Source organism: Oculatella sp. LEGE 06141 (genome assembly GCF_015207605.1).
In the GTDB taxonomy this organism is placed as follows: Bacteria; Cyanobacteriota; Cyanobacteriia; order Elainellales; family Elainellaceae; genus Oculatella.
Genome location: NZ_JADEWO010000003.1, coordinates 230,104 through 272,620, shown reverse-complemented (window position 1 = coordinate 272,620; position 42,517 = coordinate 230,104). Strand labels below are relative to the sequence as shown.

Genomic DNA, 42,517 nt, shown 5'->3' with positions numbered 1-42,517 from the left:
GTGATAAGCAAGATGTCATCGCCACCATCAAAAACCTGCACAAACGCGGCTTTGCCGAAGCAGGTGAATGGAGCAAAGCGATCGCCATCCCCTCCCCCAACGCCCACGACAGCCTGCCAACCATGCCCCCCGGCAGCGTCATGAGCATCTTAACCAAGTACCTGCATCAAGACGAAGGAAACGGTTAAAAAAGGGACAGGCGCAAACGCAAACCGCCTCCCAAATCCCCCAAATCTCCCCCAATTCCCTAACCCTGAGGAACTTTGAACCAAAACTGGCTCGGAAGTCCCCCAAAATTGGGGGATTTAGGGGGCTAATGCAGAGCGTCTAACACCCCTAAGGGCGTAGCATTCGGGGCAATACGTCCAGGTCTATTGCAGAGGCTATCTGCCGAATGCTACGCCCCTACAGGAGATTTACACCTCTGGTTCAATGCTGAGCGATCGCAACTGTTCCGCCAACCGACTGGCTTGCTGTTGTGCCTGTAGCGCGTCTTCTTCAGGGGTTAGCACCAATTGACCATCCGCTGTGAAATAACGAAGCTGCCCGTGATCAATACCGAGATATAAATTAAGGGTTTCACTCCACAGCAACCCTGCTTCATTTGGCGCAATTTCCTGATACCGCTGGCTCACTAAACGAAAGCCAGCAAACTCTAAATCGTCGGGAGAAAACCAAAAATATTCGTGAGTTCTAAACCGATCTTGATAGAGGTCTTTCTTTAAAGTTCGATCGACCCTAGCCGTAGCATCAGACAGCAATTCGATAATTAGAGGATGTTTGAAAAGTAGCAAATGTCCTGCATTCGCCCCCTAAATCCCCCAGAATTGGGGGACTTTGAACGAGAATCGGCTCGGAAGTCCCCCATCTTGGGGGATTTAGGGGGCGGTTCGAGTGACGTTCAGCACTTTTCAAACATCCTCTTAAATCCGGATATTTTCCATCTTCTTCCCACACCACCCAGGATTTACGAGGACGATTTTGAGTTTGCTTGACTAAAAAGAAATCTGACCCTCTAAAGTCGCGGTTTTTGAGCTGTTGACGACTAAAATAAACAGTGAGATTAGCACCAATAAAGAAATCTTGGCGATCGCGCCACAGCCAGGATAAACAGGCAACCAACAAGGCTAGCTGAGCATAATGCAGCGAACTTTCTATTTCTGGCTCATTACTTTCAACATCCGTGGCATCGGGCATCAAATCTGCCAATTGTTGTGCAGTTAACGCCATAGTTGGCTCCTTTCAAAGCCTTAAAGATATCCATGCTCTGTTAAAAATGATGGTGTAATCGAATCCGATCCATTAGATGCGATCATGTCCTCTAATTCAGACACCACCGATTCCGTGGAATTCGATCCTAAACGCAAGAATTTTTCCACATATTTGCCCAACACATCCCCCTCCAAATTCACCCGGCCACCCGGCTGCAAAAAGCGGAGATTCGTCTCGGCATAGGTCAGCGGAATCACCGCCACCTTGAACCACGTTCCAGTGGCATTACAGTCCGCCACCGTCAGGCTAATTCCATTAATAGCAATGCTGCCCTTCGGCACAATATAGCGAGACACCCGCGCATCCGGCACCGTAAAGCTCATTTCCCAGGCGTTTGCCGTTGACACCGACTCTTCCAGGTAGCCAATGCCGTCAATGTGCCCCGTCACAAAATGCCCGCCCAACTTGCTGCCCACCCGCAGCGACGGTTCCAGGTTGATATGGGCATTGCCCTCCATATAACCCAAACTGGTGCGATCGAGCGTTTCAGGAGACACCGCAGCCGTAAACCCATTCGACAAAATCGTCGTCACCGTCAAACAAATGCCATCCACCGCCACACTGTCACCAATTGCTAAATCTTGTAAAATTTTGGGGTCGCTACAGGCGATCTGTAACTGATCCTCACCCAGGGGATGAATCGTACCCAGCGCTTGAATAAGTCCGGTAAACACAGCGTCCTTCAGAAATTTGTTACGGTTTAAAGCGTTTCTACACAAATCGAAACAAAACATTTTTTCTTTGCCAAAGAGTGTATCTCTTCGTCAAAGTTTCAGAATTCACCCTAGGGATTCGAGGCAAGATCAGGGCATACTGGAATTCAGTAATACTGATATATGGTGACAGGCTGGCTGATTTGGATCTCGTTACCCGATCGGGGTAAAGCAGAACGCTACCAGAAAAATCTGACTGGTTCTCTAAACCCTCCGGTTGACTGGAACACAATTCACGGATCTGGTTTTAAGGTTTGAGTGTTAGACTATCTCGACATCACAGGTTCATTCAGTCCAGTCTATCTTTGCTCAACGTTTACCGCTCAACGGATTCTAGAGGCTAAGTCAATGATTGAAATGAAGGTCGCTGGAATTGCCCTGGATGCAGCAACTCGCAGCCCCATTGTGCTTCTGAGGGATTCTACTGATCGCCGCCAACTACCTATCTATATTGGCCAGGATCAGGCTAGGGCAATCATCGGTGCATTAGAAAACCAGACTCCGCCTCGTCCGCTCACACACGACCTGATGGTCAATCTCCTGGAAGAATGGGATATGGCTGTCGAACGGATTGTCATCCATTCATTACAAGACAACACTTTTTACGCCGTTTTGACGGTGCGCCAGGGTGAAGTAAAAAAAGAGATTGATGCTCGTCCGAGCGACGCGATCGCCATCGCCCTCCGGACTAGAAGCCCAATCTGGGTAATGGAAGAAGTCGTTGCAGACGCGTCTATTCCAGTCGATCGGGATGCAGACGAAGCCGAACGGCAGGCATTTAGAGACTTTGTTTCTAACATTCGCCCCGAAGACTTTAAGCTTGGCGGTCGCTACAAAAGCAGCAGTGGCGAAATGTAACCGTTTAGCGTGCAATATCGACGTTTCGGCCAAACTAACCTGCCTTTCTCTGCGTTTTCCTTAGGGACAATGCGCTATCTGTCCTCTGAGGAAAACGCGCACCATACGGTACAGCGTGCCGTCGAGTTAGGCATCAACCACTTAGAAACCGCCAGAGCCTATGGCAACAGCGAACATTATTTAGGGGCTGCCCTCAAAGCTGGGTTGCCCCTAACGCGCGATCGCCTCTACATCACCAGCAAAATTTCGCCCACTCCCCATGCAGACTCGTTCGATCGCGCCCTGGATCAATCCCTGCAAACCCTCGGCGTTGACTATCTGGACAGTCTAGCCATTCATGGCCTGAACACTGAAGAGCATTTAGCCTGGATCACCGCCGCCAACGGCTGTATGAGGGCAGCGCAACAAGCCGTTGCCGATGGCCGAGTCCGCCACATTGGGTTTTCGACCCATGCGCCGCTCAACCTTATTTTGCAGGCGATCGCCACCGACCAATTTGAGTTTGTCTGCCTTCATTACAACCTGTTCTTTCAGCGCAATGCCGCTGCCGTGGCACTCGCCCACACCAAAGACATGGGCATCTTCATTATTTCTCCTGCCGACAAAGGAGGAATGCTGTTTACGCCGCCCGATCGGCTCGTGGAGCTATGCCACCCTTTCTCACCCCTGGAGCTAAACTATCGCTTTTTGTTGAGCGATCGCCGCATCACCACGCTAAGCCTAGGAGCGGCCACGCCAGGTGAACTGGACTGGCCGCTAACCGTTGCCGACCGGGACGAGCCATTAACGGGTGAGGAACTAGCTGTTTTAGACCGCTTGCAAACCCACCAGATGCAAGCCTTGGGCACCGAGCGGTGTAGCCAGTGTTACGAGTGTCTTCCCTGCCCCGAAACCATCAACATTCCCGAAATTTTGCGCCTACGCAATCTGGCGATCGCCTACGACATGACGACGTTTGGTGAATACCGCTATCGGATGCTGGAAAATGCCGGACACTGGTTCCCCGGACGACGGGGCGATCGCTGTACAGATTGCGGCGACTGCCTGCCGCGCTGTCCCGAAACCCTCGATATTCCGGCTCTCTTACGAGATACCCATCAGCGCCTCAGCGGTTCCCCTCGCCGCCGCCTGTGGCAGTAGCACCCCCACCTCCACCTGTAAAAACACACTCCTTCGCAAGATGGATTGTGCGCCATTGCTTCAGCGGTATGGTTGCAAATTGACAGACTTCAGACTGTTTTCACACCATCCCCTCCAGGGGGATGTTACGCTAAATGGAATAAATGCGGGTTGAGACACCCCAGATTCCACAAGCTGCACGTTGAAGCAGACACAACAAAATTAAACAAGCATTAGATATTGAGGTGCAAAGCGTGGTTGCTACTCCTGAAAAGCTGCAAGATACTCAAACCCCAGCTTCTGGTACCGATCGGGTAGCGGTTCTGTTGATGGGATACGGTGAAGTCGAAAGCTATGACGACTTTGCAAATTATAACGAGCAAGCTTTGAACTTGCTCACCGCCAAGTTTGCGCCTGTCCCCACCTGGATTTATCCACCCCTTGCCAAATTGCTGGCCGTCTTCGACCTACACGAGTGGAGCCACCAGCACGACCATTTTATTTCACCGCATAATGCCATTTTCGAAAATCAGCGGGCAGGCATTGAAGCGCGACTGCAAGAAAAATGGGGCGATCGCATCCAGGTGTTTAAAGCGTTCAACTTCTGTGCGCCTTTCCTACCAGAGCAGGTGTTAACCGAAATTAAAGCTCAAAGCTTTGACAAATTGCTAATCTATCCGCTGCTGGTGGTCGATTCGATCTTTACCAGCGGCATCGCTGTAGAGCAGGTCAACAACGCCCTGGCCAAACTGGCAGACGGCAACGAGCATTGGGTAAAAGGAACGCGATATATCCCCTCTTTTTATAACGAGCCTGCCTATATTGACTTAATGGCACGCCTCGTCGAAGAGAAGATTGCCAGCGATTTGGCGGTCGCTCATTTGCCCTCCCAAACCGGAATTATTTTAATGAACCACGGTTGCCCCCACAAAGCAAAAGGGTTCACCTCCGGCATTGATGAGAGTCAGGCGCTATACGAGCGAGTGCGAGAGCGGTTAATTAACCGCTATCCCTTAATCTCGGTTGGCTGGCTAAACCACCAGACACCGCTAATTGAGTGGACGCAACCCAACGCTGACCTCGCAGCTAAAAACTTGATTGACCTGGGAGCAACAGCGCTCGTCTTTATGCCGATTGGGTTTGCCACCGAAAACCACGAAACGCTGCTAGATGTGGATCACATCATTCAAGGGCTGCGGAAAAAGCATCCTGAGGTGACCTATGCCCAACTGCCCTGCGTCAATGACCATCCTGATTTTCTGCAAATGGCCGCCGATTGGGCAGATGACCAAATTGCCGCCCTCCTATCCGAACAGGCACTGAGCGTCAACCCATCTCTGGCAGCAGTTCAAGCGCAGGCATATCACGACCATACTCACCACCACGATCATCACCATCATGATCACGATCATGGGCATCACCATCATCACTAAATGATGCAGATGCAATGAGTTCAACGTAAAAGCGATCGCTCCTCGTATGGAGCGATCGCTTTTGTTTAGCAGGTCGTTTGTGCAAACCAGGGTAGAAACCCCTTCCTGAGAGAATGCAGGATGGTTGCTACATTTCAACCACTACGACACACCTCTCAACTTCTGAGTGTTTTCCACCAAACTTTGAGCAAACTGGTCAAGTCGCTTCGACAGATTCTCGTCCAAAATCTTGCCGTCTTCATCAAACGCTTTCCAGGCTTGGCCGATCGCCACCTGCTCAGGAATCACCCAGGCATGAACCCACCGCATAATCACGCGCAAATCGTTGAGGGCATTGCTGTTCGATTGTCCCCCCAAAACGCTAATCACCCCAACGACCTTGCTAGACAGTTCCTCAAATCCCATCAGATCCAGGGCATTCTTCATTACACCGCTAACGCTGCCATGATATTCGGGAGTTGCCAAAATTAGCCCGTCTGCCTGCTTAACCGCCGTACTGAGCCGCGCCACATCGGGATAGTCGGAATAATCGTCTCCCCCATGACAAAAGGGAAGGTTCATAGTTCGCAAATCTAGAATTTCGGTTGAGGCACCCAGCGCTTCAACTCGCTGGATCGCTAATTCTAAAGCCTTCTGGCTATGTGAATCTGGGCGCAAACTGCCGCCAATTCCAACAATTTTAACCATTAGTCAGCTCCTACCTTAACAGTGATAAACAGTCCGAAAAGCCGTTATTAAATTCCAGGGTGGCAAAGTCTGCAACACGGGAGATGTCGTGACTCACCTGGCTTCATTACCTTGAATTCAGAGGGTTAAAAATTTTTATGAAGTTCTTTATAAACCCAGTATAGCAGTCAAAGCGTACTCGTAACGAGTATGCTTTACGAAACGACCCTGGCATCACCAGAGCGTCACTAGACTTGCCCAAACAGGGACCCCATCCAATCACAGCACCTTACACCGCATACCAGCACCCTTAGTTCAGCGTCATTTCGCCGTCATGACTGAGAGAGTTGAAGCTACACTAGGGTTAGAGAGGCTATCTGCGTCCTGACAGTTAGGCTCATACCCAGTGGGAACACTGCAAGAGAAGCTTAGTAAACAGGAGGTTGAGCTTAGCGCATGGGAAAAGGCAATTCACATATGAAGCGTTTCAACAAACGAGCAGATCATCAACTTTCTCACTCTGAAGAGAAGATCCCCTCTCAGCGGGAGAAGTCGCTGAGCAAAGGTTCCACCGTAGCGGCAGGAGCGATCACGGCCATTTGGATGGTATTGCAGAGTGTGATGGTGAGTCCGCCTGCCCTGGCACAGGCTACGGCTCGCGATCCAATTAGTTACAGCGACTTGCTGCAACGGATCGAAGAAGGGGAAGTTACACGGATTGAAATTGACCCCGTGCGCGGGATCGCAGAAGTGCAGTTAAGAAATCAGCCACGCGACCAGGTGACTCAGGAAGTTCCTTTGTTTGCTGGCGATCGCAACTCCGAGCTAATTGAAGCGGCTCGCACCAACAATGTTGACCTGGAAGTTCAGCCATCTGCCGATGGCGGGGCGATCGCGTGGTTAGTGACCCATGCCCTACTCGCCTTCCTGCTCATCATTGGCCTGCTGATGATTTTGCGCCGTTCCAGCAACGCTTCGGGACAGGCGATGAACTTTGGCAAATCCAAAGCTCGCTTCTCGATGGAATCTAAAACCGGCATCATGTTCGATGATGTGGCTGGCATTGAAGAAGCCAAAGAAGAATTGCAGGAAGTCGTCACCTTCCTTAAAAAGCCAGAGCGCTTCACTGCGGTGGGTGCCAAAATTCCCAAAGGGGTGCTGCTGATTGGCCCGCCCGGAACCGGGAAAACCCTTCTGGCCAAGGCGATCGCCGGAGAAGCAGGTGTCCCCTTCTTCAGCATCTCCGGTTCAGAGTTTGTGGAAATGTTTGTTGGGGTCGGTGCTTCCCGTGTGCGCGACCTGTTCAAGAAGGCGAAGGAGAATGCCCCCTGCATCATCTTCATTGATGAGATTGACGCAGTAGGACGGCAACGGGGTGCGGGGATTGGAGGTGGAAACGATGAGCGTGAGCAGACGCTTAACCAGCTTCTGACCGAGATGGACGGGTTTGAGGGCAACACAGGCATCATCATCATTGCGGCAACGAACCGTCCTGATGTGTTGGATTCTGCCCTGCTGCGTCCCGGTCGCTTTGACCGTCAGATTCAGGTAGACTTACCCGGCTTCAATGGTCGGTTGGGCATCCTCCAGGTTCATGCCCGGAACAAGAAGCTTGATCCAGATGTGTCTCTAGAAGCGATTGCCCGTCGCACGCCTGGTTTTTCTGGAGCCGAACTAGCCAACATGCTAAACGAAGCGGCCATTTTAACGGCTCGTCGCCGCAAAGATGCCGTTACGTTGCTCGAAATCGATGACGCGATCGATCGGGTGACAACCGGCATGGCAATGGCTCCGTTGATGGATAGCAAAAAGAAACGAATCATTGCTTACCATGAAGTTGGTCATGCCCTGTTAATGACCCTGCTGAAGAATTCCGATCCGCTCAACAAAGTCACGATTATTCCTCGTTCGGGCGGCATTGGCGGATTTGCTCAACAAACCTTTAACGAGGACATGATTGATAGCGGACTGTACACCCGCTCCTGGTTGCTCGATCGGATTACGATCGCCCTGGGGGGTCGTGCTGCCGAGGAAGAGGTATTTGGCGATGCCGAAATTACAGTGGGTGCCAGCAACGATATCCGTGTGGTGGCCGACCTTGCCAGAGAAATGGTGACTCGCTACGGCATGTCTGATTTGGGTCCTTTTGCCCTGGAAAGCGGCAGTAGTGAAGTCTTCCTGGGTCGAGACTTGATGTCGCGCACAGAATACTCTGAAGAAGTGGCGATGAAAGTCGATCAACAGGTGCGGACGATCGCCACTCGCTGCTATCAGGATGCGCGTCGTGTGGTGCGGGAAAACCGAGAACTGTTAGATCAGCTAGTCGATCTATTGCTGGAGCAAGAAACCATTGAAGGGGAGCAGTTCCGCAAGATCGTGGCCGAGAAGGTAACCCTACCCGAACAGCAACTCACGGCAAAAGCAAACTAAGTCCATCGCTCCATTTATCAAAAACCCCTCCTGCCTAGCAGGAGGGGTTTCTTGTTGACCTGAGTTAATGCTTTAACCGAGTCCGTCAATTACCGGATGGAAGTAGAAAGCTAATCCTAAAACCGCATAGGTCGCCAACAACAGCGTCCCTTCCAGCCAGTTAGATTTGCCATCCGAGCTAATTGAATTCGCAATCAGTACGGCAACGGCAACCGCCACCAGTTCAAACGGGTTGAAGTTGAGATCCATCGGTTGCCCCATTACCAAACCGGCCAGCACCAACACAGGCGCAACAAAGAGCGCAATTTGCAGACTGGAACCCACCGCAACCGAAACGGACAGATCCATTTTGTTCTTGATGGCAACCACCACAGCGGTGGTGTGTTCTGCCGCGTTGCCAATAATGGGCAGCAGGATCACCCCGGTAAACAGCTCAGTTAAACCCAACTGCTTGGTGGCCGCTTCTAAGGAACCCACCAAAAACTCGGATTCGATCGCCACCAATACTGTAGCTGCCAGCAACACTCCCACCCAGAGCCACAAGTTTGGCTTCTCAGCGGAGTGACTTTCTGCTTCACCAATTACACCAGGTTCGTCCGACTCCAGGCCAGCCACCCCCACATCGTAAAGATAACTGTGGGTTTTCATGGAGAAAAGCAAGGTCAGGCCATAAACCAGAATTAGCACGATCGCAACCGAACTGGATAACCGTTGCAGCGTCAGTTCATCGATGCCGCTAGACGTAAAGCCAACCGCTGTGGGCACCAGCATGGCAATCACAGCCAGGTTCATGGATGAGGCGTTGACCCGCGCCAGTAGGGGTTGAAACTCTTGCTCTTTATAGCGCAGTCCACCCAACAGCATCGATAACCCCATCACCAGCAACAGGTTACCAATAATTGACCCGGTGATACTGGCTTTCACCACGTCAACCAGCCCTGCCTGAAGGGCAATAAAAGCAATGATCAGTTCCGTCGCATTGCCAAAGGTGGCGTTGAGCAGCCCACCCAGAGACGGGCCAGCCACCACAGCAATTTCTTCAGTGGCCGTTCCCATCCAGGCCGCCAAAGGGACGATCGCCAGCGCTGCCACAATAAAGAGAACGAGCGCATCCCATTCCAGGAAATGCCCCAGGATAGAAACGGGGACAAACACCAGCAAAACTGTGAAGATTAAATTTTTAATCGACATGCAAATTCCTACGACTTTTTCCAAGCCAAGCAGTTAGGTGAAGCGGTTCAAACAATGCCAAGGGCAAGCCCTAACCGTAGCAGTGTACCCGAAGTGATTATTCTTCAGCACAATTATGAAGCGTTGAGCGGTTTTCAATGTCCCTGACAGCATCTACACCCCTGGATGCACCTTACATCGCTCAAATCAGTTGTTCGTATCTGAGCATTGCTACAGAGGCAAATCTATTACGGCACGTCTGCAACTCAACGTAAATGTTTGCCATCATCAATCCTGAGACTTACCCCGTCTTCGTTACAGTTATTTACAATAAGAACAACGTATTGAATGAATGAAGCGATTTCACGAATGGCTGCTGAACCGTTAACAAAGCTGGCATATCAATCTTTTCAGCAAGGTAAGTCTTATTTCGGCCTTGCCCACAAAACGATTAGTACTCAGCTCTTACAGCTATTGTCTCCGCCCAAACTAGAAAAAACCGCTCCCATCCCAACCGATCTGTTGTTTTACATTCAGAAACGGCTGAACGATTTGCAAGAGGTAGACTGGCAGGACGCTGAGCGAGGCGTATATCCTACCAGTTTGCTGTTTGATAATCCCTGGGAAGACTTTTTCCGGTTTTACCCGACGCTGTGGCTGGACATGCCCCACATCTGGAAACGAGCCAACGAAAAACGCTACCAGGACTTCTCACCCACGGTTCAAACCGAAGGTTATCCCAGTTACTACATCCAGAACTTTCACCATCAAACCGATGGGTATTTGAGCGATGAGTCTGCCAATCTTTATGATTTGCAGGTCGAGATTTTGTTTAATGGTTCTGCCGATGCGATGCGGCGACGGGTTCTGGCTCCGCTGAAGCAGGGATTAACCGAGTTTGAACCGATCGCCCCTCACCAGGTAAAAGTGCTAGATGTGGCCTGTGGCACGGGTCGCACGTTGCGGATGCTCCGGGGAGGCTTGCCCCAAGCGTCATTATTTGGGGTCGATCTATCGCCTGCATATCTGCGGAAGGCAAACCAGGTTCTTTCCGAGATTCCGGGGGAGTTACCCCAACTGATTCAGGCGAACGCGGAAGAACTGCCCTATCTCGACAACTATTTCCACGGGATTACCTGTGTCTTCCTGTTCCATGAATTGCCTGCCGCAGTCCGTCAGCATGTGATTAACGAATGCTATCGGGTCGTCAAACCGGGTGGCACATTTATTATTTGTGATTCGGTGCAGATGAGCGAATCGCCTGAACTGGCTCCAGCCATGGAAAATTTCGCCCGTATGTTCCATGAACCTTACTATCGGAACTACATCAACGACGACATGAGCGATCGCCTGGAAAAGGCAGGCTTTACGACCGTCACCACCGAAACCCACTTCATGAGTAAGTACTGGATCGCCCGTAAAGCAGCATAATCCTGTGATGACGGTGCTTAACCTGGCTTACAGCAGTTTTCAATCGAGTGAGCCACAGTCTCGCCAAGATGGGTGTGGGGTGTAGGGGCGAAGCATTCGAATCAGGATGGCTGGAACAACCGGGACATGTCTACCGAATGCTTCGCCCCTACCGAGACGTAAAAGTTACTTTTCAAACACCCTTTAAGACACCGTTTACACATATCAGTTTAGACAGCCAGTTTAGACGGTCAGTTCAAACGGTCTAGGGGCTATAGATATGGCTGCGATCGCGACGCTTTCTATTCCTCTTGAGATTTCTGCAATTGCCACAAATAGGGTTTGCCATCCTTTTTCAGGACGGGCACCATTTGATAGTTCAACCTGTTCTTTAACCGGGCTTTGAGTTGATTGGAGGGAGTCAGGGCATAGACTGTGCCCACATCATCAAACGGCTTGAGCGCTCCGGGCTGAGTCACCAGCCGAAAACGAACGTCACTATCAGTTAGATAGCTGAACGACAACATGCCGATTGGGTTACTGTCACTGATTAACAGGGGGCGATCGGCCTTATTCACAATGTCTGCCGCTCTGGGATAGTGGGAAGACTTGGGTAGGCTTTTGTTCCACCACACTTCAGCCTGGGCACTGTTAACGCAGGAAATGATGCCAGCTACAATCATTCCGACCAGCACCACCCGACACAGCTTTTGCCACCAGGCACCGACCCGAACGGCATAATAGGCAAACCCATACGCCAGAGCCAGTTGAATTCCTAAATAAAACGGAATTAGATAACGCACCTGCATCGATCGCATTCCGCCCAAAGCCAGGTCGGGAACCGCCAGGGCGAAGAAGTTAACCCCCATCAACGCCACCACCATCAGCCAGGTTCGCCTTGGGGCATGGCGACAAAGGGCAAATAGAGCGATCGCCACCACCAAAACCAACACAAAATTAAACGAGCCGAGCTGTAGGTCAAGAAAGACACGGTTGATATCCAAAAACCAGCCGTCTATTAAGCGAGAGAGGGATTGTTTTCGGGTTAAAAAGTCGGTTGTCGTTTGAATTTGGCGCATACTGGTAGCAACCACCACCACCCACGGCATAAAGGCCAGCGCCCCCAGGCCAGATGCCAGCAAATAGCGCAACACTGTACGGGTTGGCCGTAGCTTTTCGATGACCAGAACATACAGGGCATGGGCGATCGCCACCAGGGCAAACAGCAAATGGGTGTACAGCCCCAAGGCCACCGCGACCCCATAGGCTATCCAACTCCGACGAGTTTTAGTTCGCATCGCCCACAGCAACGTTGCACTCGACAGCAGCACCATGACCGTCCACAAACTATACTGTCGCGCCTCCTGAGCATACAGCACATGCAACGGCGAGATGGCAAAGAGACTAACCGCCACCCACTTCACCGCAGGCGCTGCGAACAGTTCGCGGCAAAGCCAATATAAACACGGAAAGGCCAGCAGACTAAACAGAGCCGAAAGGGTTCTCACCGTGGCGACGGAACTGCCAAAGGCTTGCATCCAAAACCGCAGTAGCAGAAAGTAAAGCGGCGCGTGTTCGGCATTGCCCTTTAACGCCTGAAGCGTATCTCCCCAATCTTTATCCGGGCTGAGATGTTGATAGGCTTGCAAATCGGCCACCGTCACTTCTTGACCGTTAAAAATTTGCCTGACCAATTCTCGCTGGGTATGGCCTGAGCTTCGCAACGAGGTATAAACCTCATCGACCCAGTACACTTTGCGATCGATGTTGACAAAGCGGAAGAAGATGCCCAAAACGAGCAAGACAACGACAGCATAGCTGAGCCATGATTGCCGCGATCGCAGCCTCTTTTGCCTTTCTAATCCACCCAGTTTGTCTCTCACACCAACCATTGCTTAGCTCTAAGGCGAAAGTCTTCAAAAGTCTACAGGAAGACTTTCATTGACGCAAAAGAACACGGTAGCAGACTGACCCAGTTTTGGGCAGTGAAGGTTGCCAGTCCCTAGTGGTGGTCAATCAGGCGATCGCCATCTCGTTGAAATATGATGCCCCAACCTGGGCACACAGGCCCTATGATTTAACGTCTAGCGTCCACAACCCTCATTAGTTAACCTGAACTGAGTGGTTCATCCGTCTGGCTTTCTCCTGGGGCGGGTTTCTGCAAAACTAAATTGGCTGATTTTGCTGCTGCTATGCTGGTCAAACGTTGGCACCTACTGTTTATCCCTGCAACCGATACCGTTCCCAAACGGCACCTGATCTTTTGGTTTAGTCTGAGCCTCACCTTTGCTGCTGTGTTTGGCATTATGGGGTTACAGCAAGCCTTTAGTGACACTTATGTTGTTCAAGATGACGCGCGGCAACATGTGTTTTGGATGCAGCGATTCCTTGACCCGACGCTGTTTCCCAATGATTTGATTGCCGATTATTTTCAGTCGATCGCCCCATCTGGATATCGCGCCATCTATGGCTTGGCCGCCAGTATTGGCATTAACCCAATGCTGTTCAACAAACTGCTGCCCATCTTGCTGACGCTAGCCACTACAGTCTTCTGCTTTGGCCTCTGCCTAGAACTGCTGGCTGTTCCGTTTGCCGGGTTTGTCGGCAGTTTGCTGCTCAACCAAAATCTTTGGCTGCATGATGATGTGGTGTCGGGAACAGCCAGGGGGTTTATGTACCCCATCTTTCTGGCGTTTCTGTACTTTCTGCTGCGGCGTGAAGCGAAACCCTTCCTCTGGAAATCGTTGATTCCCTGCCTGGTGACGATCGCACTCCAGGGGTTGTTTTATCCACACTATGTATTCATCATGTCGGGAACCCTGATTCTACGGCTGCTAGTGTGGAATGGCAGGCTACAACTGTCGTCCGATCGCCGCGACTATCTGCTGTGCATCCTTGGTCTGGCGGTGGCCTGTGGCGTCATGCTGCCCTATGCCCTTGACGTTTCAGAGTATGGGGGGCCGCTCTCAGTGTCTCTGGCTAGAACCATGCCGGAATTTTATAAAGGTGGGCGATCGGATTTTTTTGATCCAGATGTCTGGCAGTTTTGGCTCAGCGGCAAGCGCAGTGGCGCGTTAATTTGGGTGATGCCGCTTTGCCTTGTTGCGCCAGCGTTACTACTGGCAGAATTAAAGTGGCGCGATCGCTTTCCGCTAATTGGGCGATCGCGCCATTTGGTTGTGCTGGTGCAGGTAGAACTCGTCTCGCTGGCTATGTTTTTCGCGGCTCATGCGGTTCTGTTTCGCCTCTATTTACCGGCTCGCTACTCGCAAAATAGTCTAATTATTTTGACCGCTCTGGCCGCTGCGGTTGCTGTTCCCGTTGGGCTGGATGCTCTGTTTCGTTGGGCAGAACAGCCGCAACTGTCCAGAACACGGCTGCGTCGAAGTAGCGCGATCGCCGCTGCTATTTTGCTCAGTGCCCTGCTGCTGTTGTCGCCGATCGCCTATCAATTTCCCAATACGCGCTACAAATCGGGCGATTTTCCAGGGCTATACCGCTTTTTTGCCAACCAGCCCAAGGATACGCTGATTGCAGCCCTCAGTTCCGAAGCTGATGACATTCCTAGTTTTGCCCAGCGATCGGTACTCGTCACCCGGGAACATTCGGTGCCCTATCAAATGGGGTACTACGGTCAACTCCGGCAGCGCATCACCGAGCAACTTCAGGCAGAATACAGCCCGGATCTGGCAGAAGTGCAGCGCTTTATTCAAGCCTACGGCATCGATTTTTGGCTCATTGACCGGGCTTACCTCCGCACCCCGGCTCCGCGCAAAGGCGGCGATCGCCTGCTCAACGAATGGGTACGGCAGTTCCAGCCCGTTTACGATCAGGCTGTCCAGTCGGTTGCCCGGGGAAACACACCCGCCTTAACTCGTCTGGTCGATCGCTGCACCCGCTTCAAAAACAAAAAGCTGGTTGTGCTCAATACTTCCTGCATTATGGAGGCGAGTGCCAAGCAAGCGGATAAGGCCGACCAGGAATCGTGAATGGTTCAACGTTCGTAGCCCTACTTGTAATTAGCCAAGCCGTAATTAGCCCCTAAGCGTGCAACCCGATTGCTGCTCCTATGCTCCATAAGCTGCTCCATCGTTCTACGTCCCAATCCTTCCGGGCAACCTGGCTTTGGTTTGGGCTGAGCCTGATTGTTCCCATTTACTTTGGAATAGCCTATCTTCAGGAGGCATTTAGTGCGCCCTACCTGGTGCAGGATGACGTACGGCAACATGTGGTTTGGTTTCAACGCTGGGTTGATCCGGAGCTGTTTCAAAATGATTTGATTGCCGATTATTTTCAGGCGATCGCCCCTCCTGGCTTTAAAGCTCTTTACGTGGGTATGGCACGGCTGGGAATTGAACCATTGTTGCTGGCTAAACTATTGCCACCAGTCATAGGAGTGCTGGCAGCCGTCTTTGCCTTTGGGGTAACGCTGCAACTTTTTGCCGTTCCGGCTGGCGCGTTCGTTTCCTCGCTCATCTTGACGCAAAGCCTGTGGCTGGGAAGCGATCTGGTTTCAGCAACCTCCAGAGCCTTTCCGGTTGTACTGCTGCTGGCCTTTCTCTATTTTTTGTTAAACCGTGAGGCCAAGCCGTTTATCTGGACATCGCTGATTCCCTGTTTGCTGGCGATCGCCCTGCAAGGCTTGTTTTATCCGATTCTGCTGCCCGTTGAAGGGGGCGTATTGACGCTAAGGCTGGTACGGTGGGAACACCAGCGCTTGCGGCGATCGCCAGACCGCAGAGACGACCTGTTTTGGCTAACCGGGTTAGCCGTAGCGCTGGGCACACTGGCGATCGCTCATCCCAACCTGGGCGAACTGGGGCCAACGGTAACGGCGGCGCAAATGGTGTGGATGCCAGAATTTCAGGCGGACGGACGGGGAGCCTTCTTCAATGTCCCCTTTTGGCAGCGCTGGCTTGTGAGCAATCGAGGGATTTCTCCACCGTTCTACCCAACGACGATCTGGTTAAGCCTGCTGCTACCGACCTTAATCAAACGCCGCTTTCCTCTGACCCAACACCTATCTCAGGAAATCAAAGTTCTGGTTGAACTGCTAATACCCTCGGTGGTGCTGTTTACGCTGGCGCACCTGCTGTTGCTGCGGCTCTATTTTCCCAGTCGCCATACCCAGCACAGCCTGCGAGTGGTAATGGCGCTTGCCGCTGGAATAGTAGCCACTATTCTGCTGGAAACCGGCAGACGATGGCTGTTACGCCAGCGTTGGCATCGGCTCAGGTGGTGGCAATATGGTGCGATCGCCGCTGTTGGGCTATTTGCGATCGCTTCGGTGGTGGTACCGGGGATACCGCTTGTCTTCCACAGTGGACATGTGCTGGTGCAAGGCCAGGTGCCCGAACTATACGAATTTCTTGCCAACCAACCTAAAACGATTCGCGTGGCATCGTTGGCCTCAGAGGCCGAAAATTTAGCCGTCTTTAGCCAGCGATCGGTCTTAACCGCACGGGAATATGCCCTGCCGTTTCATCTGGGTTATTACAACCGCATTCGCTTACGGACGGTAGATTTGCTGCGAGCGCACTATAGTCCTGATCTAAGTGAACTCCAGCAGTTTATCCAAACCTATACCATTGACTTCATCCTGCTGCAACGGGGCGCGTTTCGACCCGATTACGTCGCCAACAATAGCTGGCTGATGCAATATCAACCCGAAGCAAATCAGGCGATCGAGCGGCTAAACCAACCCGAAAGACCTGCCCTGGCTCGACTAATCAACCAATGTTCTGTATTAAACGTCAACAACCTGGTGTTACTAGAAGCAAACTGCATTACAGGAGCGCAACCGCAATGAAGAGACCCTTTCGTTTCAGTTTAGGACTCATGGGCGGACTCACAGGAGCATGGTTCCTGCCGCTGTCCGGTTCCCCCCTCCACCTGGCCGCTCCTGACCATCTGGCACAAGCTCAATCCAGCACTCAGGCGGCAGAAGCCCAACTGAGCCTGGGGCTACAGTCCATTCAACAAGGACAACTGAATGAGGCGATCGCTGCATTTCAGCGAGCAACAGAGCTGAACCCTCAATTGGCTCCAGCCTATTACAACCTGGGGCTGGCTCTGCGCCAGCAAGGACAACTGCAACCCGCTGCCACTGCTTTCTACCAGGCGACCCAGGTGGAACCCGGATTTGCGCTGGCTTATGCCAACCTGGGAGCTGCACTGCTAGAAGGAGATAATTACGAACAGGCTAACGACTATTTGCAGCGGGCGGTCGAGCTAGACCCAAACCTGGGGTTAGCGCACTACAACCTGGGGTTGGTGCAGCGCCAACGAGGTCAGCTAGAAGCGGCGATCGCGCACTTTCAACGAGCCATACAGCTCAGCCCCAGCGCACCTGAGCCAGCATTCCATCTGGGTCAGGTGTATTTACAGCAACAGCAAGTTGACCAGGCCAGAACCGCCTTTCAACGGGCAGTAACCATCAGCCCCAATTATCCAGAAGCACAGTATGGCCTTGGCTCGATCTTGCTCGACCAGGACGATTTAGACGCTGCCCTGGCGGCCTTCCGGCGGGCTGCCGAAGGCAATCCCAACTATCCCAATGCCTACTACGGAGCAGGGTTAGTATTTATGCGTCAAGGTAACTACACCGAAGCGCAGCGTGTGTTAACCAACGCCAGAGACTTATTTACAGCACAGGGAAACATCCAATGGGCCGAGAGTGCGGCTCAACTGTTGCAACAGGCTCAACGTTCCGCCACTCCCCGCTAGAAGCGACAGGGCTTTGGCACCCATTGCCCTACGGCAGCTCGTTTAGGGGGGCAGCAATGGTTTTACTCAAATAATGTTCGATCTGATTATCTTTGTTGCGGTAGGTTTTAACGTAGTTTTGGTTGATATACTTCCGCAGCGGGTCGTAGGCTTTGATCCTATTAATGTATTTTGCCAGAACAATTTGCTCAGGTTGATAGGTTTGTAAAACGGTGAGCAGATCGTCGAAGGTTAACGCCCCAGAATTGAATCGCTTCCTCGACATCACAGCGATTTCTGGCGGTACAGGAAGTCCAGCCGCGAAGGCATATACCGGGCGATCGGTCAGAACCCAGTGGGTTTGATGCCGATACTGCCCTACCAGTTCAGCAACCCGGCGATCGTCTATCGGCACATCATTAATGGGGCGCGTTAATCGATCGGGCGTTCCCACCACCGTTAGAATAACGAACACCCCCACCAAGCCAGAGAAACCGAGTTTGCTCATCTGTTTCCAGGATTGATGCAAGCGCCAGCTTTTTTGCCTAAAAAAGGGCACCGCGATCGCAATAGCATAGGCCGACAACCACACCAGCGGCACCGATAAAAATAAATAATGGTGATACCACACCGGGTTGTGCGTTGCCAGCAACAAAAAGGCGATCGTAAACCAGGCAATTGGCAAGAGTCCTTCGCGCTGGCGTAGCACACCAGCAGCGATCCCCCCCAGTACTCCTAACCAGACATAGTTTGCATCCTGACCTAAAAGCGTGAGCAAATAGCGCAAATCTGCATAGTTTTGAACGACGACTTTTGCCCGTTCGCCGAAATGAATTTGCACAATCTGCTCTGGATAAAACGAGTTCAGCACCAGTCCCACCAGCCCATAGGTAATAGAAATACTGAATATCCATAGCAGAATAGGCTGAATCAAATCGCTTGATTTGACACTTGTTTTTCCACTTAATTCATCACCTGATGCTGCTCGATATAGAAACCCATTAGAACTGCCGAGATATAAAACAAAAATCGGAACAAAAAAGGCGGTAATCAACTTAATGTGCAGCGATAAAGCTAGCAAAACCGCTGACATTATTAGAAACCTCCTGTCCCTTCTTTGCTGGTAAAGAATCAGAAGATACAAAGAAAGTAATGCCACCGAAAGAGAGGGCAATCCAATCATCACCGACACACTAAGCCGGATATATAACCAGGAGATAACTAACAAGAACGTGCTAACCCGTGCCGGAGTTTTACCAAGCGTAACAACAATGATTTGGTAAAAACTCCACAGCAACACTATTGAAAATAGGACAACCAATAAACGGCCAGAAAAGACAGACTGCCCAACGAGGTTAAACCATCCAGCAAGCAACACGGTGAATAGCGGCGGCTGATCATTCCAGATTTCGGTATACAGCGAAAACCCCTGGGAATACAGCAGAGCTTTCATCAAATTGATGCCTTCATCGGTATCAAATTCTAAGATTTGATAGGCATGAGTTAGCAGTAATGCAATACAGGCAAATCCAATCGCCGCCAGAGCATACGGTAAATTTGCTTTCAGCCAACGCATGATAGTTGAGTCAAAACTAAGAGGATGAAACAAATCAAACAGCATCCAACATCGTTGATGATAGTTGCTCAAACCGTTCAACGATCTCCTGGCAGGTTTACGATCCAGGTTCCTTCAAGCTGGCAACATCTGCAACCGCTCGACCACAGCTACTATTTGCCCTTGTACCGTCTCGTCCACCGATTTGGTATATTCACGGTTCTGGACACGGCTCTGGAACATGGCTCTGGAATACGGCTCTGGAAACAGTGTATTCAATTCAGAATCGGCTGAGGCTCACGTCAAAACTAACGCACCCTGCCCCACAACCACCTCACCAATAGCCCAAGCGGCGATCGCCTGCGCCTCGAACCACTGAATTGTCTGTTCCACCTGGGAGGGCGGCACCAGTACCACAAATCCAATCCCCATATTGAAGGTATTAAACATGTCCTCGGTGCTAACGGCACCCGTTTTCGCCAGCCAATCAAACAGCGGCGGCACCGTCCACCGACTCGTCTCAACCTGAATCGATTGATCGGCTCCTAAACAGCGAGGTAAATTTTCGGGCAGGCCACCGCCCGTAATATGCGCCATGCTGTGAAACTCTAACCCGGATTGACGAGCCGCAAGCACCGGCTTGACGTAAATCTGAGTGGGCGTTAGCAACTCGTCTCCGATCGTTTTACCCGACAAAAAATCAAAGGTATCGTCCAGGCGCACCCCTGCAACCTCCAGAATTTTTCGCACCAGGCTAAAGCCGTTACTGTGAACTCCCTGGCTGGCTAATCCGATCGCCACATCGCCCACCTGCACCTGCGACCCATCCAGGATATGTTGCTTTTCCACAATGCCCACCGAGAAACCAGCTAAATCATATTCCCCAGGCTGATAGAAACCAGGCATCTCAGCCGTTTCGCCTCCCAGCAAGGCACACCCGGCCAGTTGGCATCCTTGCGTAATTCCAGCCACCACCTGAGTTAACTGCTCCGGGTTCAACTGCCCGGTTGCCAGATAATCCAGAAAGAAGAGCGGCTCAGCACCGCTCGTCAGCACGTCGTTAACGCACATAGCGACCAGATCAATTCCAACCGTATCGTGGCGATCGCACTGCTGGGCTAACTTTAACTTGGTGCCAACCCCATCCGTCCCCGAAACCAGAACCGGTTCACGATACCCGCCTGGGATCTGAAACAGCCCGCTAAAGCCACCCAAACCACCCAACACCTCCGGGCGACGGGTACTCTCCACCATGCTGCGAATTTGACGTACAAACGCACGCCCCGCCTCCACATCCACCCCAGCTTCTCGATAATCCATAGAACGGCACCTGCGTTGGGAATTGCAGGATGTATTCTACTTGGCAGCGAGGCGGAATGGGGAGTAGGCTGCCGAGAACGATCGAAACCAGACTCTCCATCCAGGAAAAACTAGCAAGGTTTAACCAAACTCAATGCCGCTGCCCTGTAACAATGTAGGCCACTCGCTGACCAATATTAGTAGCGTGGTCTGCCATTCGCTCTAAGTAGCGAATCACAAGCACCAACAGCACAATAGGCTCAATTGGCCCAACTACATTAGTTTGCCGCGCCAGCAAATCGTAAAGCAGCTCATAATCCGAATCAACCGCATCGTCTTTCACCTTGATATCTAACCCCGATTGGGCATCCAGGTTAGAAAGAGAAGCCAGACTCATTGCCACCATTGCCCGACAGCGATCGAGCATGGTCTGCACTTGATCCATGCAGTCATGGGTTGGATAAGGAAATAGCTTGATGGCAATTTCGCCCAGATCCTCAGCATAGTCACCAATTCGTTCCAGGTCACGCACTAGCTGCATCAGGGCACTGAGCAACCGCAAATCCTGCGTTACGGGAGCCTGTAGCGCCATTAAATTCACACAGTCCAGCTCTACTTGACGATAAAACTGATCGATTTGCTTATCTTGAATGGCAATTTGCTCAGCCGCGTCCAAATCTCGCTCAAATAGAGCCTTTCGAGCCAGCCAGCATGAATTTTCGACCAGTGCCCCCATTCGCAACACATCTCGCTGAAGGCGTCTAATCTGACGTTCGAACTGAATTCGAGTCGGTTTTGAATCGTCCGATGGAATACTATCACCAACCACGATTGTGCCCCTGTACCTCAGCGTTACTTGTAATCTGTGGCCTGTAATCTGTAGAGATTTTGCATCTTGGCTTCAGTATAACGAGACTGAATCAGCAACCCGGAAAAACACCAAATCTCAGGGATTTTATCGCCATCTCTTAGCCAGGAACACGGTCAATTAGTTTTTCTGCCCATTAGTTTTCCTAACGTAGGGTGTGAGCAGACGAACCGACATCGCCCAAATGAAAGATGATTCAACGAGCTATCTCTACCGATACCACCGATACCGTGGACTAACACGTGGATCAATACGTGGACTCACCCCCAAATTTTGCAAAAACCGCAATTTCGGTGCGCTATTCGCCTCATTGTGTTACATCATGTAAAAAGGCATTCCAGAATGAACTGATTTGTTTGACATTGGTGAAATTAACGTATGCCTGCCTCCTCTAAGAGCATGGTGGCGTTTTAAACCCTCGCTTACACGTTTAGGAGTGTTGTAATTATGGCCTTATCAGATACTCAAATCTTTGTAGCGCTTGTTGTTGCCCTGATTCCAGGTGTAATGGCTTTCCGGCTAGCTACAGAACTTTATAAGTAAGTCAAGCCTCTGGCTCGCTTTGTCGAATAAACGTTTGCCGTAATTTTGCAGAGAGCCTGCCGTGAGGTCAGTGTTAGGACGATTGAGGCGATCGCCGCTTCAAGCGCCCAGCTCAGACCTCACAGCAACGTTAGTTTAGGCTCTCTGCTTATTTTGATTGCAACGTCCAAAAACAGCAGCTAACGTTGTTTTTCTAGAGAAACTCTTAAAGAGAAGTAAAAATCGGGTGTATCTAACCATTTTTGGGTACAACTAGTGAGAAATGCTGCCCAGTCTTTGGGTTTGTAGCGCTGGTTTCCCACTCAGCAACGGCTCGTCATGCTAGGGATCTTACTCATCAGGCTCCCTACTGCTAAAACAAGATTATAGTACAAATGAATGCACTTAAACACTCCAGCCAGCCCTCCCCAACCGTTGAACAACCCAAGCGCCGAGTCGTTCTTCGACCTCGTGTTCGCAAGCGCTGGCAAGCGCACCAAGTTGCAGCTGCCGAAGTTGGCGTAAAAGTGGCGGTGAATTGTGTCTTAGCTTTGGTCGCGGGTGTAACCCTCATTCGGCTTGTTCCTTACAATTTGGCGCAACACGACAAACTGCAAGAACTGGAAGGTGAAGTAGCCACTTTAGACTCGCGGGTCAAGCTTCTCCAGGCAGACTTCAACCGCCAGTTTGATCCCCAACAGGCAAAAAGCGTGATGCAAGAACAAAGCGCCCGTGTTGATCCCCAACAGCGTCGCGTTATGTGGCTGCGGCCAACGGCACCCACACTCGATTCTGGTGTGCCGTCAACCTCCACCCATCCTTAGTTTTATTATCCATCCACCGTCTGAAGTACACTTCTCAGACCAGTCAGGGAAAACTAGTTAGTATCTTAATCACCTTGGTGCGTCGCATCACGCTCGTTAGCTCTCGTTGCTTCCAGAGCGCACCGCTTTGCCCCCCAGTGCTGCCATAGGGCAGTTCCAAAGCTTGTTGCATTGCACCATTGGATTTTACGTTGTCCACTTGCGTGGGTTCCCTCTGGTCATGTCAATTCAAAAATTTCCGCTGGAAAAAATCAAAAAGGTCAGGCAATACATCCAGATGATGCTGACTCTGCCTAGCACCGAGCCATCGGTTCAAGCTCAGGAGGGAACAGCAGCAGAGGAGCCTCCGGAACCAGAATCGCTGGATGACTTAAGCGGAATTTTTGCCCACGGGAGTGTCCCACAAGCGGAGGTTGTGCCCGCAACCCGTCAGGCAAGCGAATGGTTTGTTAGCACCGTTAACCCCGGAGCAGCGCTACTTAAACTGCCTGGGTTAACGCTCAAGCCACACTATCGCCTGGTTAGCTACCTGTATCGTACCCAGCAGGACGGAATTGGCCTGGTTTGGGCAGTGCCTGAAGCCTTTGGCGTTATGGCTCATCTCGAAAAAGCATTGGAAACTAGCGGCAGTTTGTCAAAGCCACCTCAACCCGCCGGGGCACTCAAGTACTTTATGGAGGCCATTGAGGGCGATCGCTCTCCGGCTTCCTTTGTCATTGCGTCTGTTTTGCGGCGAGAACTGCAAGAATTTGGTGCCCTGGGTCAACGCCGCACCTGGAGCCACCACCATCTTATTGATACGGTTCCTGCCCAACTTCAGTGGCAGTGGCGAGCCGACCCGCCTAAAGATCTGTCTCCCAAGGTTAAAGTATCCGAGAGTCTGGCGATCGTTGAATTCTTCACCTGCCGCTCTACTCCTCCCCTGACGCTATTTCGCCATGTGGATCAATACTCAGCAGCCCACTATCAGCCCAACAGCATCGATAAAAGCATCGCTGTAGCGAAGCCCTGAGGGTTGCAGTAATATTCAGCAGGATGGCGGAAGAAGCAACCCGCTTCGTTGCGTCATTCGACACCAGATGATGGTAGTTTGAAGGTCGATCGCAGCAAAATGCTGCGACCCAAGCCAGCAGTAGATGCCGTTCTGTTGCCCCTCTCGACAGAACCACAGAGGCTTCTGCTGACAATGGCCGTGCAGCCCCAGTGGTGTAACCCAATCGTCACTTATTCTTTGAGAAAACTAATATTCTGCCGGAAGAATGACCCCGAACACGGATGAACAAGGCAAAATTGTTTCGCAAGCTGATGGCTAAAGATTGGAAGCAATGAACATTGACTACGTTCACTTCTATGTAGAAGATGCACCATTGTGGCGACATTGGTTTATTCACACGCTTGGGTTTCGGCACCTTGCCAGCAGCACGAATAGCCATACGCAGACAGAAGCCATTGGAGTGGGAGAAATTCGCTTCCTGCTCTCTTCACCCTTAAACCAGGCAAGTCCCATTGCCCACTATTTAGCGTTGCATCCTCCGGGCATCGCAGACATTGCGTTTCAGGTGTTGAACCTGGAGGCGATGGTGGCGCAGGCGGCAGCAGCAGGTGCGACAGTTCGTTGCCCCATCCAATATCAAATCCATTCCCAGGGGTGGAACCGCTGGGCACAGGTATCTGGCTGGGGCGATCTGAGCCATACGCTGGTAGAAAGGCGGCGATCGATCGCTCCAATCCCCTTAGCCATTGAAAACGACCGTGAGAACCGAGATCGGCACCCGCTCAGCACGCTGAACTGGGATGGGCTGTTGCCTGCCGCTGATTCGCACCCAGTCGCTTCGTGGACGGGGATCGATCATCTGGTCTTGAATGTTCCGGTTGGAGAGTTGGGACGGGCAATCGCCTGGTACGAGACGGCATTTGGCTTTCAGCGGCAGCAAGCTTTTTCAATTCATACTGGCCGTTCAGGACTGCATAGCCAGGTGTTGGTTCATCCAGACGGCAATGCCCAACTGCCGATCAACGAACCCGCCTCTACCGGTTCTCAAATTCAAGAGTTTTTGGATCTGAACCGAGGTGCAGGGATTCAACACATCGCGCTGCAAACGGTGGATATTGTGCAGGCGATCGCCCAGCTACGACAGATGGGTATGGCGTTTCTCCATGTTCCGGTGACGTACTACGAACAGCTCAAACAGCGTCCTGGGTTTCCGCTCTCGGTGCAGGCGTGGGAAGCGATCGCAGCACAGCAAATCCTGGTGGATTGGCAACCCGAACTACCGCAGGCAACCCTACTGCAAACGTTTACCCAGCCTATTTTTGATCAACCAACGTTTTTCTTTGAATTCATTGAACGGCAGACTTACCAAATCAACGATCGCTGCGGTCAAGCCCAGGGATTTGGAGAAGGAAACTTTCGGGCATTGTTTGAAGCAATGGAACGAGAGCAGATGAAACGCGGCAGCTTGAATTAAGTTTTTTGATGCAAGGGCTAGACAGTAGAGCCAATATGATGGTACAAGTGTTCTAGGGCACACCCTATGTATTTAATCGTATATTTTTATGGAACGCCTAACTGAAGTCCAGCAGCAACTTTACGACTGGCTGGTTGATTACATCCGGCAAAACCAGCATTCTCCATCCATTCGGCAAATGATGAAAGCGATGGGCTTGAAGTCCCCCGCCCCAATCCAAAGTCGATTGGAGCATTTACGCGCAAAGGGATACATCGATTGGACCGAGGGAAAAGCCCGCACCATTCGGCTTCTGAAAGCACTGGTGCAGGGTGTGCCCATCAAGGGTGAGGTATTTGCGGGTGAAGTGCATGAACCTGCAACCACAGACACCGAATATCTCAGCATCTCTGGTTTACCGCTTCAGGTTCAAGACTATGCGCTACGGGTGAATGGAGATAGCATGATCGATGCGATGATCGCCGATGGCGACTACGCGATTATGCGACCCGTACAAGAACCCGATCGCCTCAAGAATGGCTTGATAGTAGCGGCCAGGGTGGATGGCTACGGCAACACCCTGAAGTATTTCTACCGTGAACAGGATCAAGTTACCCTGAAACCAGCCAACTCTAATTACAAACCCATTGAGGTGAAAGCAGAGGATGTCCTTATTCAAGGAATTCTAGTGGGCGTATGGCGAGACTACGCTGGTCGATAGCCCGTCCGCACAACCCAACCGTTCGGCCATCAGTTAGACGAACCCATCCATAAATTAATTGCTCCAGGAACCAGGCTCAATCATTAATTTGAGTCTGGTTTTTCAGTGCTTGAACGTTCAACTATCTGCAACCACCGTTCTGTGACGATCTCACCCGCTCGATGCAGTCCGCTCGGATGGGGATGGGTCAGAAATGTGACAGCACTATGGCAAGATGACTGAATGCAATCATGCGTGAGGCGCTATGCAACTGGTGGATTGGCTGATTGTCCTGCTGTACCTGGTGTTTTCAATGGCGGTAGGGCTATACCTGTCTCGCAAAGGCTCAAACAGCCTGGTGGACTTTTTTGTGTCTGGGCGATCGCTTCCCTGGTGGCTCGCAGGAACCAGCATGGCCGCAACCACCTTCTCCATCGATACGCCTCTCTACATTGCTGGCGTGGTCGGTAGTCGCGGCATTGCTGGCAACTGGGAGTGGTGGAGTTTTGGCATCACCCACTTGATCATGATTTATATCTTCGCCAAAATGTGGCGACGCTCAGAAATTGTGACCGATGCCGAGCTAACCGAAATGCGATACGGCGGACGGATGGCAGCGGTGCTGCGTGGTACAAAAGCGTTTCTGTTTGCCGTACCCATCAACTGCATCGGCATCGGTTATGCCATGCTGGCCATGACAAAAGCGATCGACGCTCTCGAAATTTGGCAAAGCCTGGGAATGACACCGGGCGACAACCTCAAGATCTGGAGCGTGATTGGCGTGAGCGTTCTTGTCCTCGGCTATGCTGGCGTTTCGGGGCTGTGGGGCGTGGTTGCAACCGATTTCTTTCAGTTTGTGCTGGCGCTGGTGGGGGCGTTCCTGGTGGCTTTTGTTGCTGTGGGTCACATGGGCGGCATGGGTACATTGCTGCAACAGGCGCAGCAGTCCACCGAAATTGATGTGCTGTCGTTCATCCCGTTTACGATCGGCGTAGACGGGGCTTGGCTGCGCTGGAGCGATACGGCTGGCATTACAGCCACCACTTTTGCCGCCTACGCAATGGTGCAATGGTGGTCGTTTCGGCGGAGCGATGGGGGCGGCGAATTTATTCAACGCTTAGCCGCAACCAAAAGTGAAGCGGAAGCGGAGAAGGCAGCCTGGTGCTTCAACATCCTCAATTACGTAATTCGTACCTGGCCCTGGATTGTGGTTGCCCTGGCGGCGATCGCCCTCTATCCCGACCTAGACGATCGAGAGCTAGGTTATCCCAGGCTAATGCTCGATTTTCTGCCGCCTGCCGCATTGGGTCTAGTGGTGGCATCGCTGTTAGCCGCCTTTATGAGTACGGTCTCAACCTTGATCAATTGGGGAGCGTCTTACCTGACCCTTGATCTCTACAACCGCTTCTTCAGACCTAATGCCACACAAGCAGAGTTAGTATCGGCGGGTCGGGGAGCCTCTGTTCTTGTAACCGCACTGGGGGCGATCGCCGCGTTTTTTGCCGAAGATGTCACAACAGTGTTTCAGTTAGTGATTGCCATTGGCACTGGCCCAGGGTTGGTCCTAATTTTGCGCTGGTTTTGGTGGCGAATCAATGCGGCGGCTGAAATGGCTGCAATGCTCAGTGGTTTTATCATTGGCCTCAGCACCAGTATCGCTCCAGCCCTACGCATTGACGATTTTGGCCTGCGCCTCACAGTCACCTCTGCCATTACCGCCGCTGTGTGGCTTACCGTGATGTTTCTCACACCACCTGAAACAGACGAAACACTGGACGCATTTTATACTAAAGTCCGACCGGGAGGACTCGGCTGGGCAAAGCAGCGGGCACGTACTGGCCTGGCACCTGCACAGGACTTAAAAACCGATTTGTTGCGCGTCCTGGCAGCAATATTGCTGCTGTTTGGTGCCATGTTTGCCATTGGTGGCTTCCTGTTATTGCAACCCACGACTGGCTGGGTTGCCCTCATCACGGCTGTAGTGGGGTGGATGTGGTTACGACAATTGGGGCGATCGCAAACCCTGACCATGCTACGGCCAGGACTGGACATAGAGGATGACCCATCCTAGTAACGAACGCAATCGTGCAGGTGGATCAAGCGGCAACAACCAACGATGCAATCCAAACCGCTTAGGATAGAAAAGAGCCAGAGATTAATTCCTTTTTCTTGCATTTATGTCAATTTTTCGCCAATACATTGCCCCGTTCTTGATTGTGCTGGTGTTTCTGGTGGCGCTGGTCGCAGTGAGCGCACGCATTTTTCTGCCCTCTGATATGGTGGCACCTGCCCCAATTGAGGAGCTGGAACCGAAAGCTAATTACCCCGATGGCTCCGCGATCGCCACCCAACCCTCTGCCCCGGTTGATGGTTCAGTTGGAGTACCCGACACGGTTGTAACCGCTTAACCAGACGCAGCCGATCCAGAAGTGGGAGCACCAGAGTTATTGATTCCGGGATATCGACTGCGCGGCGGATCAGGGTTAGACCGGGCGCTGCTGGTTCAGTTTATGCAGCGCACCTATCAAGAGCTATATGGCGATCGTGCCTTAGCCCATCTGGCGCAAACGGTTGACCAGTACCTATCCGCCGAAACCCCATTGTGGTGGGTAGAGCCAGACCAAAACAGCGGCGATCGCCTTCAGCGGCGGTCACCGATTGGCTGTTTGTGGATCGGTACAGCGATTGATCAAGTTGAGGGCGATCGCCATGCCCATATCTTTTTGCTATATGTCAATCCAGCACATCGGCGGCAAGGAGTGGGGGCGGCGCTCATGCACTGTGCCGAAACCTGGGCAAAGCAGCGAGGCGATCGCCAACTGGGACTACAGGTATTTTGTTCAAATCGACCCGCTTTGAAGCTATACACCAAACTGGGATACCAACCGCAGTCGCTATGGATGACCAAACCGCTGATTTAAGCTCTTGACTGGGGCGATCGCGTTACCGTTTCGTTCCAAACCCTTTAGCGCTGCGTCTGCCAGCAGGCTTGACGGGTATGGGTTCCGGTTCGTTTTTCGCAAACTGATGCCCGCAACTTTGGCAGCGATATTTTGGCTTGCCGCTACGCCGCCCGTTTTTGCGTACCTTAGCAGACGTACACTTCGGGCAAACGTCTGTTTCTAACGGTGCCGGGTTGGGTGGGGGCGCAGCGGGTTCTGTCTGCCCATGCAACCCAGATTCAAGCGTGTGCGCTACCGATTCCAGGTAGTGACCCACCGAGCCAAACCAGTGGGCAACGGGATCGCTTAGCGGCTCATTTGTTGCGGCTGAATCTGCTGAATCTATAGCCGTTGGTGATAGCAACTCTGGTTCAGGAGCGGTGTTCTCGGACTCTGCCCCTGTCTCTTCGCGATCGCCTGCGCTCCTATGCTCCAGCGGTTCGTGCAGATCGTTAACCAGTACGTCCACACTGGGAACGACCCAGTTAGGGTCGGGTTGGGGAATCTTGGGCGGCGGCATCACCAGCGGCTGCGGTGCAGGATAGGTTGCCTGTTCAGCCTGATCGGTTAATTTGCTGATGCGATCGCCAATGCTTTCTGGAAGGACATAAATGATGGGTAGCGTAGTCGGCTGGGACACAGCCGCACGAATCAAAGCTTCCGCATGAGCCGATGGGTCAACCGATGGCTCCGGATCGGCCAGCGGCTGAGACGTGTTCTCCTGAGCAATGGGCACCCACGGTATAGACCTGACCGGGGTTGGCTCGGTCAGATGTTGATATCGACGTGCATCCCAAATAGGAGGCACAAAGCGAATGGAGCGAGCCATCCGCCGATAGGGTTCAAGGTGATCTACCACGGTTCCGAATGTCCTATGCTTAGGTGAAAGATTGGCATACCAGCCGATTGCGAAGCGCTTCCCGTCTGAGTTTCAGGCACTTGTGTGCTGTAATATAACAAACCGGACTTGGGCTATAGGCGAACTGTGTCTGGATTTTAGTATTCTTAATAGTTGGACAAACTACTTAGAACGTCTATCCATTCTGCAAAAGCCGATAGAACGACAACGCTATATCTGGAAGCATCTACCCCATTCACAACAGCCGTTGGTTCTTGCTAGCGATCGCCATCTCAGCCAAGTTCCAGCTAAATTTTAGGGAAAGCAGATAGTAAAGTCACCACTATCAGGTACGCTACTAATAGCGGTGGTTACGTACAACGGTCAACCTTCAAATGGCGTTATGGCTGATTCTGCAAACCGTTCAATCAACTCCAGTTCTAAAGATCAACATCATCCCCAGTGGAGCGACGATCGCCAAACGTTGAATAGCCTCCTGAACAGCGAACCAACCGACTTTAACCTGGCCGAGTTGGCACGTTTGCGGGTGCGGTACTGTGGCTTTCCGGGGGCAAGGGATATTCAGACCGACCTGGACAAGATCCTGAGCCAGTGGCAGCTCACAGAAGACGCTCTGTTCACAAAAACTCGGGAAATCCACCAAACCATTCAGGTTTACAAAGGCCGAGGCAGACGGCAACGCGAAGACTGGAGTTAGCGAGTTTCAAAGCCGTTAGCATGACCGGAGTTGGGCTAGCAGCAACACCATTTCATCGATCGCCTGTCGCACCTCACGCACGGGTTGTTCAAACTGGTTCACCAGAATGCTAAACACCAGCGGTGAATAGTGAGTTGGCTGCAAGTAACCCGACAAAGCTGCAACTCCGCTCATGGCTCCCGTTTTTCCATGCAGATTACCCTGAACGGGCGTGTCAACAAACCGATTGCGGAGCGTGCCGCTGATGCCTGCGATCGCCAACGAGTCTCGATAGATGGCCGCATTGGGACTATCCGACATCACTTGTAGCGTCTGGACAACGGCCTCTGGACTCACCAAGTTATGGCGTGATAGTCCCGAACCATCGACCAGTGCATAGCTCGCAGCATCCACACCTAGCGTCGTTAGCGTGTCTTCTAACGTCATAAGGCTGGCGTTCAGGGTCGATGAATCAGCCGTTGCTGTCCCTAACTGCCGCAATAGCGCTTCTGCATAAAGATTATTGCTGTCCTGGTTGGCGTCTACTAACACCGTTGCCAGCGGAGGAGAGTCGATCGCTGCAACCTCGCGGCTGGGTATTTGGTCGGTCTCTGCCTCTAGCTGTATCTGAGCCACATCAATTCCTACGGCAACCAGTGCCCGCCGAACGTGCTGAGCGAAATGGTGAATGGGGTTGGGAACGGCAACCGATACAGAGTCAGGTTCAGAACCCGTCTGGAGTTGCCCGAATACGCGCAACACAGGCTGCGTCCCACCGCGAGACATTTCAACCCACTCGGAACTCGGTGGCTCTACCGTAATGGATTGGTTGTCCACTCGCCAGTCGAGCGCTGCGGTTGGGTCGTCCCAAACCAGACGCAACGGCTGACCTACGGCCTGCGGCACCAACCTGAAGCCGATCGCATTTTCATTCACGATCAGGCTGGTGACCGGCGCACCATATCCGGCCTGCACATCTTCCCATTCCCAGTTGGGATGGATGGCATCCCCTCGAAAGTAGCGATGATCGAGGATCAACCGATCGATGTGCGTGATGCCGCGATCGCGTAGCTGCCGTGCTAGATGCTGTAGCTCAAGATCGGTAATGCTCGGATCGCCCCGTCCCAGCAGGTGTAGCACCGTCAAACCAGATGGCTGATCTACAGCATAAATCGACGTGCGAATTTGAAATGAAGCGCCCAGACGAGTCAGCACTGCTGCGGTTGTTAACAGTTTCACCGTCGAGGCTGGAATAAAGTAGCGATCGCCTTCGCGGCTGTAGAGCGTTTCTCGTAGCGACAAGGGTGCTGCTGTTTGGATAAAGATTCCCCATCGAGCGCGTTGAAACGCCGGACGATTGGCGATCGCCTCAATCGAGCGGCTCAACTCGCTGGCACAAATAGGTTCAGCGGGATCTGATTGTGCCCGAACCAATCCAGACAGCCCCACCCACTGCACACCGACCAGCAATGCCCCCAGCACCAGCCCGGATCTCAAATTTTTTCCTCTAGGGGCTTACAAAAATCGCTCACCCCTGTCTTGAGGACATAGATGACTACAGGAGTCGCCAGCAACGGCGGAATCGTTGTTTCCGCGGCCAGCAGTTTAATGGCTTGCGTCATTGAGCCTGCCGCTAAAGCATCCTTCATTCCGGTTTGGCACAGAAAATAGCGCCAGCGTTTCGCTAACCCATCGAGCCACTGATCAGAGCGGTCGGGTTCTTGTCCTGCTTGAAGCGCCAGGGCGATCGCAGCATCTTCAATATCGCCCTCACAGTCTTCGATCATATCCAGCGCTTTCAGGGCTGCTGCATTGTCCGCCAGCTCAGTTCGATACTGCTCAATCTCATCTAGAGTCACTCTGATCATGTCGCCAATTTGGTACCCATCGGGTGGTATTGATAACAGTTTTCATTCAGTATCTCCAGGTTCAGGGATACTAAATGTCAGCTTTGGAACCTCTGCCCTTTACTCTATTGAAACTTAACCATATCTCTGACTCGGTTGCATGAAAGATTAGGGTCTCTGTTTTAGCTCTTGCCAGTCGTATTCAGCTTGCTGCATTTGACGCACCATCTCCTTACTGCGGCGAATATAGGCTGCAAACAGCAAAATGGTAAACCCAATAACGAGTAAGCCCAGGATGCTGCCCGCAAACGAGTCATATAAGCCGTGTAAAATAGCGGCGATCGCCACACCAATCAGAAGAATAGCCCATTGCCGGGAAGGGTTGATTGCCGCCAGCCCAATGAAATACCCGACAATGCCCGCCAAAATGGCATGAAATAGCGGTAGTGAGACAAACCGAATGGTGTTTGCCACCACAAATGCCCCCAGGCCAATCTCGCCACGGGTTAAGCCCAGCGCGTACAGCAACGAGTAGGTAACGCCTTCAGCGATCGCAAAACCCAACCCAGACATCGCACCATAAAAGGCCGACGTTAGCGGATCGTGGAGCTTACCCAACCGGAGCAAAAACAAATAGACAGGCAAAGCTTTACACAGTTCTTCTAAAACACCGACCCCCAGCACAAAGCCGAACATACGAAAAATAAATCCGCCTCGGGTTGCACCATACAGCACTCGAAACGGCGGCACCTGCTGCAACATCAGCAATAGAGGAATACCAATAAATACGGTAAATAGAATGCACTTCAGGGTATCTTGCCAGGAAAATTGGCGAGGCTTAATCAAATGGTGCAGCACAACGCCCCAAATGCAGGCATAGTAAATGCCCAACAGCCATGCTGCCTGTGCCAAACTAGCCCAGTCTGAAACGAGATCCACCAGCAACGGAAAGAGCGCAAAAAATAGCAGCAGTTTGACCGTAGCGTTTTGATACAGCTCGCGACCCAGGACATCTTGATACGGAAAAACAGTAGCCAGGCGAAAGGAACGCAACGTCACCCAAAAGGCAGCAGACTCTGATTTAGAGTTCACCCCTGCGTCCTCATTGGCGATCGCTATCAGGTTGGCATCTTGCCCCGGAACAAACTCTTGATACCACGTCGCCGTATCTTCTCCGGTGCGTTGAGCATACACCTTAACTCGCTGAATAGTTTGAGGTTGAAGGCGGCTAATCTGCTGATGCAGAAATTGGATAAACGCCTGTTGCTCAAGCGGACGGGCTGATACCAGCAAAATCTTCAGGCAGTTTTCCCGCAGCAGCAGTTTGGCCTCCACTCCCCGTGGCTGTAGGCTGCGGTTGAGTAATGTGGCGATCGCACCAGGATCTCCCTGCCGAGCAAGTTCAAACAAATCAGGCTGAGCCATATGCGGATGGATGACCCTGGCGTTGCACGTTCATTCGGTTGCAGTCTACTTAGAATAATCTACGAATGCGTAGGGCTATGCGGTACTAAGAGTCCCGATTTAAGACCACCGAAGCCTGAATTTCCTCTGGTTGGGAGGCGTTGGGGGGTGTCCAGTAGAGCGCATCCAGCGTCACGGAGGTGGCCTCAGCCGGAATGGTAAAGTTGCTGCGAAAGGGAACTGTTTGCCTGGGGTTGAGTGTCGAGAAGTTGATGCGATCGATTCGCTCGGTCAACAATTCTGGGTTTTCAGCCGAGGCACCGTTGTAAGACACATTCAGCGCCTCAATCGTCTGATTTGTATGGTTCGTAACGCAACCAATGATGTAAGCTTCCTCTGAGCCTTCGCTACCCTGGCTAAACTGCACATTCGTTAATTCAACGGGTTGAGACTCCGCCGTTGCTGCCGCACCGCGACAGGAAATATCCGATGATACGGTGATGGTTGTGGTTGGAGCCGCCGTTGCCACGGTGGGTGCCTGGTTAACTCGTTGCTCTGCTGTAGACAAATTTCCGCGATAGGCTGTCAGGCGTTGTTGCGCGGTGCCATACTCTGGACTCGCTTCCGGCACCGTCTCTAATAGTGCGATCGCTTGCTGCCACTGGCTCGCCACTAACGTCCAGTCGTCCACCGACTGAGCCGCCTGAGCCAGCGTTGTGGCGTTGGTGGCTCTCTCAGCAGCGACATCCAGAGCTTCCGATGGCGGAACGTTGGGTGTAGAGGTGTCTGGGGCATTCGCCGCTGCAACGGGGACAGGGGATTGTTCAACGGGCGGAGCGATCGCTTCTGGTGAGTCCTCAGGGATCGGTTCGATTGGCCGAGGGTTGATTAACTCCATCCACAGAGCCGAACCAATCAACACAGCAATCCAGCCCCCCAGCACCAGCAAGGCTAGCAACAACCCAAAGGGAAACCGCTTGCGCTCCGATCGAGTCGAGACTGGCTCGACAACTGGCTCCTCAACAGTGGGATCGAGAGAGTCTGTCCGTTCAACGTCATTATTCAAACCATCCGGGGCTGATGCAGTTGAAATAACCCCACCCTCGAGATGATTACCGGAAAGAGGTTCATTTTCATACTCAGCAGACAGCGAGTAATCAGAGTCATCCCGGTAGTGGTTTGAGGAATCATCCAGGTCAAAAAACTCGACAGAAACGGGGTCGGAGTCTAGCTCATTCGGTTCGTCAACCACAAACTCGCGAGCCGCATGACCAACAGGCACATCTGCTGCGTCCCCGCCTGAATCAGACCAGGCCTCAACCGGGGGCGGCACGACTTCAGCTTCCGGTGAGCCTGCCGCTGGGTTTGGCTCGATGGCCGAAAATGTTCTGTAATCGTCTAACAGCGTTGGCTGTTCCAAATCAATCGCCCCGGCAGGCTCCTCAACAGGCGACTCAGCGGTTAACGAATGCACCGATTCAGATTCGGGAGGCACCCCTACCGCAGATGTATCGTCGGGCGACCAGGCTGCATCCGTTGGCGTAGTCAGTTCAGCTTCAAGCGGGTCAGGCTCTAAGGTCTGCTCGATGTCAGGGGGTTCAGTAACGGGCGGTTCAGTAACGGGCGGTTCAGACGAAGCATTCCAGTCATCGCGATCGCCCTCAACAACACTCTCAGCGGAGTATGGTGCGGATAGTTCATCTGTTAGATTGGGCAACGGCTCGGCAGGCCGTTCTCCAGACGGTATCGGTGCTTCTAAATCGAAGTCATCCCATTCTGAAGCAGGGGCGATCGCCTCAGCCGATGGCTCAGAGGGTAACGACGGAGAAGATAAAGACGGCTCTGGCGGTTGCTCGATCAGGGTCTCAAGCGAATTGATTTCATCCTCATCAATGGTGCGATCCGAAGCCTGGTAGTCTGGATAAGTATTGTCCTGAATGATCGTTTCGGGAGTTGGCTCAGCTTCTAAGGGGGCGGTGGGTGGAGACACTGCAACATCGCTGCTGCCCACCCCGTCTGTAAACGGCGCAATTTCTAATGCCTCCATCCAGCTTGGCTCAGTTGCTCCTGTTTGATGAGCCACAATGTCTACCGTCCGAACAAATTGAGGTCGCAGGTTATTAATGCCGTTTCGAACAAATGTTGTGAGAACTTGACGATTGGGCACCTGATCGGCTGCAAGCGCCACCTGGAGCCGATCGCCTTGCCGTGCAACCGTAGCCACCATGCCCCTTGGCTGGAGCGAACGATTCATCAGTGTGGCGATCGCTTGGGGATCACCTTGCCTTGCCAGTTCCAGAAGATTCGGCTGAGTCATAACTGGTTTATATCTTCAATCGTTTCGATTAACTTTTGCTTTACAATCTTGGCAACGGCTTGACCCGATCCCGCCCGATGATGGCTTGGTTTTAGCCTGTAGTCTTTAGCCTTATTCTCCAGCCTATGAGTATTGGATATCTTGCCCTCGTTCTCCATGCCCACCTGCCCTTTGTTCGACATCCAGAAAGCGACTATGTTTTAGAAGAAGAGTGGTTGTTTGAGGCAATAACCGAAACATATATCCCACTGCTCCAGGTCTTTGAGGGATTAAAACGGGACGGGGTTGACTTCAAAATAACCATGAGCATGACACCGCCGTTGGTGTCAATGCTGCGAGACCCATTGCTGCAAGAACGCTACGATGCTCACCTTGCCACATTAGAAGAATTGGCAGAGATGGAGGCTGAGCGCAATGTCCATAATGGACATCTTCGTTACCTAGCAGAATACTATGCCAATGAGTTTAACAATGTACGCAATTTATGGGAGCGATATAACGGCGATTTAATCACCGCATTCAAACAATTTCTGGACAGTAATAATCTCGAAATTATCACCTGCGGCGCTACTCATGGCTATCTGCCCTTAATGAAAATGTACCCGCAGGCCGTGTGGGCACAAATTAAGGTAGCCTGCGAACATTACGAAGAAAGTTTTGGCCGTCCACCGAAAGGCATCTGGTTACCCGAATGTGCCTACTTTGAGGGACTGGAGCGTATGCTGGCCGATGCCGGGTTGCGCTATTTCTTAACCGATGGGCATGGTATTCTCTACGCTCGCCCGCGTCCTCGCTTTGGAACGTATGCGCCTATTTTTACAGAAGCAGGGGTCGCCGCCTTCGGACGAGATCACGAGTCGTCGCAGCAGGTTTGGTCGTCTGAAGTGGGCTATCCCGGTGCATCCGAGTATCGAGAATTCTATCGAGATTTGGGCTGGGATGCTGAATACGAATACATCAAGCCTTACATCATGCCCAACGGACAGCGCAAAAACACGGGCATCAAGTACCACAAGATTACGGCGAAGGGCATTGGCCTGAGCGACAAAACCTGGTACGACCCCTACTGGGCCCGCGAAAAAGCGGCAGAGCACGCCAGCAATTTTATGTTCAACCGGGAACGGCAAGTCGAACATTTGCACGGCATTATGCAGCGTCCCCCGGTGATCGTTTCGCCCTATGATGCCGAGTTGTTTGGGCACTGGTGGTACGAAGGCCCCTGGTTTATCGACTACCTGTTCCGCAAAACCTGGTTTGACCAGCACACCTACGACATGACGCATCTGGCAGATTATCTGCAAATGCATCCGACCCAGCAGGTCTGTCGGCCTTCTCAGTCTAGCTGGGGCTTCCGGGGCTTCCACGAATATTGGCTCAACGAAACCAACGCCTGGATTTACCCGCATCTGCACAAAGCAGCAGAACGGATGATTTCTCTGGCCAGTCGTGAACCAGCAGATGAGTTGGAGTGGCGGGCTTTGAATCAAGCGGCGAGAGAACTGTTGCTGGCTCAGTCGTCTGATTGGGCATTTATTATGCGGACGGGCACTATGGTGCCCTATGCGGTTCGCCGGACGCGATCGCACCTGATGCGTTTCAACAAACTCTGGGAAGACCTGCTGCAAGACAAGGTCGATTCCGGTTGGTTAGAGAAAGTAGAGGCGATCGACAATATCTTCCCCGAAATTAACTATCGGGTCTATCGACCGCTGTAAGCCGAACCGCCAGATTGGGAGAACTCCTGTGGATCGCCCAACCTGGCGGAAATAGCGTTTAAAGGCGAGTTGGCAAAGGGAGGCGCTAAGCAAATGCGATCGCCTATCCAACTTTCTGGCAATGATGTTTGCCTGAATGAGAAGCATGATGGAGATATGCATCTCATCAGAGCCCTATGAAACCTTCCACTTCTCCATCCGGGATAGATGTCATTCGGCCAGCGGCAACGTTGATTGCCATCCTGGCGACTTTAACGGTCAATGCTTTATCCAACATTAATCCACCGTCCATTGGCGAGATTGCCAACACAGTTCTTGGTGGTGTGCAAATTACGCCAGCTAACTATGCCTTTGCCATCTGGGGACTGATTTATTTAGGGCTAATTGCCTACGGCATTTACCAACTGCTTCCAGCACAGCGCCACAACGCCACATTGCATCGGGTCGGCTATTGGCTGATTTTGGCTTGTCTCGCTCAAATTGCCTGGGTTTCCCTCTTCACTCGGCAACAATTTTGGCTCTCGGTGTTAGCCATGCTGGTCATCTTAGGGTCACTAATTGGCGCTTACCTGCACCTCAGAACAGGACTGGGGCGATCGCGACAAGAAAGGTGGTTGGCGCACATTCCCTTTAGCATCTATTTAGGCTGGATTGCCGTTGCCACAATTGTTAACGTTGCCTCCGCTCTTTACGATTCTGGTTGGAACGGCGGCATGAGTCCCGACGTTTGGACGATCATTATGTTAGTGGTCGGAGTGATCGTGGCCGCGATTGTGATCCTGCAACGGGCTGATATCGCTTTTACGCTGGTGTTTGTCTGGGCTTACGTGGCGATCGCCGTTCGGCAGGCCACCGTACCGCCGATCTGGATTACAGCCGTTCTAGGGGCGATCGGCTTAACGATCTTGCTCCTGGTGAACCAGACCCGGCACAGACGGGTTACAAACCAAAACGAGTTGAACTAGCTTTTTTTAGCTGTCCTGGATGACCGTGAGTTGAGACGGAACTAATCGATCCATCCACTTTTCTAGATAAGTACGGTTGGCTCGTTGTTCTTCCGGGTTTGTAGTGTCTGCCGGGTGGGGCATCAATCCCAAGATGGCAGCCGTGGTTACGCAAAACATCGACTTTTGAAAACTCTGGCAAATCTTCACCCGCAGGTCGTCCTCTTCGCGCAATCCACGGCGATACACCTCATGCAGATACTCTGGCAAATAATGCGACATATCTTGCATGAGTTGGGTGGGTGGAATACCCGACCCGCCTATCGGTAGCGGATCAGCGTATAACGCCCCATAGGTAAAGTCGCTCTGGTCAAAGGGAATCTGGTTCGCTTGAGCGTTATACGACACGGTACCGGGGAATGGGGTTCCTCGAAAGAAAACGGCTTCAACGTAAGGCACCGCCGTATCGCTCAAAAACGTTAAGCCAGCCGACTCAGGAATAATAGGATAGGTTTGGTTATCAACCTTGACATGGTAGGTAATGGGCTGGTTAGCAGCCTCCACCAAACCATTGAGGATGTGTTGCACCACAGCCGGAATAGACTGAATCTCGCCCTGGTCGTAGCGATCGGACAGGCTCAAAAACATGTCGCTCATCACCCGCCAGAACTGACCCAAACCGCTGTAGTAGGTATACTGCCGCACTTGTTCCAGCAAAAAATCAGGAAAGAGGCGATCGAGACTCTGCAACAACACATTACCCTTAATTTTTGCTTGAATCACCGTTCTGGCTAAGGCCGTAAATTCAGGTGAATCCAGATAACCATCCAGGCCGCCGCCCCCGTGCCACAGCATGGTTCTCATGCAGTATTCGGCATACTCAAAGTTGATGCGATCATGCATCCAGTGACGGACGAGCCGAGCCCACGACACATCCCCATTGAAGTATTTGAAAAAGGGAAACAGCACCAAAAATTGATGCTCAGACGTATAGATCAGGTTGCGTGAATACGCATCCAGGACAACGCCGTAACTTTTGAGAATGCCCACCACCTCAACCACGTTTTCGGGTGAATCAGGCAAAAGAGCGTTTCCCGATTCTAAGCGATAAACGTATTCAGCTAAAGGATGCTTAGAAGAGCCAAGCTTACGCGTACTAACCATGACAACCTAATTTTCGATAGGAGCAACAGGAAGAACCGAAGGGGGAACAGCAACTGGCACGTTGGGAGCGTTGAGTACAGCAGCGATCGGCAAGCTCTCTCGCAAGGCTTTGCCCTGCCCATAATCGGTAACAAGAGTGGCGATTTGGGGTTCGCTCCACCGAATTAACCAGTTGGGCTGAATTCCCAGAGCGATGATTAGCAGAGCAAGAGCGACCGATGGTAAGCGATCGCCCCACTGCACGCGGGGCAAGTTGGCTAGCTCAACGGGCAATCGTCCAAAAAAGACGCGGTTAATCATGAGTAGAAAATAAACAGCCGTTAGGCCAGTGCCCACCATGCAAAGCAACGTCTGAACCGGAAAAATGGGGAAGCTGCCCCGGAAGATTAAAAATTCTGCCACAAACCCTACCATACCGGGAATGCCAGCACCTGCCATCACCCCAAGGATCATTAAACTACCTATCAGCGGCAAACCCTTTTCTGGATTGAGCAACCCCCGCAAGTAATTTACATCCCGGCTGCCCGTCTTTTTGGCGACCACCCCAACCAACAAAAACAACAGAGCCGAAATTAAGCCGTGGCTAACCATCTGGCAAACAGTGGCGAGCAAGCTGAGGCGAGTGGTGGCAGAAGCCCCCAGCAAAATAAACGCCATGTGCGCGATCGACGAATAGGCAACAACCTTTTTCATATCCTGCTGAGCGATCGCGCATGAGGCTCCATACAGCGCACTGACAGCCGCCCAACCCGCTAACCACGGAGCCAAGTAGACCCACGCGTCCAAAAATAGCCCAACGCCAAACCGCAACAGCCCATAGGTGCCAACCTTCAGCAACACACCCGCCAGCAAAACCGAAACAGGTGTCGAGGCTTCAACGTGGGCATCTGGTAGCCAGGTGTGGAGCGGAAAGAAGGGAATCTTGATACCAAAGCCTAGCAACAAACCAATCAATAAGATGGTCTGCGCTCCTAATGGCAGGGTTTGCGATCGCAACGGTTCATAGTCAAAGCTAGACACGCCGCTCAGCCAGACCACTCCTAAAAACGACGCTAAAATGAGAGCGCCTGAAATCGCGGTGTAAATCAAAAACTTGGTTGCCGCGTAGCCGCGCTGTGGCCCACCCCAAATGATGATTAAGAAGTAGAGCGGAATCAATTCCAGTTCATAGAACAAGAAAAACAACAGCAGATCTTGTGCTAAAAACGCGCCGCTAACACCAACATTTAGCAATAGAATTAGGGCGTAATAAAATCGTGGCCGCAAAATAGTGCGATCGCTGCTCCAGATCGCAATCACCGTTAGCAACGCGTTCAAACAGAGGAGCGGCAGCGATAGCCCATCCACACCCAGGTGATAATTGAGGCCAATAGTTTCAATCCAAACTAAGTACTCTGTGAACTGCATCCCTGGCTGGCCTGGGTCAAACTGGACACCTAAAACAGTAGTCCAGACCAGTAAACCCAGTGCTACCGTCAACGCCACCGGACGAGCAAGGCTAGTTGCCGGCTTATCTGGCAGAAGGCTAATAAGTATGGCTCCGACTAGGGGCACCCAGATTAAAACACTGAGCATTGCGGTCTACCTAACGTAAAACAACAGGTCAAGATCTAAAAACCAACACTTGAGAGAAAAACTTAGCGCAGCATTCACGCCGCTGTGGGCACGGCAACCTCGTTCGTTTAGAGCAGCGACCAGTTCATCGTCCACCCCATCGCCAGAAGAAACAGCAGCCCAATTCCCACCAGAATGGTCAAGACATACGACTGCGATCGCCCAGAAGAGCTGTATTTCAGACCTTCACCACCCATCACCGCCGCCAACCCAACCAGGTTCACAAACCCGTCCACAATGAAGCGATCGAACCAGGCCGTCACTCTAGACAACACGCTCACGGCTGAAACTACCGTCAGGTCATACAGGCGCTCAATATAGAAGTCGTAGGCGAGCAAATCTTGCACAAACCGAAACGAAACCTGTGTGGGGCGAACCCAGCCACCTCGTCGCAGTTGTGTGGTTGCCCCCAGGACGACCCCCACACCGCCTGACAGCACCAACAGCGGCAACGCCAGTCGAATCAGAAGAGTGTCACCATTCGCCAGGGGTGTCGTTGTGCTGAGCCAGAGAGACCACCGCAACGGCACCACGGGTGAAAGCAGCGTCATCACGGTCAGAGTCACCATTGGCAACGCCATCTGCCAAGCTACTTCCGGTGCCCGCCGCGTTTTAAGCTGTGGCTCTCCTAAAAAGACGAGACGAAAAACACGGGTGAACCCAAATGCCGTTGTTGCGTTGACAAATAAAAGAATCGCGAACAGCCAGGGCGATACCTGCCACAAGCCACTCACCCAACGCTGCACCGTCCAGAAGGTTCCCAGCGGCAGGATTACCACCAGACTGGCAGCACCAACAACAAACGCCATCGTCGTCGCGGGCATCCGCGACCACAGGCCACCCATCTCGCCCATGTTTTGATCGCTCACTGTCGAAATGATGGAGCCAACGCTCATAAACATCAGCGCTTTGGCGATCGCGTGGGTAAAAAGCAACATCAAGGCAATATCCACCTGCCCCAGCCCCACCGCAATAAACACCAGCCCCAAATAAGCGCTGGTAGTGTGGGAAATCGCTCGTTTAATGTCAATCTGCGCGATCGCC

At 52.1% G+C, this 42,517-nt stretch carries 37 protein-coding genes and 3 pseudogenes (1 of these 40 cut by a window edge); 20 read left to right on the top strand and 20 right to left on the bottom strand.

The annotated features are described in order from the left end of the window. A pseudogene (locus IQ268_RS04190) lies at positions 1 to 188 on the top strand (hypothetical protein); the annotation flags it as partial. A 228-nt stretch (positions 189 to 416) separates the two neighbouring features. Here the strand turns inward: IQ268_RS04190 and IQ268_RS04185 are convergent. From IQ268_RS04185 to ribE, 3 genes and pseudogenes are all read right to left on the bottom strand, one after another. Then, a pseudogene (locus IQ268_RS04185) lies at positions 417 to 773 on the bottom strand (Uma2 family endonuclease); the annotation flags it as partial. 154 nt (positions 774 to 927) lie between these two features. Then, a pseudogene (locus tag IQ268_RS32065) lies at positions 928 to 1,230 on the bottom strand (Uma2 family endonuclease); the annotation flags it as partial. A 20-nt stretch (positions 1,231 to 1,250) separates the two neighbouring features. Beyond that, on the bottom strand, positions 1,251 to 1,946 hold the full coding sequence (ribE, locus tag IQ268_RS04175) for a riboflavin synthase (protein ID WP_193875826.1): 696 nt from the start codon (positions 1,944 to 1,946) through the stop codon (positions 1,251 to 1,253). Between the two features lie 387 nt (positions 1,947 to 2,333). On the opposite strand from ribE, the gene IQ268_RS04170 reads away from it, so the two are divergent. From IQ268_RS04170 to IQ268_RS04160, 3 genes are all read left to right on the top strand, one after another. Beyond that, positions 2,334 to 2,843: a bifunctional nuclease family protein gene (locus IQ268_RS04170; protein ID WP_193875873.1), complete on the top strand. Its 510-nt coding sequence runs from the start codon at positions 2,334 to 2,336 to the stop codon at positions 2,841 to 2,843. Positions 2,844 to 2,852: 9 nt separating this feature from the next. Then, a complete protein-coding gene (locus tag IQ268_RS04165) occupies positions 2,853 to 3,983 on the top strand; it encodes an aldo/keto reductase (protein ID WP_193875824.1) in 1,131 nt (376 codons plus the stop codon). 233 nt (positions 3,984 to 4,216) lie between these two features. Beyond that, positions 4,217 to 5,395: a ferrochelatase gene (locus IQ268_RS04160; protein ID WP_193875822.1), complete on the top strand. Its 1,179-nt coding sequence runs from the start codon at positions 4,217 to 4,219 to the stop codon at positions 5,393 to 5,395. 141 nt (positions 5,396 to 5,536) lie between these two features. Here the strand turns inward: IQ268_RS04160 and IQ268_RS04155 are convergent, their stop codons facing one another. After that, complete coding sequence (locus IQ268_RS04155) at positions 5,537 to 6,082, bottom strand: NADPH-dependent FMN reductase (RefSeq protein ID WP_193875820.1); 546 nt, start codon at positions 6,080 to 6,082, stop codon at positions 5,537 to 5,539. Between the two features lie 456 nt (positions 6,083 to 6,538). Between IQ268_RS04155 and ftsH the strand changes: the two genes are divergently transcribed. Beyond that, the gene (gene ftsH / locus IQ268_RS04150; RefSeq protein WP_339383492.1) at positions 6,539 to 8,491 is read left to right on the top strand and encodes an ATP-dependent zinc metalloprotease FtsH; all 1,953 of its coding nucleotides are present in this window, start codon (positions 6,539 to 6,541) and stop codon (positions 8,489 to 8,491) included. Positions 8,492 to 8,563: 72 nt separating this feature from the next. Here the strand turns inward: ftsH and cax are convergent, their stop codons facing one another. Further along, positions 8,564 to 9,682 (bottom strand): calcium/proton exchanger, encoded by a 1,119-nt coding sequence (gene cax / locus IQ268_RS04145; protein WP_193875818.1) that lies wholly within the window; start codon positions 9,680 to 9,682, stop codon positions 8,564 to 8,566. Positions 9,683 to 10,009: 327 nt separating this feature from the next. Here cax and IQ268_RS04140 point away from each other — a divergent pair, with 327 nt between their 5' ends. Next, on the top strand, positions 10,010 to 11,092 hold the full coding sequence (locus tag IQ268_RS04140; RefSeq protein WP_228035066.1) for a class I SAM-dependent methyltransferase: 1,083 nt from the start codon (positions 10,010 to 10,012) through the stop codon (positions 11,090 to 11,092). Between the two features lie 281 nt (positions 11,093 to 11,373). On the opposite strand, the gene IQ268_RS04135 is transcribed toward IQ268_RS04140, so the two are convergent. Continuing rightward, entirely contained in the window at positions 11,374 to 12,963 is a 1,590-nt protein-coding gene (locus IQ268_RS04135; RefSeq protein ID WP_193875814.1) for a glycosyltransferase family 39 protein, read from the bottom strand. A gap of 300 nt (positions 12,964 to 13,263) precedes the next feature. Here IQ268_RS04135 and IQ268_RS04130 point away from each other — a divergent pair, with 300 nt between their 5' ends. The 3 genes from IQ268_RS04130 to IQ268_RS04120 all read left to right on the top strand — a co-directional run bounded on the left by IQ268_RS04130 (position 13,264) and on the right by IQ268_RS04120 (position 17,797). Then, positions 13,264 to 15,060: a hypothetical protein gene (locus IQ268_RS04130; RefSeq protein ID WP_193875812.1), complete on the top strand. Its 1,797-nt coding sequence runs from the start codon at positions 13,264 to 13,266 to the stop codon at positions 15,058 to 15,060. Positions 15,061 to 15,140: 80 nt separating this feature from the next. After that, positions 15,141 to 16,880 carry a hypothetical protein gene (locus IQ268_RS04125; protein WP_193875810.1) on the top strand — a complete coding sequence of 580 codons (1,740 nt, stop codon included), beginning with the start codon at positions 15,141 to 15,143 and terminating at the stop codon, positions 16,878 to 16,880. Further along, positions 16,877 to 17,797, top strand: a complete 921-nt coding sequence (locus IQ268_RS04120) for a tetratricopeptide repeat protein (RefSeq protein WP_193875808.1) — start codon at positions 16,877 to 16,879, stop codon at positions 17,795 to 17,797. The genes IQ268_RS04125 and IQ268_RS04120 overlap by 4 nt, the downstream gene beginning before the upstream one ends. Before the next feature lie 28 nt (positions 17,798 to 17,825). On the opposite strand, the gene IQ268_RS04115 is transcribed toward IQ268_RS04120, so the two are convergent. From IQ268_RS04115 to phoU, 4 genes are all read right to left on the bottom strand, one after another. Beyond that, positions 17,826 to 19,352: a glycosyltransferase family 39 protein gene (locus IQ268_RS04115; RefSeq protein ID WP_193875806.1), complete on the bottom strand. Its 1,527-nt coding sequence runs from the start codon at positions 19,350 to 19,352 to the stop codon at positions 17,826 to 17,828. 114 nt (positions 19,353 to 19,466) lie between these two features. Further along, a complete protein-coding gene (locus tag IQ268_RS04110; protein WP_193875804.1) occupies positions 19,467 to 19,610 on the bottom strand; it encodes a hypothetical protein in 144 nt (47 codons plus the stop codon). Between the two features lie 18 nt (positions 19,611 to 19,628). After that, positions 19,629 to 20,651, bottom strand: a complete 1,023-nt coding sequence (gene purM, locus IQ268_RS04105; protein WP_193875802.1) for a phosphoribosylformylglycinamidine cyclo-ligase — start codon at positions 20,649 to 20,651, stop codon at positions 19,629 to 19,631. Between the two features lie 130 nt (positions 20,652 to 20,781). Then, positions 20,782 to 21,459 (bottom strand): phosphate signaling complex protein PhoU, encoded by a 678-nt coding sequence (phoU, locus tag IQ268_RS04100; protein WP_193875800.1) that lies wholly within the window; start codon positions 21,457 to 21,459, stop codon positions 20,782 to 20,784. A gap of 486 nt (positions 21,460 to 21,945) precedes the next feature. Here phoU and psaM point away from each other — a divergent pair, with 486 nt between their 5' ends. Next, the gene (gene psaM / locus IQ268_RS04095; protein ID WP_193875798.1) at positions 21,946 to 22,041 is read left to right on the top strand and encodes a photosystem I reaction center subunit XII; all 96 of its coding nucleotides are present in this window, start codon (positions 21,946 to 21,948) and stop codon (positions 22,039 to 22,041) included. Between the two features lie 374 nt (positions 22,042 to 22,415). Next, entirely contained in the window at positions 22,416 to 22,844 is a 429-nt protein-coding gene (locus IQ268_RS04090; RefSeq protein ID WP_193875797.1) for a hypothetical protein, read from the top strand. Between the two features lie 43 nt (positions 22,845 to 22,887). Here the strand turns inward: IQ268_RS04090 and IQ268_RS32725 are convergent, their stop codons facing one another. Beyond that, positions 22,888 to 23,016 (bottom strand): hypothetical protein, encoded by a 129-nt coding sequence (locus IQ268_RS32725; protein ID WP_255527138.1) that lies wholly within the window; start codon positions 23,014 to 23,016, stop codon positions 22,888 to 22,890. 48 nt (positions 23,017 to 23,064) lie between these two features. Here IQ268_RS32725 and IQ268_RS04085 point away from each other — a divergent pair, with 48 nt between their 5' ends. The 6 genes from IQ268_RS04085 to IQ268_RS04060 all read left to right on the top strand — a co-directional run bounded on the left by IQ268_RS04085 (position 23,065) and on the right by IQ268_RS04060 (position 28,912). Beyond that, positions 23,065 to 23,856 carry a hypothetical protein gene (locus IQ268_RS04085; protein ID WP_193875795.1) on the top strand — a complete coding sequence of 264 codons (792 nt, stop codon included), beginning with the start codon at positions 23,065 to 23,067 and terminating at the stop codon, positions 23,854 to 23,856. 313 nt (positions 23,857 to 24,169) lie between these two features. Further along, positions 24,170 to 25,312, top strand: coding sequence for a 4-hydroxyphenylpyruvate dioxygenase (gene hppD, locus IQ268_RS04080; RefSeq protein WP_193875793.1), 1,143 nt, complete (start codon positions 24,170 to 24,172; stop codon positions 25,310 to 25,312). Positions 25,313 to 25,400: 88 nt separating this feature from the next. After that, on the top strand, positions 25,401 to 26,012 hold the full coding sequence (gene lexA, locus IQ268_RS04075; protein WP_193875791.1) for a transcriptional repressor LexA: 612 nt from the start codon (positions 25,401 to 25,403) through the stop codon (positions 26,010 to 26,012). A gap of 244 nt (positions 26,013 to 26,256) precedes the next feature. Beyond that, positions 26,257 to 28,062, top strand: coding sequence for a sodium:solute symporter family protein (locus IQ268_RS04070; protein ID WP_193875789.1), 1,806 nt, complete (start codon positions 26,257 to 26,259; stop codon positions 28,060 to 28,062). 106 nt (positions 28,063 to 28,168) lie between these two features. Next, positions 28,169 to 28,399 (top strand): hypothetical protein, encoded by a 231-nt coding sequence (locus tag IQ268_RS04065; RefSeq protein ID WP_193875788.1) that lies wholly within the window; start codon positions 28,169 to 28,171, stop codon positions 28,397 to 28,399. A gap of 21 nt (positions 28,400 to 28,420) precedes the next feature. After that, positions 28,421 to 28,912: a GNAT family N-acetyltransferase gene (locus tag IQ268_RS04060; RefSeq protein WP_339383490.1), complete on the top strand. Its 492-nt coding sequence runs from the start codon at positions 28,421 to 28,423 to the stop codon at positions 28,910 to 28,912. Between the two features lie 22 nt (positions 28,913 to 28,934). Here IQ268_RS04060 and IQ268_RS04055 read toward each other — a convergent pair whose 3' ends face one another. Next, positions 28,935 to 29,792, bottom strand: coding sequence for an IS1 family transposase (locus IQ268_RS04055; RefSeq protein WP_193875786.1), 858 nt, complete (start codon positions 29,790 to 29,792; stop codon positions 28,935 to 28,937). Between the two features lie 382 nt (positions 29,793 to 30,174). Here IQ268_RS04055 and IQ268_RS04050 point away from each other — a divergent pair, with 382 nt between their 5' ends. After that, positions 30,175 to 30,489, top strand: a complete 315-nt coding sequence (locus IQ268_RS04050; RefSeq protein WP_193875784.1) for a DUF3288 family protein — start codon at positions 30,175 to 30,177, stop codon at positions 30,487 to 30,489. A 15-nt stretch (positions 30,490 to 30,504) separates the two neighbouring features. Here the strand turns inward: IQ268_RS04050 and dacB are convergent, their stop codons facing one another. The 4 genes from dacB to IQ268_RS04030 all read right to left on the bottom strand — a co-directional run bounded on the left by dacB (position 30,505) and on the right by IQ268_RS04030 (position 36,036). Further along, entirely contained in the window at positions 30,505 to 31,965 is a 1,461-nt protein-coding gene (gene dacB / locus IQ268_RS04045) for a D-alanyl-D-alanine carboxypeptidase/D-alanyl-D-alanine-endopeptidase (RefSeq protein ID WP_193875782.1), read from the bottom strand. Then, on the bottom strand, positions 31,962 to 32,336 hold the full coding sequence (locus tag IQ268_RS04040) for a hypothetical protein (protein ID WP_193875780.1): 375 nt from the start codon (positions 32,334 to 32,336) through the stop codon (positions 31,962 to 31,964). Before IQ268_RS04040 ends, dacB begins: the two co-directional genes overlap by 4 nt. A gap of 147 nt (positions 32,337 to 32,483) precedes the next feature. Beyond that, positions 32,484 to 33,740 carry a PrsW family intramembrane metalloprotease gene (locus tag IQ268_RS04035; protein WP_193875778.1) on the bottom strand — a complete coding sequence of 419 codons (1,257 nt, stop codon included), beginning with the start codon at positions 33,738 to 33,740 and terminating at the stop codon, positions 32,484 to 32,486. An 85-nt stretch (positions 33,741 to 33,825) separates the two neighbouring features. After that, the gene (locus IQ268_RS04030) at positions 33,826 to 36,036 is read right to left on the bottom strand and encodes a hypothetical protein (RefSeq protein ID WP_193875776.1); all 2,211 of its coding nucleotides are present in this window, start codon (positions 36,034 to 36,036) and stop codon (positions 33,826 to 33,828) included. A gap of 125 nt (positions 36,037 to 36,161) precedes the next feature. Here IQ268_RS04030 and IQ268_RS04025 point away from each other — a divergent pair, with 125 nt between their 5' ends. Next, positions 36,162 to 37,751 (top strand): glycoside hydrolase family 57 protein, encoded by a 1,590-nt coding sequence (locus IQ268_RS04025; RefSeq protein ID WP_193875774.1) that lies wholly within the window; start codon positions 36,162 to 36,164, stop codon positions 37,749 to 37,751. Here IQ268_RS04025 and IQ268_RS04020 read toward each other — a convergent pair. Continuing rightward, positions 37,736 to 37,873, bottom strand: a complete 138-nt coding sequence (locus IQ268_RS04020; RefSeq protein WP_193875772.1) for a hypothetical protein — start codon at positions 37,871 to 37,873, stop codon at positions 37,736 to 37,738. The two genes, IQ268_RS04025 and IQ268_RS04020, sit on opposite strands and share 16 nt — an antisense overlap. A 54-nt stretch (positions 37,874 to 37,927) precedes the next feature. Here IQ268_RS04020 and IQ268_RS04015 point away from each other — a divergent pair, with 54 nt between their 5' ends. Continuing rightward, positions 37,928 to 38,716 carry a tryptophan-rich sensory protein gene (locus IQ268_RS04015; RefSeq protein WP_193875770.1) on the top strand — a complete coding sequence of 263 codons (789 nt, stop codon included), beginning with the start codon at positions 37,928 to 37,930 and terminating at the stop codon, positions 38,714 to 38,716. Between the two features lie 6 nt (positions 38,717 to 38,722). On the opposite strand, the gene IQ268_RS04010 is transcribed toward IQ268_RS04015, so the two are convergent. The 3 genes from IQ268_RS04010 to IQ268_RS04000 form a co-directional block, all read right to left on the bottom strand. Further along, the gene (locus tag IQ268_RS04010; protein ID WP_193875768.1) at positions 38,723 to 39,859 is read right to left on the bottom strand and encodes a CO2 hydration protein; all 1,137 of its coding nucleotides are present in this window, start codon (positions 39,857 to 39,859) and stop codon (positions 38,723 to 38,725) included. 6 nt (positions 39,860 to 39,865) lie between these two features. Continuing rightward, positions 39,866 to 41,434 (bottom strand): NADH-quinone oxidoreductase subunit M, encoded by a 1,569-nt coding sequence (locus IQ268_RS04005; RefSeq protein WP_193875766.1) that lies wholly within the window; start codon positions 41,432 to 41,434, stop codon positions 39,866 to 39,868. Positions 41,435 to 41,541: 107 nt separating this feature from the next. Beyond that, positions 41,542 to 42,517: the 3' portion of an NAD(P)H-quinone oxidoreductase subunit F gene (locus IQ268_RS04000; RefSeq protein ID WP_193875764.1), read on the bottom strand. Its footprint extends 902 nt past the window's final position; the window shows 976 of its 1,878 coding nt (coding positions 903-1,878); its start codon lies off the right edge, out of view; its stop codon occupies positions 41,542 to 41,544.

Bases quoted from the DNA above. Each gene is read 5' to 3' on its own strand.
- IQ268_RS04170 (WP_193875873.1), top strand. From the start codon at position 2,334: ATGATTGAAATGAAGGTCGCTGGAATTGCCCTGGATGCAGCAACTCGC.
- IQ268_RS04155 (WP_193875820.1), bottom strand. From the start codon at position 6,082: ATGGTTAAAATTGTTGGAATTGGCGGCAGTTTGCGCCCAGATTCACAT.
- ftsH (WP_339383492.1), top strand. From the start codon at position 6,539: ATGAAGCGTTTCAACAAACGAGCAGATCATCAACTTTCTCACTCTGAA.
- cax (WP_193875818.1), bottom strand. From the start codon at position 9,682: ATGTCGATTAAAAATTTAATCTTCACAGTTTTGCTGGTGTTTGTCCCC.
- IQ268_RS04140 (WP_228035066.1), top strand. From the start codon at position 10,010: ATGAATGAAGCGATTTCACGAATGGCTGCTGAACCGTTAACAAAGCTG.
- IQ268_RS04135 (WP_193875814.1), bottom strand. From the start codon at position 12,963: ATGGTTGGTGTGAGAGACAAACTGGGTGGATTAGAAAGGCAAAAGAGG.
- IQ268_RS04130 (WP_193875812.1), top strand. From the start codon at position 13,264: ATGCTGGTCAAACGTTGGCACCTACTGTTTATCCCTGCAACCGATACC.
- IQ268_RS04125 (WP_193875810.1), top strand. From the start codon at position 15,141: ATGCTCCATAAGCTGCTCCATCGTTCTACGTCCCAATCCTTCCGGGCA.
- IQ268_RS04120 (WP_193875808.1), top strand. From the start codon at position 16,877: ATGAAGAGACCCTTTCGTTTCAGTTTAGGACTCATGGGCGGACTCACA.
- IQ268_RS04115 (WP_193875806.1), bottom strand. From the start codon at position 19,352: ATGCGTTGGCTGAAAGCAAATTTACCGTATGCTCTGGCGGCGATTGGA.
- purM (WP_193875802.1), bottom strand. From the start codon at position 20,651: ATGGATTATCGAGAAGCTGGGGTGGATGTGGAGGCGGGGCGTGCGTTT.
- psaM (WP_193875798.1), top strand. From the start codon at position 21,946: ATGGCCTTATCAGATACTCAAATCTTTGTAGCGCTTGTTGTTGCCCTG.
- IQ268_RS04090 (WP_193875797.1), top strand. From the start codon at position 22,416: ATGAATGCACTTAAACACTCCAGCCAGCCCTCCCCAACCGTTGAACAA.
- IQ268_RS32725 (WP_255527138.1), bottom strand. From the start codon at position 23,016: ATGCAACAAGCTTTGGAACTGCCCTATGGCAGCACTGGGGGGCAAAGC.
- IQ268_RS04085 (WP_193875795.1), top strand. From the start codon at position 23,065: ATGTCAATTCAAAAATTTCCGCTGGAAAAAATCAAAAAGGTCAGGCAA.
- hppD (WP_193875793.1), top strand. From the start codon at position 24,170: ATGAACATTGACTACGTTCACTTCTATGTAGAAGATGCACCATTGTGG.
- lexA (WP_193875791.1), top strand. From the start codon at position 25,401: ATGGAACGCCTAACTGAAGTCCAGCAGCAACTTTACGACTGGCTGGTT.
- IQ268_RS04070 (WP_193875789.1), top strand. From the start codon at position 26,257: ATGCAACTGGTGGATTGGCTGATTGTCCTGCTGTACCTGGTGTTTTCA.
- IQ268_RS04065 (WP_193875788.1), top strand. From the start codon at position 28,169: ATGTCAATTTTTCGCCAATACATTGCCCCGTTCTTGATTGTGCTGGTG.
- IQ268_RS04050 (WP_193875784.1), top strand. From the start codon at position 30,175: ATGGCTGATTCTGCAAACCGTTCAATCAACTCCAGTTCTAAAGATCAA.
- IQ268_RS04040 (WP_193875780.1), bottom strand. From the start codon at position 32,336: ATGATCAGAGTGACTCTAGATGAGATTGAGCAGTATCGAACTGAGCTG.
- IQ268_RS04035 (WP_193875778.1), bottom strand. From the start codon at position 33,740: ATGGCTCAGCCTGATTTGTTTGAACTTGCTCGGCAGGGAGATCCTGGT.
- IQ268_RS04030 (WP_193875776.1), bottom strand. From the start codon at position 36,036: ATGACTCAGCCGAATCTTCTGGAACTGGCAAGGCAAGGTGATCCCCAA.
- IQ268_RS04025 (WP_193875774.1), top strand. From the start codon at position 36,162: ATGAGTATTGGATATCTTGCCCTCGTTCTCCATGCCCACCTGCCCTTT.
- IQ268_RS04015 (WP_193875770.1), top strand. From the start codon at position 37,928: ATGAAACCTTCCACTTCTCCATCCGGGATAGATGTCATTCGGCCAGCG.
- IQ268_RS04010 (WP_193875768.1), bottom strand. From the start codon at position 39,859: ATGGTTAGTACGCGTAAGCTTGGCTCTTCTAAGCATCCTTTAGCTGAA.
- IQ268_RS04005 (WP_193875766.1), bottom strand. From the start codon at position 41,434: ATGCTCAGTGTTTTAATCTGGGTGCCCCTAGTCGGAGCCATACTTATT.